The sequence below is a fragment of the Burkholderia sp. Bp9099 genome, from assembly GCF_003857805.1.
Taxonomy (GTDB): domain Bacteria; phylum Pseudomonadota; class Gammaproteobacteria; order Burkholderiales; family Burkholderiaceae; genus Burkholderia.
Genome location: NZ_QTPU01000010.1, coordinates 1 through 56876 on the forward strand (window position 1 = coordinate 1; position 56876 = coordinate 56876).

At 66.9% G+C, this 56876-nt stretch carries 56 protein-coding genes (1 of these 56 running past the window's edge); 35 read left to right on the top strand and 21 right to left on the bottom strand.

Annotation, left to right across the window (positions count from 1 at the left end):
* From DIE17_RS12930 to DIE17_RS12960, 7 genes are all read left to right on the top strand, one after another.
* A partial coding sequence (locus DIE17_RS12930; RefSeq protein WP_221624894.1) for an electron transfer flavoprotein subunit alpha/FixB family protein occupies positions 1-429 on the top strand: 429 nt, incomplete at its 5' end.
* Positions 419-1306 carry a CoA ester lyase gene (locus tag DIE17_RS12935; RefSeq protein ID WP_124920947.1) on the top strand — a complete coding sequence of 296 codons (888 nt, stop codon included), beginning with the start codon at positions 419-421 and terminating at the stop codon, positions 1304-1306. The genes DIE17_RS12930 and DIE17_RS12935, both read left to right, overlap by 11 nt.
* Positions 1307-1824: 518 nt before the next feature.
* Positions 1825-2109, top strand: coding sequence for a hypothetical protein (locus tag DIE17_RS12940; RefSeq protein WP_124519976.1), 285 nt, complete (start codon positions 1825-1827; stop codon positions 2107-2109).
* A 70-nt stretch (positions 2110-2179) separates the two neighbouring features.
* Positions 2180-2389, top strand: a complete 210-nt coding sequence (locus DIE17_RS12945; protein WP_124920948.1) for a hypothetical protein — start codon at positions 2180-2182, stop codon at positions 2387-2389.
* Positions 2390-2420: 31 nt separating this feature from the next.
* Complete coding sequence (rpsU, locus tag DIE17_RS12950; RefSeq protein ID WP_124487370.1) at positions 2421-2633, top strand: 30S ribosomal protein S21; 213 nt, start codon at positions 2421-2423, stop codon at positions 2631-2633.
* Between the two features lie 60 nt (positions 2634-2693).
* A complete protein-coding gene (locus DIE17_RS37930) occupies positions 2694-3062 on the top strand; it encodes a hypothetical protein (protein ID WP_260439228.1) in 369 nt (122 codons plus the stop codon).
* Positions 3063-3153: 91 nt separating this feature from the next.
* The gene (locus DIE17_RS12960; protein WP_124487368.1) at positions 3154-3471 is read left to right on the top strand and encodes a hypothetical protein; all 318 of its coding nucleotides are present in this window, start codon (positions 3154-3156) and stop codon (positions 3469-3471) included.
* A gap of 54 nt (positions 3472-3525) precedes the next feature.
* On the opposite strand, the gene DIE17_RS12965 is transcribed toward DIE17_RS12960, so the two are convergent.
* Positions 3526-3741 (bottom strand): hypothetical protein, encoded by a 216-nt coding sequence (locus tag DIE17_RS12965; RefSeq protein ID WP_044846937.1) that lies wholly within the window; start codon positions 3739-3741, stop codon positions 3526-3528.
* A 177-nt stretch (positions 3742-3918) separates the two neighbouring features.
* Here DIE17_RS12965 and DIE17_RS12970 point away from each other — a divergent pair, with 177 nt between their 5' ends.
* Positions 3919-4230 carry a hypothetical protein gene (locus DIE17_RS12970; RefSeq protein WP_260426231.1) on the top strand — a complete coding sequence of 104 codons (312 nt, stop codon included), beginning with the start codon at positions 3919-3921 and terminating at the stop codon, positions 4228-4230.
* A 549-nt stretch (positions 4231-4779) separates the two neighbouring features.
* A complete protein-coding gene (locus DIE17_RS12975; RefSeq protein WP_124920949.1) occupies positions 4780-5115 on the top strand; it encodes a hypothetical protein in 336 nt (111 codons plus the stop codon).
* A 142-nt stretch (positions 5116-5257) separates the two neighbouring features.
* Here the strand turns inward: DIE17_RS12975 and DIE17_RS12980 are convergent, their stop codons facing one another.
* Positions 5258-6163, bottom strand: coding sequence for a LysR family transcriptional regulator (locus tag DIE17_RS12980; protein WP_124920950.1), 906 nt, complete (start codon positions 6161-6163; stop codon positions 5258-5260).
* 118 nt (positions 6164-6281) lie between these two features.
* Between DIE17_RS12980 and DIE17_RS12985 the strand changes: the two genes are divergently transcribed.
* The 3 genes from DIE17_RS12985 to DIE17_RS12995 all read left to right on the top strand — a co-directional run bounded on the left by DIE17_RS12985 (position 6282) and on the right by DIE17_RS12995 (position 9543).
* Complete coding sequence (locus DIE17_RS12985) at positions 6282-6872, top strand: flavodoxin family protein (protein ID WP_124529592.1); 591 nt, start codon at positions 6282-6284, stop codon at positions 6870-6872.
* 69 nt (positions 6873-6941) lie between these two features.
* A complete protein-coding gene (locus DIE17_RS12990; RefSeq protein WP_124920951.1) occupies positions 6942-8006 on the top strand; it encodes an aldo/keto reductase in 1065 nt (354 codons plus the stop codon).
* A 91-nt stretch (positions 8007-8097) separates the two neighbouring features.
* Positions 8098-9543 carry a DEAD/DEAH box helicase gene (locus tag DIE17_RS12995; RefSeq protein WP_185735369.1) on the top strand — a complete coding sequence of 482 codons (1446 nt, stop codon included), beginning with the start codon at positions 8098-8100 and terminating at the stop codon, positions 9541-9543.
* Between the two features lie 58 nt (positions 9544-9601).
* On the opposite strand, the gene DIE17_RS13000 is transcribed toward DIE17_RS12995, so the two are convergent.
* Complete coding sequence (locus DIE17_RS13000) at positions 9602-10339, bottom strand: hypothetical protein (protein ID WP_124570999.1); 738 nt, start codon at positions 10337-10339, stop codon at positions 9602-9604.
* 1033 nt (positions 10340-11372) lie between these two features.
* Between DIE17_RS13000 and DIE17_RS13005 the strand changes: the two genes are divergently transcribed.
* Positions 11373-11582 carry a hypothetical protein gene (locus DIE17_RS13005; protein WP_124529581.1) on the top strand — a complete coding sequence of 70 codons (210 nt, stop codon included), beginning with the start codon at positions 11373-11375 and terminating at the stop codon, positions 11580-11582.
* Positions 11583-11659: 77 nt separating this feature from the next.
* Positions 11660-12262: a hypothetical protein gene (locus tag DIE17_RS13010; protein WP_124487363.1), complete on the top strand. Its 603-nt coding sequence runs from the start codon at positions 11660-11662 to the stop codon at positions 12260-12262.
* Positions 12263-12479: 217 nt separating this feature from the next.
* Here DIE17_RS13010 and DIE17_RS13015 read toward each other — a convergent pair whose 3' ends face one another.
* The 7 genes from DIE17_RS13015 to DIE17_RS13045 all read right to left on the bottom strand — a co-directional run bounded on the left by DIE17_RS13015 (position 12480) and on the right by DIE17_RS13045 (position 18827).
* Entirely contained in the window at positions 12480-12821 is a 342-nt protein-coding gene (locus tag DIE17_RS13015) for a cytochrome C oxidase subunit IV family protein (RefSeq protein ID WP_044846931.1), read from the bottom strand.
* A gap of 8 nt (positions 12822-12829) precedes the next feature.
* Positions 12830-13537, bottom strand: a complete 708-nt coding sequence (locus DIE17_RS13020) for a heme-copper oxidase subunit III family protein (RefSeq protein WP_044846930.1) — start codon at positions 13535-13537, stop codon at positions 12830-12832.
* Positions 13534-14148, bottom strand: a complete 615-nt coding sequence (locus DIE17_RS13025) for a cytochrome c oxidase subunit 3 (protein ID WP_124920953.1) — start codon at positions 14146-14148, stop codon at positions 13534-13536. Before DIE17_RS13025 ends, DIE17_RS13020 begins: the two co-directional genes overlap by 4 nt.
* Positions 14145-15905 (bottom strand): cytochrome c oxidase subunit I, encoded by a 1761-nt coding sequence (ctaD, locus tag DIE17_RS13030; RefSeq protein WP_124920954.1) that lies wholly within the window; start codon positions 15903-15905, stop codon positions 14145-14147. The genes DIE17_RS13025 and ctaD overlap by 4 nt, the downstream gene beginning before the upstream one ends.
* Positions 15906-15918: 13 nt before the next feature.
* The gene (locus tag DIE17_RS13035; protein WP_124920955.1) at positions 15919-17073 is read right to left on the bottom strand and encodes a c-type cytochrome; all 1155 of its coding nucleotides are present in this window, start codon (positions 17071-17073) and stop codon (positions 15919-15921) included.
* 316 nt (positions 17074-17389) lie between these two features.
* Positions 17390-17902, bottom strand: coding sequence for a hypothetical protein (locus DIE17_RS13040; RefSeq protein ID WP_124570985.1), 513 nt, complete (start codon positions 17900-17902; stop codon positions 17390-17392).
* 415 nt (positions 17903-18317) lie between these two features.
* Entirely contained in the window at positions 18318-18827 is a 510-nt protein-coding gene (locus DIE17_RS13045; protein ID WP_044846925.1) for a hypothetical protein, read from the bottom strand.
* A 359-nt stretch (positions 18828-19186) separates the two neighbouring features.
* Between DIE17_RS13045 and DIE17_RS13050 the strand changes: the two genes are divergently transcribed.
* The 5 genes from DIE17_RS13050 to DIE17_RS13070 all read left to right on the top strand — a co-directional run bounded on the left by DIE17_RS13050 (position 19187) and on the right by DIE17_RS13070 (position 24964).
* Positions 19187-20287: a type II asparaginase gene (locus tag DIE17_RS13050; protein ID WP_311767491.1), complete on the top strand. Its 1101-nt coding sequence runs from the start codon at positions 19187-19189 to the stop codon at positions 20285-20287.
* Between the two features lie 222 nt (positions 20288-20509).
* Positions 20510-21910: an MFS transporter gene (locus DIE17_RS13055; RefSeq protein ID WP_124487359.1), complete on the top strand. Its 1401-nt coding sequence runs from the start codon at positions 20510-20512 to the stop codon at positions 21908-21910.
* A gap of 55 nt (positions 21911-21965) precedes the next feature.
* Complete coding sequence (locus DIE17_RS13060; RefSeq protein WP_124487358.1) at positions 21966-22949, top strand: LysR family transcriptional regulator; 984 nt, start codon at positions 21966-21968, stop codon at positions 22947-22949.
* Positions 22942-24354 (top strand): aspartate ammonia-lyase, encoded by a 1413-nt coding sequence (locus DIE17_RS13065; RefSeq protein WP_124487357.1) that lies wholly within the window; start codon positions 22942-22944, stop codon positions 24352-24354. The genes DIE17_RS13060 and DIE17_RS13065 overlap by 8 nt, the downstream gene beginning before the upstream one ends.
* 61 nt (positions 24355-24415) lie before the next feature.
* A complete protein-coding gene (locus tag DIE17_RS13070) occupies positions 24416-24964 on the top strand; it encodes a prolyl-tRNA synthetase associated domain-containing protein (protein ID WP_124487356.1) in 549 nt (182 codons plus the stop codon).
* Here the strand turns inward: DIE17_RS13070 and DIE17_RS13075 are convergent.
* From DIE17_RS13075 to DIE17_RS13090, 4 genes are all read right to left on the bottom strand, one after another.
* A complete protein-coding gene (locus tag DIE17_RS13075; protein WP_124519970.1) occupies positions 24951-26339 on the bottom strand; it encodes an MFS transporter in 1389 nt (462 codons plus the stop codon). The genes DIE17_RS13070 and DIE17_RS13075 overlap by 14 nt on opposite strands.
* Positions 26340-26440: 101 nt before the next feature.
* Positions 26441-27619 (bottom strand): CaiB/BaiF CoA-transferase family protein, encoded by a 1179-nt coding sequence (locus DIE17_RS13080; protein WP_124920956.1) that lies wholly within the window; start codon positions 27617-27619, stop codon positions 26441-26443.
* A gap of 14 nt (positions 27620-27633) precedes the next feature.
* Entirely contained in the window at positions 27634-28791 is a 1158-nt protein-coding gene (locus DIE17_RS13085; RefSeq protein ID WP_124920957.1) for an acyl-CoA dehydrogenase family protein, read from the bottom strand.
* A 29-nt stretch (positions 28792-28820) separates the two neighbouring features.
* Positions 28821-29678: a MaoC family dehydratase N-terminal domain-containing protein gene (locus tag DIE17_RS13090; protein ID WP_185733751.1), complete on the bottom strand. Its 858-nt coding sequence runs from the start codon at positions 29676-29678 to the stop codon at positions 28821-28823.
* A 128-nt stretch (positions 29679-29806) separates the two neighbouring features.
* Here DIE17_RS13090 and DIE17_RS13095 point away from each other — a divergent pair, with 128 nt between their 5' ends.
* From DIE17_RS13095 to DIE17_RS13160, 14 genes are all read left to right on the top strand, one after another.
* Complete coding sequence (locus tag DIE17_RS13095) at positions 29807-30757, top strand: LysR substrate-binding domain-containing protein (RefSeq protein WP_124529569.1); 951 nt, start codon at positions 29807-29809, stop codon at positions 30755-30757.
* 578 nt (positions 30758-31335) lie between these two features.
* Complete coding sequence (locus tag DIE17_RS13100; protein WP_124920958.1) at positions 31336-32298, top strand: sigma-54-dependent Fis family transcriptional regulator; 963 nt, start codon at positions 31336-31338, stop codon at positions 32296-32298.
* 161 nt (positions 32299-32459) lie between these two features.
* Entirely contained in the window at positions 32460-32858 is a 399-nt protein-coding gene (locus DIE17_RS13105; RefSeq protein WP_124519912.1) for a DUF3467 domain-containing protein, read from the top strand.
* Positions 32859-32867: 9 nt separating this feature from the next.
* Positions 32868-36716 (top strand): N-acetylmuramoyl-L-alanine amidase, encoded by a 3849-nt coding sequence (locus tag DIE17_RS13110; RefSeq protein ID WP_260439229.1) that lies wholly within the window; start codon positions 32868-32870, stop codon positions 36714-36716.
* A 69-nt stretch (positions 36717-36785) separates the two neighbouring features.
* Complete coding sequence (locus DIE17_RS13115) at positions 36786-37910, top strand: hypothetical protein (RefSeq protein ID WP_124920959.1); 1125 nt, start codon at positions 36786-36788, stop codon at positions 37908-37910.
* Positions 37907-38170 (top strand): hypothetical protein, encoded by a 264-nt coding sequence (locus DIE17_RS13120; RefSeq protein ID WP_124646133.1) that lies wholly within the window; start codon positions 37907-37909, stop codon positions 38168-38170. Before DIE17_RS13115 ends, DIE17_RS13120 begins: the two co-directional genes overlap by 4 nt.
* A complete protein-coding gene (locus tag DIE17_RS13125) occupies positions 38167-38988 on the top strand; it encodes a hypothetical protein (protein ID WP_044844334.1) in 822 nt (273 codons plus the stop codon). The genes DIE17_RS13120 and DIE17_RS13125 overlap by 4 nt, the downstream gene beginning before the upstream one ends.
* Entirely contained in the window at positions 38985-40457 is a 1473-nt protein-coding gene (locus tag DIE17_RS13130; protein WP_124519908.1) for a S8 family peptidase, read from the top strand. The genes DIE17_RS13125 and DIE17_RS13130 overlap by 4 nt, the downstream gene beginning before the upstream one ends.
* 58 nt (positions 40458-40515) lie before the next feature.
* On the top strand, positions 40516-42327 hold the full coding sequence (locus DIE17_RS13135; protein WP_124519907.1) for a hypothetical protein: 1812 nt from the start codon (positions 40516-40518) through the stop codon (positions 42325-42327).
* Positions 42328-42377: 50 nt separating this feature from the next.
* Complete coding sequence (locus DIE17_RS13140) at positions 42378-43430, top strand: hypothetical protein (RefSeq protein WP_124487344.1); 1053 nt, start codon at positions 42378-42380, stop codon at positions 43428-43430.
* 39 nt (positions 43431-43469) lie between these two features.
* Positions 43470-44861, top strand: coding sequence for a hypothetical protein (locus DIE17_RS13145; RefSeq protein ID WP_124487343.1), 1392 nt, complete (start codon positions 43470-43472; stop codon positions 44859-44861).
* Between the two features lie 3 nt (positions 44862-44864).
* The gene (locus DIE17_RS13150) at positions 44865-46166 is read left to right on the top strand and encodes a hypothetical protein (protein WP_124487342.1); all 1302 of its coding nucleotides are present in this window, start codon (positions 44865-44867) and stop codon (positions 46164-46166) included.
* A 3-nt stretch (positions 46167-46169) separates the two neighbouring features.
* A complete protein-coding gene (locus DIE17_RS13155) occupies positions 46170-47165 on the top strand; it encodes a hypothetical protein (RefSeq protein ID WP_124920960.1) in 996 nt (331 codons plus the stop codon).
* Positions 47166-47306: 141 nt separating this feature from the next.
* Complete coding sequence (locus DIE17_RS13160) at positions 47307-48923, top strand: hypothetical protein (RefSeq protein ID WP_124920961.1); 1617 nt, start codon at positions 47307-47309, stop codon at positions 48921-48923.
* Positions 48924-49092: 169 nt separating this feature from the next.
* Here DIE17_RS13160 and DIE17_RS13165 read toward each other — a convergent pair whose 3' ends face one another.
* From DIE17_RS13165 to DIE17_RS13175, 3 genes are all read right to left on the bottom strand, one after another.
* Positions 49093-49827, bottom strand: a complete 735-nt coding sequence (locus DIE17_RS13165; RefSeq protein WP_124487339.1) for an ABC transporter substrate-binding protein — start codon at positions 49825-49827, stop codon at positions 49093-49095.
* Positions 49828-49939: 112 nt separating this feature from the next.
* Positions 49940-50233, bottom strand: coding sequence for an antibiotic biosynthesis monooxygenase (locus DIE17_RS13170; RefSeq protein ID WP_044844322.1), 294 nt, complete (start codon positions 50231-50233; stop codon positions 49940-49942).
* Positions 50230-50475 (bottom strand): hypothetical protein, encoded by a 246-nt coding sequence (locus DIE17_RS13175; protein ID WP_124487338.1) that lies wholly within the window; start codon positions 50473-50475, stop codon positions 50230-50232. The genes DIE17_RS13170 and DIE17_RS13175 overlap by 4 nt, the downstream gene beginning before the upstream one ends.
* Here DIE17_RS13175 and DIE17_RS13180 point away from each other — a divergent pair.
* Complete coding sequence (locus tag DIE17_RS13180) at positions 50474-51880, top strand: HD domain-containing phosphohydrolase (RefSeq protein WP_124920962.1); 1407 nt, start codon at positions 50474-50476, stop codon at positions 51878-51880. The two genes, DIE17_RS13175 and DIE17_RS13180, sit on opposite strands and share 2 nt — an antisense overlap.
* A 57-nt stretch (positions 51881-51937) precedes the next feature.
* Positions 51938-53710 carry a histidine kinase gene (locus tag DIE17_RS13185; protein WP_124920963.1) on the top strand — a complete coding sequence of 591 codons (1773 nt, stop codon included), beginning with the start codon at positions 51938-51940 and terminating at the stop codon, positions 53708-53710.
* A 23-nt stretch (positions 53711-53733) separates the two neighbouring features.
* Here the strand turns inward: DIE17_RS13185 and DIE17_RS13190 are convergent, their stop codons facing one another.
* The 4 genes from DIE17_RS13190 to DIE17_RS13205 all read right to left on the bottom strand — a co-directional run.
* Complete coding sequence (locus DIE17_RS13190) at positions 53734-54810, bottom strand: PHB depolymerase family esterase (protein WP_124920964.1); 1077 nt, start codon at positions 54808-54810, stop codon at positions 53734-53736.
* A gap of 514 nt (positions 54811-55324) precedes the next feature.
* On the bottom strand, positions 55325-55708 hold the full coding sequence (locus DIE17_RS13195; protein WP_124519900.1) for a GtrA family protein: 384 nt from the start codon (positions 55706-55708) through the stop codon (positions 55325-55327).
* Between the two features lie 16 nt (positions 55709-55724).
* Entirely contained in the window at positions 55725-56768 is a 1044-nt protein-coding gene (locus DIE17_RS13200) for a glycosyltransferase family 2 protein (protein WP_124487334.1), read from the bottom strand.
* A gap of 23 nt (positions 56769-56791) precedes the next feature.
* Positions 56792-56876, bottom strand: partial view of a glycosyltransferase family 87 protein gene (locus DIE17_RS13205; RefSeq protein WP_124920965.1) — the 3' end only. It continues 1295 nt past the right edge of the window; the window shows 85 of its 1380 coding nt (coding positions 1296-1380); its start codon lies off the right edge, out of view; it ends in the stop codon at positions 56792-56794.

Consider the following 56876-nt stretch of genomic DNA (forward strand, 5'->3'; position numbering starts at 1 on the left):
GCCGCGGCGGACGCAGGCAAGTCGCAGTTCGTGAGCCGTGAAGTGACGAAGCTGGACCGTCCGGAACTGACGTCGGCGAGCATCATCGTGTCGGGCGGCCGCGGCCTGGGCAGCGGCGAGAACTACACGAAGGTTCTCGAGCCGCTGGCCGACAAGCTGAGCGCCGCACTCGGCGCATCGCGCGCGGCAGTCGACGCCGGTTACGTGCCGAACGACTACCAGGTCGGCCAGACCGGCAAGATCGTCGCGCCGCAGCTGTACATCGCGGTCGGTATCTCGGGTGCGATCCAGCATCTGGCCGGCATGAAGGATTCGAAGGTGATCGTCGCGATCAACAAGGATCCGGAAGCACCGATCTTCAGCGTGGCCGACTACGGCCTCGTCGGCGATCTGTTCGAACGGGTTCCGGAGGTGGTCGATGCCGTCTGATGCCGCGATGCGCGCCGGCGGTGGCCGCGGGGCGCCGGCCCAGTCGTATCTGTTCGTGCCGGGGAGCAAGCCGGAGCGCTTCGACAAGGCGCTCGCAAGCGGCGCCGATGCGATCATCATCGACCTCGAGGATGCCGTCGAGCCGGAGGCGAAAGTGGCGGCGCGCGATGCGATAGCGGCGTGGGTTTCGCCCGAGCATCCGGTGCTCGTGCGGATCAACGCGCGGAACACGCGATGGTTCGAGGCCGATGCCGCGCTCGGCGCGTTGAAGGGCGTGGCCGGTATCGTGCTGCCGAAGGCCGAGCGTGCCGACGACGTGTGCGCTGCCGTTGCGCTCGCGCGCCGGCGTGTGCCGGTCTATCCGTTGATCGAAAGCGCACACGGCATGTGGAACGCGCTCGATGTCGCGAAAGCGCCGTACGTCGAGCGGTTGATGTTCGGCACGCTCGATTTCATCGCGGACATGGGCATGTCGGACGATGGCGTTTCGCTCAATCACTTCCGCTCGCAACTCGTGCTGATCTCGCGGGTGGCCGGGATCGAATCGCCGGTCGACGGCGTGACGCCGGATATCGATGACGGCGAGCGTATCGCGCGCGATGCATTCAACGGCATGCAGTTGGGATTCGGCGCGAAGCTGTGCATCCATCCGAAGCAGATCGGCTTCGTGCACCGATGCTTTCGACCGAGCGACGACGAAGCGCGCTGGGCCCGGCGGGTGCTCGATGCGATGCGCGATTCGAATGGCGGCGTGGTGACGGTCGACGGGAAGATGGTCGATCGGCCGGTGCTGTTGCGCGCCGAGCGGATCGCCGCGCTGGCTGCAGCCGTCAACGCCGGATCGAACGCCGCCGCCGGCGAATGCTCGGCGGCGTGAGTCGGGGTGGCCACGGCTGTCCGCTATCGTCGGATCAATGAACGGGTGCGTGCATGCCTCGGCGGCTTGCATTAGGCGAAGTTGCTTCTGTATTCGGTCGACTGACGGAAGATGGTGGAGATGCAAAAGTCCGGTCGCCGGGAAGATGCTCGTCGACGACGGTGATCGGCGTGGTCTTCATCTGGTCGACTCGCCACGGCGAAAGCGTTTCGATGAACGAGGGCACGACGGCATGGGGTGAGCCGCGATCACGGCGCGACAACGCACTTCGTCATCTGCCTCGTTGCGGTCGAAATAAGATGGACACCCGATCGACGATGCGCGTATGATGGTTTCGTTCGAGCCTCCTTTTGCTGTTCGACCGCTCGCCCTCCACCTGCCACCGTGTTGCGTCGCGCATTGCCTCGCGCGCAACGTTTGTCCCTTTCACCACGACCCGTCGCGCCATGCATCAGGCGATGCTGGCTGCCTACGCTCGTCCTTGCGAGTCGCCGAGAAGCGATCGTCAGGAGTTCATGATGAGCATGCATATCTACCGTGGATTCGAGATCTATCCACTGATTTACCCGCACGTGCCTGCGCTGGATGGCTTGCCGCACAACTACGAGGCCGGCTTCGATGCAGCGGTCAAGATTTGTCTTCGCGGCACCACCGACACGCTGACGCAGAGCCAGACTTTCAGGCTCGTCGGCGACGGCCCGTTCGACACGGCCGGTGACGCACGGCGTGCGTCACTGCGCTATGCCGAGCGCGTCATTGACGACGATCGCGAAAAGCTGGCCTTCTTTTCGGACGCCCTCTGACACGACTCGCATGGCAACGTGACTTGCCATCAGCATGGCAGCGTGACTTGCCATCAATTTGGAGGGCGAAATGATCGTCGACGAGCTTCTCGATCTGGTCCGGCGGTGCAAGCTCACTCGGAGCGATGCTGTCCTGCCCGCTGGAATGACCCATTCTGCGCGGTGCCATCAACAAGAGCTGCAGATGTTCGCGGCGGTGCGCGCATTTTCGATCGGAGCCGGGTATTCGGAGTTCGAATCCGACGCGATAGCGAGCACCGTCATGACACGACTCGGCTAGTTTTATTCGAACGTTTTCCAACAGGCATTACATGACAACCATCACACTGAAGATCAACGAACCCATCGATGTCGCGCTGCGGCGCTTCCGGCGCGGTATCGAGAAGACCGGGCTGATTCGCGAGTTGCGCAGTCGCACCAGCTACGAAAAGCCCACGACGGAGCGCAAGCGGAAAAAAGCCAGTGCCGTTGCCCGGCAGCGCTTGCGGGCGAAGCGCATGTTGCCGCCCCGCAAGATGTACTAGAAGAACGGCGGGAACAGCGTGCCGGCCGAGGGGGCTTACGTCGCCGTACCGATCCCCGGCATGCGGTACCGCGGCCGGACGACGCAGGCAGCATGCCGGCCGGCCGCCGCGCAGCGGCAGGAAGAAATGATCGGTACGCGCGTCGCGCCGTGCAGCAACCAGGATGAAAATCATGATCAGAAGGCGGCAAACATGAGCTGGTACTGCGACGCGGAACGCGAGTTGGCCCATATCAGACGATCGGTCGGGCTGCTCGAGCAAGCGCAACACGCCTTCATCAACCGATCGTCCGTGAACGATCCCGCGTACTGGAGAGTCAAGCTCGACAAGCTCCGCACACAATCCGAGCGAAGCAAGGTCCTCGCACTGCAGGTGGACGAGCTTTTGGTGCGCCTCGAACGCATTCAGGATTCGCGCTGCCGAAAATAGGAAGCTGCTCCTTCGTTCTCGTCTTGTTCCGGGTGCACGCGCATGGCAGGGAGCAGCCCACGGGAGTCGCATTCGAATTTCGGAGCAACACATGATTGACGCTAACCCAGGCAACACGTTTCGACACCTTCCACTCTCGCCCGAGCAAGACGCGGAAATCCGGCACTATATAAAGAAGAAGGCGCAAAAGGGCGAACCATGGGACACCCCCGAGTTGGCCATGATGCTCGCAGACATGCTTTCCCCGCCGCCTGGCGACGACGAGCAGCCAGAGACTATCGTTGAAGAAGTGAAACTGGCCTGCGAATATGCATTGACTTCGATCGACGAAGCCATGGAATCCGTATCTGCGAGTGAAGAGCGGCTCGCCGCGATGGAAGCCGAGGAAATGAAGCATCCCAGGCGGTAACGCAGCCACGATGCCCGACGCTCGAGCCACAGCTGCGCCACCGCCTTCTTGCCTTCAGCCAAATTGAGCGGCCAGCCATCCCTGCGCCCATTGCGTCGCGTACGCAATCGCATCGTCGCGCGCATCGAAGCCGGCCAGATCGCCGCTGGAATGCACCTCTCTCTCACCTCCGTCCAGCAGCGTCGTGGTGATTCTCGCATGTGCGATGTACTCGCCATCGGCCCTGCGGGGCGTCGGATCGATCCGGAAGCGTGTCGTATTGAAGAGCATGGGCTCCTCCCTGTCTGGTTGTCGCGAGCGGGGCTGCCGTGCGGGGCCGCACGAGCAGAAGCGTCCGCCGTCGGGATGTGTCGCGATCCGGCCGGCTTCACCATCCGGCCGTGGCCGCGCACGCTTCGATCGGGTCGATAACTTCGTCTGCAATGCGAACCGTTGGACCTCGTCGCGATGAAAATGGAAGAAACAACTGTGCTCACGAGAATTGATCACCGTTCGGTACCCTGTTACCTGATCCTCCGCGGTGGCTGGTCGACCTGTGTGCTGAATGCGGACCGTGTCGTTCTGCGCCGTGAAGCCAGTCCGCTGTTGCGGGCCTTTGCGCGAACCCGCGGAGAATGGGCAAGTATCGACGGTGTCGCATGGAACACCTTCTCCGATGCTGAAGGCCTTTCTGCGATCGAGCGACGGGAGACGCGATGTTATGCGCTGGTCAAGGGAACGGAAACCGAACACCAGTTGCGATTGTTGATGACCCTCTGACGTCAAGGTGCGGGCGAGTCTCGTGCGGTCCGACGCACGGGAAAGCTGAAGTTCGGTGCCGTGTGCGGGATGGTCGTCGCGGTCTCAAGTATGCTCGTCGACGGTCGGGCAAATTCGCCTATAAACACCACGTTTCCAGTCGATTCATGGGCAATTCGTACTCCGTGAGTACCTTTGACTTTTGCGACTGCCATCCCCGCGGCATCGACTTGACCGGAGCGTGATTTCGCTGCGCTTCGTGCCAAATCGGGAACGTGTCGATGCTTTGACATTCAAGCGAAGTTCGGCGCATGGTAGCCAGCAAGCGACTTCGACTCATGGCGCTATCCATGACGACGATGCCGCGTGCCGCACAGCATCGTTGCGGCACATCGCGATATGCTGACGGGGTGGCAAGCTGGACTCGCGCCGCGCCGAGGGCAGTCCGATTCGGCCTGATGGGCGACGAAGTCAGCCTGCGAGGCCGCAGGAACGCGAATTGCACGGTGCTGGGCGTAGCCGAATTCGCGGCCGCGGATTCAAGCTGAAGCTGCGTCACTGGAGAAGTCGGTGAGCACCGAGAGAGAGCTTTTTGAACAATGGTGGTTCCGCGACACGCCGGTGGAATATCGCGCCGACCTGGCCTATCGCGTTCGGGACCAGGGCGGCTACGTCAGGGGAACACGTGCGGCGGCCGCCTGGGATGGATGGCAGGGGGCACGTCAGGGCCAGAACTGGATTCCGGCGGATCAGCACCGCCCGACGCGTCAGGATGCGGACTCGGCGTCTAATGTGTTGGCGTGGGATTCACGAGGATTTGCGGTCGTCGCTCGATTCGACGACGTCGCGCTGCTGCAGTCGGCGTACACGCACTGGATTCCTCTGCCGCCCGCGCCGAAGGATTAGCTGCGGCGTCACGACGCGAGGTCGCCGGTTACGGCGCAGCTTGCAGGCGCCCCATGTCGGCGGCCCGGCCAACCGCGTGAGCAGCCTCATCGGTTTCCCGGCCACGGGCCATGCCCCCCCGAGCCGATCCGCCGCGCCGCCCTCAGTCGAAATACGGTTCCAGCACCCGCTCGATCCAGTCCATGAACGCCCGAACGCGCGGCGACAGATTGCGCCGATGGGCCACGACGAGCCACGCGGCCAGCGGCTCCGGGCGCAGATCGGGCAGCACCTCCACCAGCGCGCCGCTTTCGATGTGAGCCGCGACCCCTGAATATCCGGCCTGGATCAAGCCGATGCCGGCCAGCCCGGCAGCGTGATAGGTCTGCACGCTGTTGACCTGCATCGCGCTCGGCAGCGGCAGCGACGCATAGCCGTTGCCGTTCGGGTACTCCCATCCCGGGTGACGCGCGCCGAGTGTCAGCGTGTAGTGGACCATCCGGTGTCCCTGGCCGAGCAGATCGTCGAGCGTATGCGGTACGCCGTGCCGCGCCAGGTAGCCGGGGCTCGCCGCATTGATCATGCGCAGCCGGCCCAGCGGCCGCGCGATCAGCGTCTCGTCCACGATCGGGCCCAGACGGATCACGCAATCGAAGCCTTCCTGGACGAGATCGACACGCCGATCAGTGCTCGACAGCTCCAGTTCCAGCTCCGGATGCGCGGCCATCAGTTGCGGGAGTGCGGGAACCACGACACTGCGGGCCAGTTCGGTCGGCATGTCGACGCGCAATCTTCCCCGCAGTCGCGTGCCGTTGCCGGAGAACATCGACTGCAATTCCTCGACTTCGGCCAGCAGGTCCCGTGCGCGCGAATAGAACGCGCGTCCGTCCTCGGTCAGCTGCACGCTCCGCGTCGTCCGATGCAACAGTGCAACGCCCACGTCGCGCTCGAGTCGACGGATCACCATCGAGACACGTCCCTTCTGGATGCCCAGGCTTTCGGCCGCCCGCGTGAAGCTCGTCATTTCGGCGACACGGGCAAAGATCAACAGCGCATCGAGGTTTTGCATTGTTCACTCGGCGAGTAACAGAACGTTCAATCGGCCGTCATTTATAACTCAATTGCGACTCAGTAGAGTGCTTTCCGATGTCGTCTCCCGACGACCACCTGAACGAAAGGGCGCAACCATGACACAACACATCGCACCGGTTAAGACGGCCGTCGTCTACCACTCCGGCTATGGGCATACCCGGCGTATGGCAACGGCTGTCGCCGAGGGCGCCGGCGCCGTCCTCGTCGCAATCGACGCCGACGGAAACATCGCGCCGGACGCGTGGGACACGCTCGCGGGCGCCGACGCCATCCTGTTCGGCTCGCCGACCTACATGGGCGGCCCCAGCTGGCAGTTCAAGAAGTTCGCCGACGCATCGTCGACGGCCTGGTTCGACGGCCGGTGGCGCAACAAGATCTTCGGCGGCTTCACCAATAGCGCGAGCGTCAACGGCGACAAGCTCAATACGCTCGAATACTTCGTGCTGCTCGCCGGGCAGCACGGCGGTGTCTGGGTGAGCATGGACATCAAGCCGGCGAACCTGAAGGCGTCGATGCGCGACGACCTGAATCGCATGGGCTCCTATCTCGCGCCGATGGCGCAGACGCCGGCCGACGCGTCGCCCGACGAGATGTCGCCGGGGGATCTCGAGACGGCACGCCGCTATGGCGCACGCGTCGCAACGATCGCCGGACAGTTTCGGGCAGGGCACGCGCGAATCAGCTGACATCCCGGCGTGCGGGGCGCCTGACCGGACGCCACCGCATGCGTTCCAGCCGACCATGAGGAAACGGCCATGAAATACAAGCAACTGGGCCGCACGGGCCTGTATGTCTCCGAGCTGTGTCTCGGCACGATGACGCTGGGCGGCAATGCCGATGCCGGCATGTGGGCGTCGATCGGCGCGGTCGGCCAGGACGACGCGACCCGGCTGATTTCCCGCGCACTGGCCGAGGGCATCAACTTCATCGATACCGCCGACATCTATTCGTTCGGTCAGTCGGAACGCCTCGTCGGACAGGCGCTCCGGGACCTCGGCGTGCCGCGCGGCGAGATCGTGCTGGCGACGAAGACGGCGGGCGTGATGGGCCCGAAGCCCAACGATCAGGGGGCGTCGCGCGGCCACATCATGGATTCCGTGCAGAGAAGCCTGGAACGGCTCCAGGTCGACCACATCGACCTCTACCAGATACACGCGAACGATCCCGTCACGCCGATCGAAGAGACGCTGCGGGCGCTCGACGATCTGACGCGGCAGGGGCTGGTTCGCCATGTCGGCGTCTCGAACTGGCGCGCCGGAAAGATCGGCAAGGCGCTCGGGCTCAGCCAGGCGCTCCATGCGACGCGCTTCGAGACGCTGCAGGCCTACTATTCGATCGCCGGACGGGACGTCGAGCACGAACTGGTGCCGCTCGCGATCGACGAGCAGATGGGCCTCCTCGTCTGGTCGCCGCTCGCCGGGGGACTGCTTTCGGGGAAGTTCGGCCCCGGGGCGCCGGCCGAAGCAGGGTCGCGGCGCAGCCATTTCGATTTTCCGCCGGTCGATCTCGAGCGGGCCTGGCCGTGCGTTGCCGCGATGCGCGCCATCGCCGACGCGCGAGGCGTGTCGGTCGCGCGGATCGCGCTCGCGTGGTTGCTCGCCAAGCCGCATGTCACGAGCGTCATCATCGGCGCCAAGCGGGTCGAACAGCTCGAAGACAATCTCGGCGCGGCCGATGTCGCGCTGACCGCGGACGAACTCGCGCATCTTGATGCCGTCAGTGCGGTGCCTGCCGGCTATCCCGGCTGGATGATCGATCGCCAGGCGGCGGGCAGGCGGCCGCAGCCTTTCACGCGCGGCGGGTCGAAACAGGACCGGTGACGCCGCATCGCGCGGCGCGGCGTTCGGCCCGCGCGATGCGGTCGCCGCGGCGGTAACGGCTAGAATTGCGGTTTTAGCCCGGAACACGTCCATGTCTTTTGCCTCGCTAGGCCTGATCGATCCCTTGCTGCGTAATCTGCAGGACCTCAATTACCAGACACCGACGCCGGTGCAGGCCAAGGCGATTCCCGCGGTGCTCGGCGGCAAGGACGTCATGGCCGCGGCGCAGACCGGCACCGGCAAGACGGCGGGTTTCGCGCTGCCGCTGTTGCAGCGGCTGGTGCAACACGGGCCGGCGGTGTCCAGCAACCGTGCGCGTGTCCTGGTGCTGGTGCCCACGCGTGAGCTGGCCGAACAGGTGCTGCAGAGCTTCGTCGCGTATGGCAAGGGCCTCGACCTGCGGTTCCTGGCCGCCTACGGCGGTGTGAGCATCAACCCGCAGATGATGAAGCTGCGCAAGGGCGTGGATGTGCTCGTTGCCACGCCGGGCCGTCTGCTGGACCTCAACCGGCAGAACGCGGTGCAGTTCGATCAGGTGCAGGCGCTGGTGCTGGACGAAGCCGACCGGATGCTCGATCTGGGTTTTGCGCGCGAACTCAACGCCGTCTTTGCTGCGTTGCCCGCCCGGCGCCAGACGCTGCTGTTCTCCGCCACGTTTACCGACGATATTCGCGCGATGGCGGCGACCATTCTGCACAGCCCGGTCGATATCAGCGTCAGCCCGCCCAACGTCACGGCCAGCAAGATCAAGCAGTGGGTCGTGCCGGTGGACAAGCGCAACAAGCCCGACCTCTTCATGCACCTGGTGGCCGAGAACAACTGGGACCACGCGCTGGTGTTCGTCAAGACCCGCAATGGCGTGGACTACCTGGCGGCGATGCTGGATGAAGCCGGCTATGCGGTCGACACCATCCACGGCGACAAGCCGCAGCCCGCGCGCCTGCGTGCGCTGGAGCGCTTCAAGGCGCGCGAAGTGCAGATGCTGGTCGCGACCGATGTGGCGGCGCGCGGGCTGGATATCGACGACTTGCCGCTGGTGATCAACGTGGATCTGCCGATCGTCGCGCAAGATTATGTGCACCGTATCGGCCGTACCGGCCGCGCGGGCGCCAGCGGCGTGGCGGTGTCGCTGGTGTGTGCCGATGAAGCTCCGCAGCTGGCCGCGATCGAAGCGCTGATCCGGCAGACGCTGCGCCGTGAAGAGGAGCCGGGTTTCGAAGCCGAACACCGCGTGCCGGAAACCAGCGCGACGGGGCAGATCATCAAGAAGCCCAAAAAGCCGAAGAAGCCCAAGGTGCCGCAAGGTGGGGCGGGTGCCATGCCGGCGGCCGGCAAGAAGCCGAAGCCGCAAGGTGGGGACGGCAAGCGCAAGGCCGAGGGGCAGCGTGCCGGCGCCGCGGGCAAGAGCGCGAGCGTGTTGAGCGGTAGTCCGTTCAGCGTGCAAAAGCCGCGCGGCAAACCCGCCGGCAAGGCGGCTGCGGGTTCACGCAAGCCGGCCGGGAAACCCGCCGGTGGTCGCGGCAAACGTCAACCCTGATCGACGGGGGATGAGGCGTGCCGGCCGCCGCCGCTCGGCCGGAGCTTCCCGATCGTCGTCACGCGTTCTGCAACCGTCGACGTTCAAGGCGGTTGCGCAACAGGCCCGCGATCAACGCGCCGATGATCAGGCACACGTAGAGGGTGACGAGATAGTGACGCCACGCGTCAAGGGCGAGCTGGTGTGAAACCAGTTTCGGATCGGGGGGCAGATACAGCGAGCCCTTCGCCTCGACGACCCGCATCATATGAACAAAGCCGCCTGCGGAGAGCAACGGCAGCAGGGCGACGAATGCCAGCAGTGCGGGTTTGGCGCGGCACGCCCACGGATGATGGCGCAACCGGAACCACAGTCCGAGACATCCGTGTATCCAGCCGGGTGCGAGCAGGGCCAGTTGCAGGCCCTGCGTGCCGCTGGTGAGCAGCACGGTGACGACACGCTCGTAGTCCGGCTCGAAGCCGTAGAGCGAGGACGCGAGCCGGGTTGTCACCGCGTGGCGGATCAGCAGCAGCGGCAGGCTGAGGCCTGCCCAGAGGCGGAGCCATTCGGCGGGCGGCAGGGTCCAGTGGCGGCGCCCGTATATCGTGTGCAACGCCAGCGCAAAATGAAGCGAAGCCGCGCCGTACAGCACGAACGTCCCCGGTGCGCTGCGCCAGAGCCGCAACGCCAGCACGAGACCGCGTCCGGCGAGTTCGAGTGACCAGATTCCGAGTGCATGATTGATCAGGTGCAGAAAGAGATAGGTCAGCAGCACCACGCCCGATCCGAGCTGGAGACCGCGCAGCACGGATTGCATCCGGACTTTCGATTCACGGTGCGGTGTGCGCACCGCGGGCGATTCCTGTTTGGTATCCGTTGCATGGGCCGTGTCGATGATGTCCATAGGGGTCACCCGGTTCGTGTTTCCTGCAATACCGTGAGCACACGACGGTTATTCCCGGATTCGACGGGACTGCCGGGAGAAGGCAATCCGAGGGGCGACCGCGCTCGACGCGCACGAGCACGTTGCAGCGGCGTTTGGTGAACGCTCAAACCGACGCATGAGCGGCGCTTTGCGAATGAGGCTCGACTTCCTCAGCCGCCATCGACGAATCTCGATCCGGCGGGATTTCTCGGCCTTGATCGAAAGGTATTCGCAAGGCATGGTTTTGATTTCGGGTAATCAGGGTATTTTTGATTTTTGACGTCCGCGATTTTTACTTCCTGTCAGTCGTCAAAAATATTCTTTCGGCCGATCGCGCGATCTGCTTCGATTTATTGCGGAACCATACCCTAAAAAATTCGGGCCATCCGATTTTGGTCATGTCGACCCGGTCGGTGTCTCCGCCGTCACTGCCGGTTTGACGCTCAGCCCCGCCAGACGGCGTAATGCGAAGGAAGAGACGAGAGATCTCTCGGAAACCCGCGCGGATTTTCAGGCACTGATCGGTGCATCAACGCCCGATGCCGTTGGCGTTTCGTCTGAGAAAATCAATGCTCGACAATATCCCGAATGACAGAGAATTTCCCTATTCAACATATGAAAGTTTCGCAATATGCACTGCGAACTGCGACCCCTTTACTATTTACCGCTCAAATGTAAAAAGACGTGACCCGTCAATCAGTTCCGGAATCCAGGTCAGAACAATTCCGCATACTCCGTATCAGCAGAAATTGCGCCCGGTCCGACCCTTCTCTCGGCGCATTCAGCGCTCGTTACGTCCTTTGCATTTCGTAACAACTCGGGTTGATTCGTCAGGGCTCGCTGTTTTAAATTTTGCCCGTCGCCCAGCAGCATCCGGCAGTCGGGCGACCTTTCAATCTGCAAGTCACGCATGCCGGATACCCGGATGGCCAGCCATCCGACACTACAAGTCTGCACGCCGTGCGGGCTTGATCAAGTGGTCGAACTCGCGATGGGTGTCGGTTCGACTGCATTCAGCCCGTTGCGACCGGACGCACCGGAATGGGCTCACCACGTTGTTCATGTCATGCCGAACTGGAGCCAGCTTGATAGCGGAATCCATGATCGAATTTTGATGTTTGCGTCGCAATCCTAAATATGTATCGACGGAATTCGCCCAGATTCACGACGGTACAACTTAACTTTGCGCACCGCGCCGATAAAGGACAGAAAATGGAATTCGTACGAATGGGAATCGTCTATGTTCATCTCATTGCCTGCTGTGTCGCGATTGGTCTCGTGCTGACCAGCGACATTGCCATGGTCAGGCAACTGCTGGATACCGACGCGCCTACCGATCCTGCCCAGGTTCATCTGGCCAGCCTGCAGCGCACCGTCACGTTGGCGCTGACGATTCTCTGGATCACCGGCATCGCGATCATTGCGTTCGACATGCGGACCCAGGGTCTCCGGTATCTCGGCAATCCCAAGCTGCAGGCCAAGATCGGCATCGTCGCGTTGCTGACCTTCAACGGTATCGCGCTGCACTCCGCGGTCCTGCCGGCATTGCGGAAAGCGGGATCCTTGCTGAAGCTTTCGTTCGAACGGCGCATGGTTGCCATTTTCGCGGGCGTGATTTCCGCCGTCTCGTGGTTCTATGCGGCAATGCTTGGCGTCGGGCGCCCGTTGAGCTGGAAGTATTCCCTGGTCCAGATCCTGGCCGCTTACCCGGCACTGATCGCCGGTGGCATCGCCACCATGTTGTTCATCACGGCAGTGGCGAAATCCAGGACGTCCGTGGAACGACGCAATACCGAAAAGGTGGCGGCCTACTGATCGCCGCCCTCCGGGGGATGCGCGCTGCTCGCGGCAGTGCGTATCCTCTCGTCACACACGTGTGCGTGCTGGCCAGCGTCCAATTCCAAACGTTCGGCTGCACGCGGGCACGCGGGCACGCGCCAGGCGTGCGTTGTCCCCATCCCCCTCCTCGCGCAGAGCCGGATCGTACGTGATCCGAAGCGTTCGCCGCCGGAAGAACGAACCGGCGACGCGATCAATGAAAGAAGAGCGCCCGCATGCCGAACGTGTGATGCGCTTCGGCCGCCATCAGCACCATGAGCACCAGCAGGCACAGCGGCGGTATCAGGATCGCGTACACCAGCGCCAGACGCTCCCACATCATGTGCATGAAGATCGACACGATCAGCCCGGCCTTCGCGATCATGAGCACGACGATCAGCACCCAGCGCACCACGCCTTGCACCTTGAAGTAGTCGACCAGGTACGACAACGTGCTCAGGACGAACAGCAGGCCCCAGATTTTCAGGTAGATGCCGATCGGGTGCTGCTGGCCGTGCGCGGCGTCGGGTCGATCGGCGGGATCGGTGTGGTCCATGGCCTGCCTCACCACAAATAGAACAGCGCGAAGATGAACACCCACACCAGGTCGACGAAGTGCCAGTACAGGCCGGCGATCTCGACGATCTGGAAGTTGCCGTGCTCGGTGAACCCCGGCTGCAGGATCTTGCGTGCGATCAGCAGCAGGTAGATCACGCCGCAGGTCACGTGAAAGCCGTGGAACCCGGTGATCATGAAGAAGCATGCGCCGAACTGCGTGGCGCCCAGCGGGTTGCCCCACGGGCGGATGCCTTCATGGACGATCAGCTTGGTCCATTCGAAGGCCTGCATCGACACGAAGGTCACGCCGAGCAGCGCGGTCGCCAGCAACAACGCGGCGGCGCGCCGGGCATTGCGCCGATAGCCGAAATTCACGGCCATCGCCATGGTGCCGCTGCTGGTGATCAGCGTGAACGTCATGATCGCGATCAGCAGCAAGGGCACCTCGACGCCGGCCACGGTGAGCCCGAACACCTTGGACGGGTCGGGCCACGGCGCCGTGGTCGACATGCGCACCGACATGTAGCCGATCAGGAAGCTGCTGAACACGAAGGTGTCCGACAGCAGGAAGATCCACATCATCGCCTTGCCCCACGGCACCTTGAAGGCTTCGCGGTCGGCCGACCAGTCCGTGACGATGCCGCGCCAGCCGTCGGGCCCGGCGTCGGCGGGCGGGGTGGTGGCGGATTCGGGCGGGAGCGGGGGCGAGGTCATGGCGCGGCTCCATACAGCGGTCCGCAGATGGCGGCGACAACCGCGGGGGTGAGCCACCACATTGCCGCCAGCAACACGAGCCAGACCGCCAGCAGGAAATGCCAGTAGAGCGCGCACAGCGAAATGGCGCGCTGGGCGCGGAACGGATCCGCACGCCGGCGCTGCGCGATCGTCACGGCCCAGGCCGCCAGCCCGCCCAGCACGTGCAGTCCGTGCAGGCCGGTGAGCAGGTAGAGGAAGCTGTTGGAAGGATTGGCGACGACGGTTTGCCCGGCCGCCGACAGCATGCGCCAGGCGATCAGTTGCCCGATCACGAACACGGCGGCCAGCACGCCGCCGCCCACCAGCCACGCCACGCGATGCCCGGTCAGCTGCCGGGCACGCTGCATGGCGACGCTGGCCAGCGCGAGCGCGCCGGTGTTCCACCACAGCAGCGCCGGATGCGGGATCGGCTGCCAGTCGGGCTCGCGCATGCGCATGCCGTAGGCGAGCAGCAGCAATGAAAACAAGGCCGTCGCCACGGCCATGAACACGATCAGGCCGACGCGGCTCGCATTCGGCAGGACGGGCGGTGGCGTGTCGGGAACGAAGGCGCGCGGCAGCGTGGTCATTTGCGTGCCTCGCCGGGTTGAAGCGTCGGGTGGGCCGGTTCAGGCGCAGGCGCCGTCGCAGGCGGCTGGTTTTGCGGGACGAAGTCTTCCGCTTGTCCTGGCGGGCTGTATTCGTACGCCCAACGGTAGACGACCGGCAGCGCGGCGCCCCAGTTGCCGTGCACCGGCGGCGTTTGCGGCGTCTGCCATTCCAGCGTGGTGGCCCGCCACGGATTGCCGTCGGCACGCTTGCCGCGTACGAGGCTCCACGCCAGGTTGTACAGGAACAGCAACTGTCCGACCCCCACGATCAGCGCGGCGACGGTGATGAACGTGTTGAGCGTCTGCGCCGAATGCGGAATGAAGCTGTAGCCCTCGTACGCGTAATACCGCCGCGGCATGCCGAGGATGCCGAGATAGTGCATCGGGAAGTAGATCGCGTACGTGCCGAGGAAGGTGATCCAGAAGTGCGCGCGCCCGAGCCTGTCGTCGAGCATGCGGCCCGTCACCTTCGGATACCAGTGGTAGAGGCCGCCGAACACTACCAGGATCGGCGACACGGCCATCACCATATGGAAGTGCGCGACCACGAAGTACGTGTTCGACAGCGGAATGTCCACGCTCACGTTGCCGAGGTAGAGCCCGGTCAGCCCGCCCAGCACGAAGGTGCTGATGAAGCCGATGGCAAACAGCATCGGCACGGTCAGGTGGATATCGCCGCGCCACAGCGTCAGCACCCAGTTGTAGACCTTGAGGGCGGTCGGGATGGCGATGATGAGCGTGGTGGTGGCAAAGAAGAAACCGAAGTACGGATCCATGCCGGCGACGAACATGTGGTGCGCCCAGACCACGAAGCTCAGTGCGCCGATGACGACGATGGCCCACACCATCATCCGGTAGCCGAAGATGCTCTTGCGCGCGTGGGTGCTGATGAGGTCCGACGCGATGCCGAAGGCCGGCAGTGCGACGATGTAGACCTCCGGATGCCCGAAGAACCAGAACAGGTGCTGGAACAGCAGCGGGCTGCCGCCGGCATGCTTGAGCGACTGCCCCATCGACACCACGGCCGGTATGAAGAAACTGGTGCCGAGCGTCCGGTCGAGCAGCATCATCACGGCCGACACGAACAGCGCCGGAAACGCCAGCAGCGCCATGATGGTCGCGATGAAGATGCCCCACACCGTGAGCGGCATGCGCATCAGCGTCATGCCGCGCGTGCGCGCCTGCAGCGTCGTGGTGACGTAATTCAGGCCGCCCATGGTTGCCGCGACGATGAAGATCGCCAGCGACACGAGCATCAGCACGATGCCCCATTCGACGCCCGGCGTGCCGGGCAGGATGGCCTGGGGCGGATACAGCGTCCAGCCCGCGCCGGTCGGCCCGCCCGGCACGAAGAAGCTCGCCACCAGCACCAGCACGGCCAGCAGGTAGACCCAGAAGCTCAGCATGTTGAGAAACGGGAACACCATGTCGCGCGCGCCCAGCATCAGCGGGATCAGGTAGTTGCCGAAGCCGCCGAGGAACAGCGCGGTCAGCAGGTAGATCACCATGATCATCCCGTGCATGGTGACGAACTGGTAGTAGTGGTTGGCGTCGATGAAGCTGAACTTGCCGGGAAAGCCGAGTTGCAACCGCATCAGGTCCGACAGGACGAGGCCGACCAGGCCGATGGCGATGGCCGTCAGCGCATACTGCACGGCGATGACCTTGTGGTCCTGGCTCCAGACGTAGCGCGTCCAGAAGCTTTTCGGGGCGTGGTCGAGGTGCGCGTAGGGCATTGCGTCTGCTCCGCTAGGGCTGGCGGTTGGCCGTGCTGCCGGCAGCCGGGCCGCCTTGCGATTCGATGTAGGTCACCAGCGCGGTCAGCTCCTGATCGCTCAGGTCGAAATGCGGCATGATGGGCGAATAGCCCTTCACGACGCGGGCCGCCGGATCGCGGATGAAGGCGCGCAGATAGGCGTCGTCAACTTTCGCGGTGCTGCCGTCGGCCATCGTTTCGGTCTTGCCGTACAGGCCCTTCCAGGTCGGACCCACGCGCGGGCTGCCGTCCACGGTATGGCAGGCGAGACAGCCCTTGGCCGCGGCGAGCGCCTTGCCCTGGTCGGCAAGCGCCTGCGCGCTGCCGCCTGGCGTTGCCGCCGCGGCCTGAACCTTGGCCTGCTGCCGCTGCGCGAAGGTGGTCTGCTGCGCGAGCCAGCGCGAGAACGCTGCATCGTCTTCCACCACCACCACGCCGCGCATGCCCGCGTGCCCGACACCGCAAAGCTGCGCGCACAGGATGTCGTAACGGCCTGCCTTGGTCGGCGTGAACCAGAAGGTCGTCACCATGCCGGGCACCATGTTCATGCGTGCACGAAACGGCGGGACATAGAAGTCGTGCAGCACGTCGAGCGACCGTGTCAGGACCTGGATCGGCCGGTTCAGCGGCAGATGGACCTCGGGCGTCTCGATCAGGTAGTTGTCGCGGCCGTTGGGGTCGGCGGGGTTCAGGCCGAAGGGATTGTCGCTGCCGATATAGCGCACGTCCGTCGTGCCCAGCTTGCCGCCGGGGCCGGCGAAGCGGAAGCGCCATTGCCATTGGCGGCCGAGCACCTCCATCTGCAGCACGTTGCGCGGCGGCCGGATGTAGTCCGCATAGACGAACAGACCGGGGGCCAGCAACGCCGCGACACCGACGGCGGTCAGGCCGATCAGCCACCATTCCAGCCGCCTGTTGTGCGGCTCGTAGGCCGCGCGATGCCCGCCGCGGTGGCGGTAGCGCATCAGCGCGATCGCGATGAACAGGTTGATGGCGATGAAGAACGCGCCGGTGATGACGAGCGTGATCGTCAGCATGTCGTCCATGCGCACCCAGTTCGACGCGATCGGCGTGATCCACCAGGGACTGGCAAAGTGAAACCCCACCGCCAACGCGATGATCACGATCAGGGCAATCGCAAGCACCATGGGCCGCCTCGCCGCGCGTCACTCGCCGGAGCCGCCAACCGGCGCTCCGGGCATCGTCGTGCCGCCTTGCCGAATTTCGTACGATTGTTTGCCGGCAATCCACCAGGACCGATTCGCCAGGCGGCGTCGGCGGCTCTAAAGAAAAAGGTAGTCTGCTGCCTTGCATCGCGCAAGGCAGCGCAAGAGGAAGGAGGGAAGCACCCCATACCCGCGTCGCACCACGGACGGCGTCACCTGCCGCGACAACATGCAAAACGGCCGCCTCCGGCGTGAGTTGTCGAGGCAGCCGTCCCGCGCGGCGCGAAGCAACGGCATGTCAGTGCATCGCGTTCTGCTTGCGCCGTTCGAGCATGCCGTAGACGACGGCGGTGACCACGCCGAACAGCAGGTTGGCCAGCAACGGTCCGGATCCCCGCTCCGAGATGAACCACGGGAACACGGCGGTCATCACGTAGAAGTTCCATACGTACGCGACGATCCCGAAAGCCAGCCCGATGACGGCCTCCATCCCGACGCTCGAATCGAAGCGGAACGGCGCCATGATCGCGGCGAGGATCATCCCCATGATGGCGCCGAGCACGTAGTGCAACAGCAGTGCCACTCCCACGATGCTGAAGCTGAACACCGACATCTGTTCGAGCGCGCCACGGCCCATCACCATCGCCGCGATCTTGTGGGTCGGCTGCCACGGACTTTCATCGAGCACCATGGTCGACCAGAAGAATTCGAGCACGATCACCAGGGCGCCCCCGGCAAGCCCGGCCACGGCCGCGGCGAGCCAGTCCGGCATGCGCCGTTGCCAATGGTGCGATTGAATGTGCAGTTCCATACGACCTCCTTGCTGACAATTCAGCTTCGGCACTCGGGTTCAGCACGCGCCACGCGCGTCGAAAATACGTCGACTATTCGATTCAGAATGGCAGATATGGGGGGCAACGCAAGGTGCAAAAACCCTGCGCGTCGCATGGCAGTACGGTGTTCCGTTCAGGATCGGCGTGCGGCGGGTGTCGGCGGCGCGACATGGGAACGGAGGCCGTGGCGTTGCGCGGTCACGGGCATCTGACTGCATGCAACGCCAAAAGGGCAGGGGCCGTCACGGAATCGTCCTCGTGCCGGCACGCCGGGGCAAATTAAGTATTCCGACAAATCTTCTGAACCGACGGATGCCGGTTTCACCCTTGCCTGCTGCCGACCCGCTCGATGCGGGTGCGGCTCCACGCGCCGGGCATGCCGGTTTCCGCGTGTCAGGGAAAAACCGGTGACGTAGGCTCGCCGCCCTCCAGATCCGCCTTCGGAAAATGCTGGGCGATCATCTGCTCGATTTCCTGCTCTCGCAATGCCGGCACGTCGGCCATGATCAGAATCTGGCCTTCCTTGATCGCCTCCCGAAATCGCTCGAGTCGCGCGTTCGGTTCGGCGATGCCGATCATCCCGGCCGTCCACGCCCCGAAGCCCGCACCCGCCACCGTCAATGCGACGACGGCGCCGCCCGCGATCACGAGCTCGGCAGGCGGGTAGACGAGCGCGACGAGGCCGATGAGCGCGCCCGTTGCGCCGCCGAGCGCGACGCCGCGCTCGAGCGCGTGCACGACATCGCTGCTTTGCAGCAAGGACGCTTCGGGTAACTCTTCGAGCGTGACACTGTGATCCGCGAGGACATGGATATGGCGCCAGATGATGCGAGCGCGCAGCAAGTCATCCACGATCGCCTTCGCCATCTGCGTGTCGGGTACGAGGAAATAGAGGCGCCTCATGTCGGCCCCCTTTTTTCAGTCAGGAATACGTTCTATTTTATGTCAGCTCCGGCCGCGCGGTAGGCGGGTACGTACCGGATGGAACCACCGGCAACGTCGAGCTTTAACCTCCATGCCAAACGAAATCGCAGGTAGGACGGCCTTCAAAAAATCTCCAATGCAGTATCAGATTCAATAATTGTCGCTGCCGGATAATTTGTCCGAGCGTGCGGTTCTCTACACTTTTCATCGTCGAAAGCCAAGGCATTCGATGTCGGCGAGGAGCCGACTTTCCCCGGCCGCGTCATTGCGCAAGTCGGTTAAGGACCACGCATCGCTTGACGTGACGGAAATCTTTTATCGTTCATTCGGAGTCCGATGTGAGAGACGAACGCGCTCGATCGAGCCAGTATGGAAAGATTGTCTGCAAGCTTCTGCTGATGACCTGGATCTTCACTGCACCTGCAATCGGCCATGCGCAAACTGCAGCGCCCGCCCCCGTGCCGCTTCCGCATGTTGCCGTGCTGGCCACGGGTGGCACCATCGCCGGCACCGGTCTCAGCGAGACGCAAAGCACGGGCTACAAGTCCGGTGTGCTCACGGCGGATGCGCTGCTGAAATCCGTACCTTCGCTCGGAAAAGTGGCGCAGGTTTTCGGAGAGCAGGTGTCGAATGTCGGGAGCGAGAACATCACCAACGAAGTCTTGCTCAAGCTCGCGAAGCGCGTGAACCAGCTTCTTGGACAGCCCGACATCGCAGGTGTCGTCATCACGCACGGCACGGACACGCTCGAGGAAACCGCCTATTTCCTCAACCTCGTCGTGAAAAGCGACAAGCCCGTCGTGATTACCGGTTCGATGCGCCCGTCGACCGCGCTCAGCGCCGACGGCCCCGGCAACATCCTTCAAGCGGTGACGGTCGCGGCGTCGCCGGCGGCGCGCGGACGAGGCGTCATGGTCGTGCTCAACGATCGCATCGGCTCCGCCCGATATACGACGAAGACCAATGCGAACACGCTCGATACATTCAAAAGTCCCGACGACGGCCATCTGGGCACGCTGATCGACAACGTACCGCATTTCGAAACCGCCGTGACCAAACTGCAGACCACGCAGACACCGTTCGACATAGCGAAGCTGGATTCACTTCCCGAGGTCGATATTGTCTACGGGCACCAGAATGATGGCGGTTACCTGTACGACGCAGCGGTCGCGCACGGCGCCCGCGGGATCGTCGTCGCGGGCGTCGGCGCCGGCAGCGAATCCTTGCTTGCGCTTCCGTCCATCAAGAAAGCCGTCGACAAGGGTGTGATCGTCGTCCGGTCATCGAGGACCGGAAGCGGTTACATCCCTGATGATCCGGCGTATATCGGTCTGCTCGGCGACAACCTCAATCCGCAGAAAGCCCGCATCCTCTTGATGCTCGCGCTTACGGTGACGCATAACCCCGAGCAGATTCAACAGATGTTTCAGCGGTTCTAGGCGGCGCCCGAACGCACGACGCGGCTTTGCTGGCCGGACGGCAACAGCCGTCCGGCCTTTGCTTTTCGCGCGCGCCCAAAAGCCTCGGTTTCAGCCCTGATAGAAAGCAGTATCAGAGTTCGTAATACTGTCATGTGACCTGCTGTTTTCCTGAAGTCGTCGCTCTACACTGGTTTTCAACGCGCATCGGCATGGGCGCCATACCAGAGACAGGAGACAGACGTGAGCAAACAGGTACTACTGGAAGACTTGCCGCTTCGCCCATTCCATGTGGGCGTGGCGTTCAGCGGGACGGGCGGCCAATTCAGCGATGGCTTCGTGCTTGGCATCATCGGCATCGCGGTGAGCATGGCAGCCGGTCCGATGCACCTCGATGCGCTTTGGATGGGACTGCTCGGCGCGGCATCGCTCGCAGGGCTTTTCTTCGGCAGCATGTTCGCCGGCCCGATCGCTGACAGGTATGGTCGCCGAACGATATTCGCATGGGACATGCTGCTTTTCGCGCTCGTCTCGGCCGCCCAGTATTTCGTGACGTCGCCCGCGCAATTGCTGGTGTTGCGTCTCGTGCTCGGACTCATCCTCGGCGCCGACTACGTCGTGAGCAAATCGCTCGTGACCGAATATTCGCCACGCCGATACCGTGGCCGGCTGCTCAGCGTGCTCGCAGCCGCCTGGGCGGCGGGTTATGTCGGCGCCTACCTCGCAGGCTTCGCGATGCGCGATACAGGCCCCGATGCGTGGCGAATCATGCTGGCGGCGAGCGGCGTTCCCGCGTTGCTGATTCTCCCGTTCCGCCTGCTCGTGCCCGAATCGCCGATGTGGCTCATGAAACGCGGACGGGGAGACGAAGCCCTTGCCATTGTCCGTCGCAGATTCGGCCCGGAAGTCACGCTTGCGATGACGAAGGCGGCCGTGCCACAGCAAACGACGAGAGCCTGGTCGCAACTGTTCTCGCCGCGCTGGCGCAAGAACACGCTGGTCGGATGCGTGTTCTACACCTGCCAGGTCATTCCTTACTTTGCGTTGGGCACGTTTGCGCCAAAGGTGCTCGAGGCGCTGCACGTCAAGGACAAGTTCGTGGGCGGCCTCGTCTACAACATTCTGCTCCTCGCGGGCGCCGTGATAGGCCTGCTGTTGATCGACCGGATTTCGCGTCGCACGTTCCTGATCGGAACCTTCTATCTTGCGGCGTTAGGCCTCGCGGTGCTGACTTATGCGAACTTCGGTCCCATCGGAACGATGCTCGTCTTCGGTCTCTTCGCGTGCATTCTTTCGGCCGCCGCGAACCTCGAGTTCGTCTATCCGCCCGAACTCTTTCCAACACATCTTCGCGCGTCGGGCGTAGGCCTTGCGGTTGCTTCAAGCCGATTCGGTTCGGCCATCAGCACCTTCCTGCTGCCGATCGCCGTGCAGCAGGCCGGCATTCATGCGGCATTGAGCGTGTGCGTCGCGGTACTGGTCTTCGGCGGCGTGTTCTGCCACTTCATGGCGCCTGAAACCGGCAGCGAGCATCTTGCCGACGTGAAGTCCGACGGCGCGCCGGAAGATCTTGCCCATGCCGCGGGACACCATGATGCGACGCTCGCGATATCCGCATCGAATGGACGCACGACGCGTCCTTGACCTTCGGCGTGTCGTCGATGACGGCCGCTACAGGACGCCCACATGAGGACTCGACATGCCGTCTCACAAACCCATTGACATGCACGCGGTGCAGGTCTTCGTCGCCGTCGCGGAAGAGGGAAGCATGTCCGCCGCGGCAGCGCGGATGGGCATATCGCAATCGGGCGTATCCCAGATCATCCGGCAACTGGAAGACGAACTGGGTGTCGTGCTGGTGAATCGGACCACGCGGCCGATGGCGCTGACGCCCTTCGGCATCGCGCTCAGAAATCGCGGTGCGGTACTGAGCGAGGAAATCGCGAATCTCAAGGCGCAAGTCGTCGAAGCGGGGCGCGGGATCAAACCCGACTTGCGCATCGGGCTGGTCGATTCGTTCGCATCTACTTGCGGCTCGGTCTTCACGAAGAAGTTGATCGGCAAGGTGTCGCAGTTGTCGATCCGCACGGGCCTGAGCCCTCAACAAGGCGAGGCGCTGCTGCGCCGGGATCTGGATCTGATCGTCACGAGCGATCCGCTGATCGATGCCAACGATGTCGTGCGATACCGGCTGTTCTCCGAGCGCTATTTCGTGATCACGCCGAAAGGCCTCGGCATCGCCGTGAAGACGCTCGACGACCTGCGCACACTGAGCGACAGCATGCCCATCGTGCGATTCAACCGGACGTCTCAGGTGGGCCTGCAGATCGAGAGATATCTTCGGCGTATCGAGATTCGCGCGCCCGCGCGGCTCGAACTCGACAACGCCGATGCCTTGACCTCGATGGTGGCGGAAGGCATCGGCTGGGCCATTACATCGCCGATGTGCCTGCTTCAGGGCGTGACGCATGCGGGCAACGTTGCTGTTCACGTGGTCGAACAACTGGGCCTGGAGCGCTCGTTATACCTCGTGGCGCGCCGGGACGAATACAACGCTTTCTTCGACGATGCCTGCGATACGGCACGCGAAGTCATCGAAACATCGTTTCTGCCGAGGCTGGCCGCGCTCGGCGGGGACATCGAAAAACTCATTACCGTTGGCGGAAGGAATCTCCATGAATAAGCCTGCTCAAAGCGACGCTCGCATCGAACGCGACTACGTCGGCGAAGTCGCCATTCCCGGCGGCAAACTGTATGGCGTGAACACGGTTCGAGGGGTCGATAACCTCACGGTGTCGCCGTTGAACATCGCCCACTATCCGGCGTTTCGCGACGCGTTTGCACAGGTCAAGTGGGCGGCGGCATTGGCTAATCGCGATAACGAAGTCATCACCGGCGAGCAGTGCGATGCGATCGTCGCGGCGTGCAGGGAAGTGATCGAAGGGAAGCTCGATGCTTCGCTCGTGGTCGATCTGATGGAAGGCTCGGGCGGCACGTCGACCAACATGAACTTCAACGAAGTCATTGCGAACCGGGCTCAGCAAATCCTCGGCCACGCGGCCGGAAACTACGAGGTCATCCACCCGAATGATCACGTCAACCGCTCGCAATCGACCAACGATGCGTATCCCGCCGCATTGAAGATCGCCACATACGCGATGCTCGGTTCGCTCATCGGGGAAGTCACGAAACTCGCAGGCCTGTTCAACGACAAGGCGAGCGAATTTGCCGATATCCTGCACCTGGGCCGCACCTGTCTGCAGGATGCCCAGCCGATGCGGCTCGGCCAGCTCTTCGGAGGCTACGCTTCATTGACGGCTCGCCTGGCCGACGAGCTTGCCGTGGTGCGTGACAAGCTGCGCACGCTGCCGCTCGGCGGCACGGCAATCGGAACCGGCTTCGGCGCGCCGGCGGGTTATCGCGCGGCGGCGTACGCGCATCTTTGCAGCATCACCGGCGTCGCTTATGAAGCGCCGGTCAATCCGTTCGACGCGATGCAGAACATGGACGTGTTCTCGCGCGTCTCGGCGGAATTGCGTACCTGCGCGGCGTCGCTTGCGAAGATCGCATCCGATCTGACCGTGTTGTCATCGGGTCCGGCCGGCGGGCTCGGAGAATTGAAACTGCCGGAAGCGCAGGCGGGTTCGTCGATCATGCCGGGCAAGGTGAATCCGGTCTTGCCGATGGCGATGATCCAGTTGAGCTTTGCGGTTGTCGGCAACGATGTCGCGGTCGCGCAGGCGGTTCAGTACGGCGAACTGGAGATCAATCATTTCGAGCCGGTGGTGGCTTCGCGCGTGTTCGACAGCATCGCCTTGCTCACCAACGGGATTCGACGCTTCGGCGAGAAGTGCGTGCGCGGAATGGAAGCCGACGTCGCGCGCAACGAGCAGCATGTGCTGGAATCCATGGCTGTCGCCACCGCGCTCGTGCCGAAGATTGGCTATGCTCGCGTGAGCAAGCTCGCGCGCCAATCCGTGGCTGAAGGCCGCTCGCTGGTGACGATTCTGGATGAATCGGGACTGCTCTCGAAGGATGACACGATCGCTGCGATCCGAACGGCGTCGTACCCGGTCTTCGATGCCTGACACTGAATGAAAGAGGGGCGACGCTGAAATGGGCGCAGGGTCGGCCCTCTTATGAACGAACATGAACGACACCATGCTGGGAAAAGACGAAGTTCTGAGGCTTCTTGAAGAAATCGGTATTCCGTTCTCGTGCGAGAGACACGACCCGGTACGCAATATGTCCGAGTCCGACATGCTGACGCTGTCCGTGGCGGGCGCCCGCTGCAAGAACCTGCTGCTGCAGGACCGGAAGGGCCACTATTTCCTCGTCGTCACGACGGCCGCGAAGTCGCTCGATCTTGCTGAACTCGCCGCGGCGCTCGGCAGCAAGCGTCTGTCGTTTGCGTCCGCGGACAAGCTCTTCGAGTTGCTGGGTATTCGTCCGGGGTCCTTGAGCCCGCTCGCGCTCGTCAATGACGAAACCGGACGTGTGCGTCTGATCATCGATGTCGAACTGCGCGGCGAGGAGCGTTTTCTGTTTCATCCGCTGGAGAACGATGCGAGCGTATCGCTCTCCGGAACCGGTCTCGACACGTTTTTGCGCCATATCGACCATCCTGCCGACTGGCTGCCCGTCTGCGCGCGGCAAGCGTTCGCCGCGGCCGGCCCGCCGGCAATCAGGCTTGCCTGACGCCGGAGTGGACCGCGGCGTCTTCCGCGTCCTGCATCCCCGGCGCGACCTCCTCCAGCGCCTGCCGTCCGGTTTCGACGCGCAGCAGCCCGATCGCGACACACAGCACTCCGAGCGTCGCGCTGACCATCGCGATCACGCCCGATACGCCGAACGCCTGGTAAAGCGCGAGCGCCAGCGCAGGCGTGCCGATCGACGACATCCGTCCGCACATTCCCGCGACACCGGTGCCGCGCAGCCGCACTTCGGTCGGGAACAGTTCGGGAATGTAGCCGAACAGCCCGAGCGTCGTGATCGTGTAGATCGCGCTGACGAGACAGAAGCCGACCACGATGATCGCGGTGGTATCGCGTAGCGACACATACAGCCAGCCGAGCGCGATGCTGAGAATCGACGCGATCACGATGCCCTTGGCCCGCCCGATCCGATCCGCGATCAGATAGCCGATCAACCCGCCGACCGGCGAGCCGATCGACATCAGGAACACGAACCCGAGCGACTTGACGACGGACAACCCTTCCGTGACGAAGAACGTCGGCAGCCACGCAATGAAGCCGTAGAGCCCGACGTTCACACCGATCGCGGTCAACGCCGCGACGATCGTCCGGCCACGCATCCCCTTCGAAAACAGCACGCCGAGCGGCACCTTGCCGACATGCAGGTCGACGGTGCGTCGCACGGGCGGCAGCGTGCCGACCTGCCGGCCGACCTCCTGCTCGATCGCGGCAAGCGTCGCCTCGGCCTCGTCGAGCCGCCCGACCGATTCGAGCCAGCGCGGCGACTCCGGCATCCGTTTGCGCATGAACCAGACGACCAGCGCGCCGGCGCCAGCCAGCGCGAACATGTACCGCCAGCCGAGATAAGGAATGATCCAGTACCCCGCGGCGAGCGCCGCGAAGAGCCCGCTGTTGGTGATGATCGCGAGCAGCGACACCCACTTGCCGCGCGTCTCGGGCGGCACGAACTCGGCGAGCGTCCCGGCCGCGACGACCAGTTCGGCGCCCAGCCCGATCCCCATGATGAAACGCAACACGATCAGCCACGCGATATCGGGCGCGAAACACGCGGCGATCGAAGCCAGCCCGAACACGGCCAGATTGAGCTGATACGAATAGCGCCGCCCGAGCCGATCGCCGACGTAACCCGCGACGAACGCCCCGATCATCATCCCGACGAACGTCGACGACACGAACATCGCGCCATGCCGCAGGTCGGTGAATCCCTCCTTGACCATCGCCGCGACCGAGCCGTTGGCGAGATAGATATCGAACGCGTCGAGGAACGCGCCGCCGGCGATCAGGCCGAGTATCTTCCAGTGAAACCTTGAAATCGGCAGCCGGTCGAGCCGGCCGGCGGCATTGACGGTGTTCGCCATGATGTCTCCAGTCATGTGGCGCTCTCGCGTCCGTGACCGGACGCGGAGACGCTTCGAAACATGGGTGAGGGGCGCGCTTCGATCAGCGCGGCAAGGCCCGGTCAGACGGCACCGGATGCGTGCAACGTGTGAATCTGTTCGTCGGCATAGCCGAGCTCGCGCAGCACGGCATCGGTATGCTGGCCGAGCGCCGGCACCGGGTCCATGCGCGGATCGTCGCCCGGCGCGACGCCGGGCGGCAGCAGGGCAGGAATCTCGCCGGCGGGCGTGTCGACCCGCGTCCAGCGATGCCGCGCGGCGAGTTGCGCATGCGTCCAGACGCCGTGCATGTCGTTCATCCGCGCGTTCGCGATGCCGGCCTGCTCGAGCCGGTCGATCACGTCGGCAGACGTCAGCGTCGAGAACGCATCGACGATGATGGCCGCGAGTGCGTCGCGATTCGCGACGCGGTGGCTGTTCGACCCGAAGCGCTCGTCGGCCGCCAGCTCGGGCATGCCGATCACGGTCTCGCAAAAGCGCTTCCATTCGCGCTCATTCTGCAGGCCCAGCATCACGGTGTTGCCGTCGCCGGCCCTGAACGGGCCGTACGGAAAGATCGTCGCGTGCGACGCGCCGGCCTGCCGCGGCGGCGACTGGCCGTCGATCGCGTAGTAGAGCGGATAGCTCATCCACTCGACCATGCTTTCGAGCATCGACACGTCGATGTGCCGGCCGCGCCCGGTGCGCCCGCGCTCGATCAGCGCGGCGAGGATGTTCGTATACGCATACATGCCGGCGGCGATATCGGCGATCGAGCAGCCGGCCTTGGCCGGCTCGCCGTTCGATCCGGTAATGCTCAGGAATCCGGATTCACTTTGAATCAGCAGGTCGTACGCCTTCTTGTCGCGGAACGGACCGTCGAGCCCGTAGCCGGAAATGTCGCAGACGATCAGCCGCGGATAGCGCTCGCGCAGCGCATCGTAATCGAGCCCCAGGCGCTGGGTCGCGCCGGGTGCGAGGTTCTGCACGAACACGTCGGCATCCGCGAGCAGCTTGTGCACGACGTCGAGCGCCGCGGGCTGCTTGACGTCGAGCGTGAGGCTTTCCTTCGAGCGGTTGGTCCACACGAAGTGCGACGCGAGCCCCGCCACGCGTTCGTCGTAGCCGCGCGCGAAATCGCCGACGCCCGGCCGTTCGACCTTGATCACGCGCGCGCCGAGATCGGCGAGCTGGCGCGTGCAGAACGGCGCGGCGATCGCATGCTCGAACGTGACGACCTTGATGCCTTCCAGTGGGCGCATGCTCGTCACTCCCGTCAGAACGAACGCGGCAGGCCGAGGATGTGCTCGGCGACGTACGACAGGATCAGGTTCGTCGAGATCGGCGCGACCTGGTACAGGCGCGTTTCACGGAACTTGCGTTCGACGTCGTATTCGCACGCGAAGCCGAAGCCGCCATGGAACTGCAGGCACGCGTTCGCGGCTTCCCACGACGCATCGGCCGCGAGCAGCTTCGCCATGTTCGCCTGCGCGCCGCACGGCTCGTGCGCGTCGAACCGGCGCGCGGCCTCGAAGCGCATCAGGCTCGCGGCCTCGACGTTGACGAACGAGCGGGCGATCGGAAACTGCACGCCCTGGTTCTGGCCGATCGGCCGGCCGAACACGACACGATCCTTCACGTACTGCGAGACCTTGTCGACGAACCAGTAGCCGTCGCCGATGCATTCGGCCGCGATCAGCGTGCGCTCGGCATTCAGCCCGTCGAGGATGTACCTGAAGCCCCGGCCTTCCTCGCCGATCAGGTTCTCCGCGGGAATCTCGAGGTTGTCGAAGAACAGCTCGTTGGTCTCGTGGTTCACCATGTTCGGGATCGGGCGCACCGTCATCCCGTTGCCGATCGCGTGATGCAGGTCGACGATGAAGATCGACATCCCTTCGGACTTCTTCTGCACGTCCGACAGCGGCGTGGTGCGCGCGAGCAGGATCATCAGGTCGGAGTGCTGCACGCGCGAGATCCACACCTTCTGGCCGTTGATCACGTAGCGATCGCCTTTGCGTACCGCCGTCGTCTTGATTTTGGTCGTGTCGGTGCCGGTGGTCGGTTCGGTCACGCCCATCGACTGCAGGCGCAGCTCGCCGCTCGCGATCCTCGGCAGATAGCGTTGTTTCTGCTCGGCCGAGCCGTGGCGCAGCAGCGTGCCCATGTTGTACATCTGGCCGTGACACGCGCCGGAGTTGCCGCCTGCACGGTTGATTTCCTCCATGATCACCGACGCCTCGGTCAGGCCGAGGCCCGAGCCGCCGTATTCCTGCGGAATCAGCGCGGCGAGCCAGCCGGCTTTCGTCAGCGCGTCGACGAACGCTTCGGGATAGCCGCGTTCCTCGTCGATCTTGCGGAAATACTCGGCGGAAAATTCGCCGCACAGGTCGCGAACGGCTTCGCGAATGTCTTGGTACGCGTCGGTCGGATTCATGTTTCGTATCGGGGAATGCTCGAAATGAGTCAGGCGAGGGTCGCGGTTGCGGACATGGTCAGCCAGCCGTCGTGATCTTTTGCCCAGAGCTCGATGGTCTTGCCGTCGTCGGCGAGGCGGCCGCACACGCTGAAGGTGTTGCCGAGGAAGGTCGGCCGTACCGCGCGATACGCGTATTCGACGATCGTCGCGCCGGGCAGCGAGCGCGTCACGAGGTCGAGCAGCAGCGTCGAGATCAGCGGGCCGTGCACGACGAGGTCCGGATAGCCTTCGACGTCGCGCACGTAGGTGCGGTCGTAGTGAATGCGATGGCCGTTGAAGGTCAGCGCGGAATAGCGGAACAGCATGACTTCGTCCGGCGTGATGTCGCGCTGCCATTGCGCGGCGTCGGGCGCGGCCTTCGGCGGGGGCGTGGCGGCGCCGGGCGCGGCCGCGCCGCGATAGACGATGTCGTGTTCCTCGCGGATCGCGACTTCACCCGCGGATTCGATCACGTGCTCGACGGTCACGAAGCCGAGCGTGCCGGTGCGGCCTTCCTTGCGTTCGACGGACAGGATGCGCGACGCGCGCGTCGCGATCGCGCCGATCGTCAGCGGGCGTTCGAACGTCAGCCGGCCGCCGGCCCACATGCGCCGCGGCAGCCCGAGATCCGGCAGGAAGCCGCCCTTGCGCGGATGGCCGTCCGGGCCGAGCTCGGCCTGCTGCGCGATCGACCAGAAATACAGCCAGTGCCAAGCGGGCAGCAACGCGTCGCCCACGGCGGGAACGACCGGATGGTCGAGCGTGGCCGCGAAGGCGATCGCACGTTCGGCGCTGATCAGGTCGGTCGCGACCTGTTGGACATCGTCGCTGGCATGCGACCGGGGAGCGTTCACTGTCACCTCCATCGCCGGGCGGGCCGGCTGTTCTGACTTGGCATGAAGTGACTTTAGGTGAAGCGCAGGCGCGGCGGAAATACCGTTTGGATGTGCCGGTCATAGGGGTATCCTATGGCTTTCGCATCGACCGAACCGCCATGGACATCCGCCAGCTCCGTTACTTCGTCAGCATCGTGGAATACGGGAGCCTCGGGAAGGCGGCCGAAAAGCTGTTCGTCGCGCAGCCGTCGCTGAGCCAGCAGATCGCGAAGCTCGAGGGCGACGTCGGCGTCACGCTGCTGGTACGCAGCCCGCAGGGCGTGAAGCCGACCGCGGCCGGGCAGGCGCTGTACCGCCACGCGCGGCTCGTGCTCCGGCAGATGGAGCAGCTGCGCCAGGAAGTGCGGGAAGGCGCGGGCAGCGAGTCGGGCACGGTCGCGGTGGGTTTCCCGACCACGATGACGTCGATCCTCGCGGTGCCGCTGTTCGAGCGCGTGAGAGCGCGTTATCCGGGCATCCGGCTGCAGTACCTCGAGAGCATGAGCGGCTTCATCAACGAGCTGCTGGCGAACGGGCGGCTCGACCTCGCGATCCTGTTCCGCGAATCCAACACGACCGGCATCACCGCGATGCCGCTGTTCGACGAGGTGCTGTATCTGCTCGGCGAGCCGGGCGGCGCGGTGCCGTCGCGCGCGCGAACCTGCCCGCTCGCGTCGCTCGCCGGCGTGCCGCTCGTCGCGCCGGGCGTGCAGAACGGGCTGCGCCTGCTGCTCGAACGCACGTTCGCGCGCGAGGAGGTGCCGCTCAACATCATCGCGGATATCGACTCGCTGCCGACCATGATCTCGCTCGCGCAGTCGGGCCTCGCGTGCACGATCCTGCCGGCGTCCGCGCTGGCGTCGCGCGAGCCGTCCAGCCGGCCGAAGATGCGCCGGATCGTCGAGCCGGAGATCCGCCGGCCCGCGAGCCTGTGCTGGTCGAACACGTCTCCCGTCAATTCCGCCGCGCTCGCCGTGCGGCAGACGATCGTCGAGCTGATCGGCGAACTGGCCGCAAGCGGCGCGTGGACGGGTATCACGCTGCGCGAGGGCGAATCCGCGCCGTCGTGACGGGCGGGACGGGCGTGACGGGCGTGATGCGCGTGATGAGCGTGATGCGCGGGATGCGCGTGACGCGCGTGACGCGCGGGCTCAGCCCGCGAGCCGGTGCGCGGACGGCCCATCGCCGCGCACGCCCCCCGCGCGCGACCGCCTCGACCGCCGCTCGCGAAGTCCCTGCGCGTGCCGCGTGAACGATACGCATTCTCCAATGCCGCGCCCGGCCATTTGTTCGTGATGCTGATTGCGGACGATTCGATGAAGGTGCGTGACATGACACATTCGCCATTGCGCCCGGGCATGCCCGGGTCGCTCGATCCGCCCGCGCACCGACGGCCGGGCGGTCGCGCGCAAACATCGGCCGTCCTCAGGTTGTACGAATCTCCATATTGAAACTACACTGGTTATCGGCCGGCGCCGTGACACGCGGCTCTCCATTCAACACGCATCACAGTACTAATTAAACGCGTGCCAACAATCGCCATCGAGGATGGTTGTCTTGTTCCTCAACATCCAGCGGGGGGGAAGTGGCGATGAACATCGGGGCTGCGCATCATCCGTCAACGGTTCGCTAGCCGGGCGGCGCGCGCATGAGCACGACCGGAGGCATTCACGCGACGTCACTCGGGCTGCACGGCTCGAGCCCGGCGATGACCGACCTGCGCCGCTATCTGGCGAAGGTCGCGCGCACCGATACGACGGTGCTCGTGACCGGCGAAACCGGCACCGGCAAGGAGCGCGTCGCCAGCGCCGTCCATCGCCTCAGCACCCGGACCGACAAGCCGTTCATCGCCGTCAACTGCGCCGCCGTGCCCGACAGCCTGTTCGAGTCCGAGATGTTCGGCCACGAGCGCGGCGCGTTCACCAGCGCCCAGCACGCGTTTCCCGGCCGCTTCGTCGAGGCCGACGGCGGCACGCTGTTCCTCGATGAAGTCAGCGAGATGCCGCTCGCCGTCCAGGCGAAGCTGCTGCGCCTGCTCGAGGACCGCACGGTGATGCCGGTCGGCTCGCAGCGCCGGCGCCCGGTCGACGTCCGGATCGTGGCGGCGAGCAACGAACGCCTGGAGGACCTGGTCGAGGAACGCCGTTTCCGTGCCGACCTGTTCTATCGCCTGAACGTCGCGCGGATCGAGATACCGCCGCTGCGCGAACGGCCGGAGGACATCGCGCCGATCGTCGATCACTTCGTCGCCGAACACAACCTGCAGCGGGCGATGCGGGTGGGGCGGCCCGATCCCGCCCTGCTCGAGTGCATGCGGCATTACCGGTGGCCGGGCAACGTGCGTGAGTTGCGCAACCTGGTCGAGGCACTGTTCATCGATGCGCCGGAAGGGCGCCCGTTCGGGCTGGGCGACCTGCCGCCGGCGTTTCGCCGGCTGTTCCTGCAGGACTTTTCGGCCGGCGAGCATGAGCGCGAGCGGCTCGTCTCGGTACTGCGCCAGACCAACTGGAACAAGATGGAAGCCGCGCGCCAGATGAACTGGTCGCGCATGACGCTCTACCGCAAGCTGGCCAAGTACAACCTGGACGCCGGCAACACTGCATCGGTGTGACAGCCGGGCTGTCACATGGTACAGCCCGGCAGCGTTCCCGAATCCCACTCCGGCCGGGAAATTCCACGGCAAATCATGCGCTTGCGCCGGCGCACCCGCGTTGGCCCGCTCCTTGCGAAGCAGAACGGACAGACCGCCCGTCGCCATGCAAGGAGGCCGTCGTGCACGTCATCGAGCCAAGCCAGGACGCCCCGCCGGAGCCGGCCCAGCCGGCCGGCCAGCCACGGCCGCTGCTCGCCAGTTATGCGAACTATTTCGAGGTCGGGCACAACGCGTTCGAGTTCCTGATCGATGCCGGGCAGGTCGAGCCGCAGTCCGGCAACGTCCAGTTGATGAGCCGCGTCGCGATCAGCCCGGTGCACGCGAAGCTGCTCGCCCAACTGCTGGCGCGCGCGATCGCCCAGTTCGAAGCGACGCATCACGAAATCCCCGACATCGGCGACCCGGAACCGGATCTGGAGATGCTTTCCCCGCAGGAATTCGAACGGCGCGCGATCGATGCGCGCAGCAAGCCGATGCTCGGCGGCCGTCACGACGAGCCCGATCAAAACCAGAGCTGAGGACACGACATGGCAGCGCAACTCCATCCCAACCGCATGGTCCTGACCGACCGTTTCCCGATGCTGGGCTTCACGATTCGCGTCGGCCACGCGCCGTGCGTCGCGGAACTGGTGATCGCCACCGATCCCGCGCTGTTTACGCGCAAGGACGGGCGCACGTCGTCGACGTTCTATACCAGCCGCGAGGACGGCCTGCTGGCGATCCCGCGCGGCGAAGCGGTGTTCATGGTGCCGCCTGCCGTGCTGGCGCGCTTCGCGGGCGCGAGCCGGCTGTGGTTCGGCCTCGCCACCGCGGCGTCGCCCGCTGCCGATGCGTGGACGGTCGATGTCCTGCCGAATGCCGACAGTCCGTACGTGTCGCTGTCGGGGCTCAGCGACCGGGGATTGCGCCGGGTCCGCGTGTTCCCGACGCGCGGCGCTGCCGCCGTCCGGAGTCCGCTGTTGAACTGGGCGGGCGACGCCACGCGGCCGGGCGCGACCGCCGTGCCGGCGCCGGCCGCACCGGGCGCCGCCACCGCCACGCCGCAGCCGGCCGTCGAGGCCGCTGCGCCGCACCACGACGTCCATTACGACGACGGCTTCGGTCCGCTTCCGCCGCTCAATGCCGCAACGCCGGGCGCCACGACGCCCGCCGCGCCGGCCCCGGCGTCGACCCCGGGCGCGCGCCCGGCATCCGCCGTCGCATCGGCACCCGCCGTCGCACCGGCACCAACCATCGCATCAGCACCCGCCATCGCACCGGCACCCGTGTCGCAGGGGATGAGCGACGATGCCGGGTTCCGCCTCGCGGGCGAACGCCGCGGCTTCACCTGGCCGCGGCCGCGCAAGCTCTCGACCGTCGAGCGGGCCGCGCTGCGCGCGATACTGAGCGCGAATCCGGCCACCGCGTCGCTGATGCTGCTGCTGCCGGTCGCGATGCGCAATGGCCTGTCGGTCTCGATCGGCGCGGGCGCGGGCGCCGGGCTGGAATCCGGGGGCGCGGGCGCGGTCGGCCTCATCTTCGACGCCAATGGCGACGACATCGGCGTCTTCGTGTCGGGCGAGCTCGACTTCGGCTACATCGTGTCGGCGAGCCTCACCGGCCAGATCAGCCTGCTGCGCGGCCATATCGACGATTTCGCCGGCACCGGCACGACGGTCGGCGTGATGGTCGGCGAAGCCCCGGCCGGCGGCATCTCGGCGCTGTTCAACGCCCGCGGCGAATTCGTCGGCGTCACGCTGTCGGCCGGCGTCAGCGTCGGCAGCCCGGTGAGCGTGTTCGTCGGCGTCTCGCGCGCCGCGGCGGGCACGATCGCCACCTCGTCGTCGTCGTCGCTCGCGTGGTCGCGCGGCCTGAGCGCCGACCCGGAGGCCTACGGCATCGATACGCCGCCGTACAGCGACGACGATGCGGCCGCCGAGCCGTCCGCGACGGCCAGTGCGCTGGCGCTAGGCGCGCGCGAGAACAGTCTCGTCACGCGTACCGCGGCCAGCCCGAATTTCGACGAGGGGCGCGGCAGCAAGACGATCGACCGCATCATCATCCACATCGCCGACGTACCGACCGTCCAGCAGGTGGTGAATACCTTCACCAATGCGTCGTCGAAGGTGAGTTCGCATTACCTGGTCGGGCAGGAGGGCGAAGTCGTCCAGTTCGTCTCCGAGGCCGACACGGCGTGGCACTGCAAGGGCTCGAACCAGCGCAGCATCGGCATCGAACACATCGCGGTGAAGCGCGGCGGCGCCGACTACCCGCGTCGCAACGGCACCGTCCAGCATTTCGATGCGCTGGCGCCGACCCAACTCCAGTACGAAACCTCGGCGGCGCTGGTCGCGTCGCTGTGCGACAAGTATCAGCTGCCGATCAACCGCACGACGATCATGGGCCATCGCGAGGCCGACACCTCGACCGGCCATACCGCATGCCCCGACGGCAACTGGGACTGGGACTACTTCATGCGGCTGGTCACCAGTCGCACCTGCCAGCCGCAGTCGGCCGGCCAGGCGCTGGGCCTCGCCGCGCGCGGCCTCGGCGACGACATTCCGCTCGATCCCGGCGTCGGCGGCCTGTCGATCGGCACCGACGCGCTGGAGATCGGCGACATCATTCTCAGCACCACCGGCAATCCCGGCTCCGGCGTCATTCGTGCCGGCTCGGGTGCGGAGGTCAGCCACGCGATGCTCTATGTCGGCCAGGGCGGGCAGGTGATCGAGGCGATTCCCGGCGGGGTCCAGTTGCGCCCGCTCGCGGACGCGCTGGCCGACGCGCGCCTCGCGGTCGCGTTCCGGGTGCCGGGCCTGACCGATACGCAGCGGCAGCAGGTTGCCGATGCCGCCGCGCGCTACCTCGATCGCGGTTTCAACTACGTCGGGCTGGTCCGCTGCGGCAGCTACCTGATCGACCGCCACGCGTGCGACCTGCTGTCGGGCGACGCGGCGGAGCGCTGCCGCCGCTTCGTCGGCCGCATCGAGCTCGGCGAAGGCGCCGACACCGACAACTTCTTCTGCTCGCAACTGGTCGCCCAATCCTTCCAGGACGCGGGCAGGCCGATCGTCAGCGTGCCGCCGCACTGGGTGCCGCCGGGCGATCTCGCCAGCCTGTCGACCGGCACGATGGCCCCCGGAACGCTCGCGTATGTCGGCCATCTGAAGGCGCCGATCCCGAGCCGCGGCTTCTTCGGCACGAGCCAGGCGCTGTCGGTCGCCGCGGGCGCCGCGCGCACGCTGGGCGCCGACGACTGGTCGGTGAACTGGGACGAGGTGCAACTGACCCCGCAGCCCACCGACATGGGCTGCTGGGCGACGGCCGCGTCGATGGTGATCGGCTGGCGCGACAACCAGAGCGTCGACCCGACGCTGCTCGCGCGCTGCATCAGCCTCGAGCGCCAGATGCGCGATGGCCTGGCGCCGGCCGAGGTGGCGGGGTTCGCCGGGGTGTCGACGCTCACGGTCGAACCCAATGCGTGCTTCGCGCCCGAAGGCTTTCGGCGGCTGCTGGAGGCGAACGGACCGATCTGGGTCGCCGAAGTCGTGCGCGCGCCGGTCAACTTCTTCCATGCGGTGGTGGTGACGGGCATGTATCGCAGCGGCGACGCGTATTTCGTGCGGATCACCGATCCGCTGGACCGCGTGGTCGGCACGCCGGGCCATCCCGGCGCGCGGACCGTGCCGCCGACCCACTCGACCGGCAGCCGCTACATCATGACCTACGAGGATTTCGTGTCGGAATACGAGGCAGCGGCCGGCATCGGCGTGATCCAGCTGATGCATTCGGGCGGCACGTTCGGTCACACGATCAATCGCGGCAGCGCGGCGGGCGCGGGCTACGCGCTCGGCGTCGAGCCGCCGGCCGCGGGCGGCGAGTTCGGCTTCGGCGTGAGCCTGACCCGGCGCACCGAGAGCCGCGACGGGCGCAGCTACGATCTCGCGCAGCTCGCCGGGCTGGTCCAGCCGGCCAACGCGCTGGCGGGCGGCGCGGGGCAGCCGCGCATGGCCGGCCAGCGCATCACCCTCGATGACTGGCCGTACATCGACGGGCCGAGCGGCCGCACGTCGGCGCCGGTGTCGATCGACTGGGCGTGGCAGGGCGGCGCGGTCGGCGACGTGACGATTGCCGCGGACCACGGCCAGATGCTCGACGGCTGGAGCGCGTTCGTGCGCGCGGATATCGGCCGCGGTTCCGGCACCCCCGAACGGGCGAGCGTCAAGCTGCGCATCACCACCACGTTCCGGCATGCCGGCGAGGAGGACCAGGTTGGCGTGACGGAGGTGACGCTGAACGGCGACGGCCGCTTCCAGACCGTGCACGGCGTCGACGGCGCGCCGCCGCTTCCGGCAAGCGGCACGCAGCCGGCGCCGCGCGAACTGCAACCCGCCTGACCCCGAGGGACACGCGCGATGGCCCGCCACATTCCCCCTCCGCCACCCCGCGGCGCGATCACGCCCGCGGTGGCCCTTGCTCGCGACGCGTTCGGCCGCGAGATCGTCGACGGGTCCGGATCGGGCGACCCGGGCAGGCAGGACGGCGCATTGCCGCAAGCAATGCCGGCCGGCGGCGCGGCGCCCGCGGCCCCGGGCGGGTCGGCGCCCGCCAAGGAGAAGGCGACGGACGCCATCGGCCGGCGTGCGGCGGCGCTGGCCGATGCGATCGACTTTCCGACCTTCGTCGCGAGCCTCGTGCATGGCACCTACGACGCGATCGTCGACAGCTCGATCAAGCAGGTCGAGAGTTTCGCCGACCTGGTCGGCGCGGTGGCCAAGCCGCTGGACCAGTTCACGCAGGAGAACGTGACCGACGGGCAGGCGCGCGCGTGGCTGGTCGAGCAGTATCCGCACGACGTGACGCTGACGCAGGACGGCGGCGATTACCGCCTCGCGCCGGTGGCCCGGCCCGGCGACGACGACGCGGCTCCCGCGCCCGCGTGGCTCGCCGATTTCGGTGCGGCCGACAGCGCGTTCGATACCCAGACGCTCGAATCGGTGGTGCTGCCCCGCGCCCGCGAGCGCGTCGCGCAGCATCGGTTGTCGACGCTGTCGACGATGGTGCTGCTGGGCATGCAGCGCGTCGTGGTCAAGGACGGGACGATCGCGGCGAGCCTCAATTTCCAGGCCAAGGCGCGCGACCGCGCCGCCGTGCAGTATGCGACGTCGAACGACCCGTCGTCGGGGCAGACGACCTGGGGCGGACGGGGAACGTCGGGCGATGTCGTCACCACGGTCTCGACCGTCGCGGTCAATGCGCAAACCGACACCGATCTCAAGGCGACGCTGACCGGGAAGGTGAGCATCAATTTCGCATCGGAGACGCTGCCGCTCGACCGTTTCGTCGACGAGGCGTCGCGCAATCTGCTGGAGCGGCACAGCCGGCCGGCGGCGCGGATCGCGCCGCCGGCGGCGACGGCCGCCCAGCCCGCGGCGCCGGTGGCGGCGCCCGTTCCCGCCGCGACGCAGGCGCCCGCCGCCGCGCCTGCGCTGCCGGCCGCGTCCGCCGCCCCGTCGGCTTCATCGGCTTCATCGGCTTCATCGGCGCCGGCGGCACCCGCACCCGCATCCGCACGAGGAGAACCCACATGATCGCGCCGCGGCCGCTGGGCGAGACGCTGGGCGCGTTCGCCGACGTCGCCGGACAGCTGGCCGCGGGCGCGGCGCAAGGGCTGCGGGTGCGCTCGATGGCGATGGAACTGCCGCTCGACCTGCGCATTGCATGGGGCGCCGACGGCATCGAGCTGGTCGGCGACCTGCCGCAGTTCCTGACCCGCACGGCCTTCGATGCGGAGCCGGCGCGGCTCGCGATCGTCCTCGAAGCCGTGCCGATCGACGGAGCGGTGCGATGAACAGCAACGCCAGCCTGCGCCTCGAGGATTTCATCCAGGCCGTGCAGAGCCAGCTCGACAACGCGCAGGCGGCGATGGCGATCAAGGCGCGCAACCTCAACCTGCCGCTGACCTTCGCGATCAAGGACGTCAACCTCGATCTGCGCGCCCATGTCGAATTCGTCGAAAGCGAGGTGTGGATTCGTCCCGCCGGCCCGGGCGACACCGACAGCAGCACGTTCCATCTCGTCTTCACGACCATCACGCGGCCGGCGATCGAGGAGAACGCGATCGCGCTGTCCGAGGACAGCAAGGACCAGCCGCTCGACGCGCTGGGCGACGAGCTCTCGGCCGAGGACCGCAAGCGGCTGGAATGGGCCGGCGTGCGCACGGTCCGGCAATTTCGGCAGGCCGAGCAGCGCGACATGGTGCATGCGATCGGCCGCGTCACCAACCTGTCCGTGGACCGGCTGCGCCGGGCGCTCGACCGGGCGTCTGCGCCGAGCGTCGAGCGGATCGAACCGGTGGCGCCCGCTACCGACGCGCAGCCCGATGCGGCGCCGCTGCTGCGCGTGATCGGGCGCAATCTCGTCAACGGCACGCACGCGCCGCTGGTGCGGATCGGCAATCGCCCGGTCGCGGTGCTGCAATCGGCGGACGACGAGCTGCTGCTCGCGCCCGGCCGCGACCAGTGGGCCGGCGAACTCGCCGTCTCGCCGACGAGCCGCCACGCCGCCGCGCTGGCGTTCGACCTGAGCGCATTCGCGCCGCCGCCGGCGCCCGCGGCCAGGCCCATGACCCTGGCTGCCGTGCCCGGCCAGGAGGAGGCGCGGCCATGACGATCCATGCACTCGGCACGCCGTGGGCATCGCCCGGCGAGCGTCAGTTCAGCCTGCCGACCAGCCTGCTCGTCAAGCTGGCGCTCGGCGAAGCGCCCGAGCACGTGCCGTCGATCCGCGACGTGACGCGCGGCGCGCTGGCCGCCGCGCAATGCATCGACGGCGGCCCGGTCGACCGCATCGTGGTTGCGTTCGCCGGCCGCTTTCTCGCGGTGCGCCCGTTCAGCGCGGCGGCCGGGCGCTGGGTGCCCGGGCACGCGCACCTCGGCTACGACGCGATCGAACAGACGACCGGCATGGCCCGCACGCTGCTGCTGCGCGTGCCGGCGGGCACGCCGATCGGTGCGCTGTGCGACTCGCTCGCCCAGCTCGCGACCGTGGAAAGCGTGACGCCCAACTACGTGGCGACGGTCCCGATGGACGCGCCCGGCCGCCTCGCGCCGGTGCCGCCGGCCGCGCGGGTTACTCAGGATGCGCGCGCGCTGGTGCGCATGGCCGACGCGCACGCGATCGAGCCGGGCGACAGCGGCGTCACGGTCGGTCTGATCGATAGCGGCATCGCGCGCCAGCATCCCGAATTCGCGCATGCCTTCCGCGCGGGCGCCGATACGGTGCGGCTCGAGCCCGGCGACTTGTCGCCCGGCGTGCAGCTGCTGAGCGGTCACGGCCATCGCGGCGATTTTCCCGAGGACCGCTTCGTCGGTCACGGCATGGGCTGCGCGGGCATCATCGCCGCCGAAGGCGTGGCGATGCCGCGCGGGCTCGGCGGCGACTGCCGCATCCTGCCGATGCGCGCGCTGGCGGCCGCCCGCCTGCCGGGCAAGGCGCATGCGATCGGGCTCGGCGCGATCGCCGACCTCGATCGCGCGCTCAAGCTCGCGGTCGACCTCGGCGCGAAGGTGATAAACATGAGCTTCGGCACCGACGACGCGACGATCGCCGCCAACCGCCCGAAACCGCATGCCGACACGGTCGCGTATGCCGCCGCGCGCGGCTGCATCCTCGTGGCCGCGAGCGGCAACAACGGCGCCGTGACCCGCTACTGGCCCGCCGCCTATCCGCAGGTGATCGCGGTCGGCGCCGTCGGCGACGACGGCCGGCCGACCCCGTTCTCGACGCGCGGCCCGCACGTCGCGCTGTGCGCCCCGGGCGAACGGGTGCTGACGAGCGCGATCGAGGCCTATCAGCTCGCGACCGGCACCAGTTTCGCCGCGCCGTTCGTCGCGGGCGCCGCGGCGCTGCTCGTCGCGTACGCGCAGCGCCGCGCCTATCCGCTCGACGGCGCGACGGTACGCGAGCTGGTCGTCGCCACCGCGCGCCCGTTCGCGCCCGGCGCGGCCGACGGCTGCGGCGCCGGCATTCTCGACGCGGCGGCGGCGCTGCAGGCGCTGTCCGGCCGCATCGACGCGTACGAAGCGGCGGGCGACGACGGTTGCACGGGCAAGGACGGCCGTGCCGACGACGGCTGACTGGCGCACGGGATCCCGCTCACTCCCCCGAACCGACCGGATTTCAAGGAGAAGTTAAATGTTTCATGTCAACAATCAAGTCCGCTTCCTCGACCTCGTCGACCTCGAGACCCGGGCACGCGACGGGCTGGTCGATATCGTCAACCGGCTCGAGTCGCTGAAGCGGCCGCCGGTCGCCGCCGAGCGGGAGCAGCTCGCGCTGTGCAAGGCCATCCTCGCGGTCGTCTACGACACGAAGCCGTCCGACGGCGTGCCGCAGGTGTGCGATCCGCTGTTCGTCGCCACCCGCGAACTGCTCGCCAGCAAGTCGCTGGTGAATCCGCCGTTGCTGTCCGAGGTCAACGGCCAGCTCGTGTTCGACGCGGGCGACGTGAGCGGCGCCAATGGTGCCAATGGCGCCAATGGCGCGAACGGCTCGGACCCGGAGGCCGTGTCGATCACGCTCGTCGCGCTGGTGCTGGGCATCCTCGCGGTGGACGGGGCCACGCCGCCGCCCGTGAAGGTCGACGGCGGCAAGACCGTGCCGGACGGCGACAACGTGCTGATGAACGCCTTTACCCGCCAGTTCTTCGCGGCGGTGGGCGAGGCCAATTCGTACGGTGGGCTCGCGCAGCGGGTGCTGGCGCTGCTGTGCATCGAGGGCGATCCCGACGGCCGCGGCGGCGAGCAGCCGGGCGTGGTCACCACCGAATTCGCGCGCGTGATGCGCGGCCTGCAGGCCCGCAAGATCCAGGCCGACGAGCCGCAATTGCGCCGCCGCATCAACGAGGAGCTGAACACCGTCCAGAACATCGGCGGCGAGGACGCGATCGCCGATCTCGGCATCGACCTGCCGAACCTCGAGGATCTGGAAGACGCGAACATCGTCGCCGACAACGTGCGCGTGATGGGCCCGATGATCGTCGCCGCGATGTTCGACGAACTCAAGGTGTTCCAGGTGGTCGACCGCATCGTCGAGCAGTTCCAGCACGGCACGCTGCCGATCGGCCCGGGCAATGCCGGCAAGCTGCTCTATCGCTACTGGCGCGAAACGCCGAACCGCATCTCCGAGCAGGAGCGCAAGAACTTCGCGGCCATCACGCTCGGCGTGCCGGGCGGCGATCCGAACACGGCCGGCAATCGCGAGTTCAACGACCTGTGGATCCGCTTCGTGTCGTCGGTGTCGTCGTTCGTGCGACAGACCGAGGTCGACTCGCTGCTGCGCGCGAGCGTGCCGAACCCGATCAACCACCAGCAGGTGCGCAAGGCCGCCCGCGATCTCGCCGGCAACCTGTCGCTGCACGGCTACGGCATGGCGCATTACGCGGCGCGCGAGATCCAGTCGCAGGTCAAGTTCATGATCGACCTGCTGCAGGACCCCGAGATCCGCGGCTGCTACGGCGCGAAGGACATGTGGCAGGTGATCGACCAGGTCGCGACCTACGACCTGGGCGGCGCGCGCACCAGCTCGCGCTATCGCACGCTCGCGACCTGCGGCACGATCATCACCGCGTGGCTGGCCAACAACGTCGATCGCGTCAACAAGGCGACCGGCCCGCTGCTCAGCATCGACCAGATCGCCAATCCGGACGTCTCGTCGAACCACAAGTCGACCGTCGACCCCACCGACTACGACCTGGTCAATGCGTGCGAGCTGTGGCTGGCCGATACCGCGACCACCGATACGCAGATCGAGCAGTTCTCGCAGCCGCGCGAGGCGCCGCAGATGACCTCGAAGCCGGTGCCGATCCCGGCGATGGCGCGCGAGATGCTGGATGGCGTCGGCGACATCGGCGCCGGCATCGGCCTCGGCGCGGGCGTGCCGGTGAAGGCGGGCTACGGTGTCGGCACGCACAACGGCGCGAGCTACTACTCGAACCGTCCGCACTGAAGCGGCGTCGCGTGTGCCGCGCCATTTTCGAACCCTGCCGGAGCCGAGCCATGCCCCTGACCTCAATCCGCGAACCGGTCGTCGCCCGGGTCGAACGCCGCCTGAAAAGCGCCGCGCGAAGCCTTGGCACCGCCGATCCATTCGCGCCGTCGCGCGACCTGTTCCTGCGCACCTTCGGCGACGGCGCCGACGATCTGCGGTTCCGCGACAACGCGCTGATGCCGATGGCGGTGCCGTTCGAGCCCAGCTTCTCGGAAAGCCAGCCGGGCAAGCTGCGCTTCACGATCGAGCCGTTGCCGCCGGAGGCGTCGGCGATCGACCGGCGCGACGAGTCGACCCGCGAAATGCGCAAGCTGATCCGCGACTTCATCGGCCGCGAGGCGCTGCACTGGTTCGACCAGGCGAGCGAGCCGTTCCGGGGCTTCGCGCGGCCGGGCGGCAACCTCGACTACGGCGCGTTCTTCGGCTCCAGCTACGACCGCGACGGGCTCTATGCGTCCAAGGTGTACTACGAGCTGCCCGGCGACGCCGGCACGATCGAGAACCTGCCCCGCGACCTGGCCGGCATCGTCCAGGCCGCGCTGCAGATGGTGCCGGGGCTCAAGCCGCTCTTCACCACGATGGCGGCCCAGCGCGATCTCGGCGGCCAGCGGCTCACGTTCGCGTGCACCCGGGCGCTGCGGCTCGCCGATCTGCAGCCGGTCATGGATGCGCTCGGCATCGGCCATCGGCTGCCCGGCATCATGCAGCTCCTGGGGCTGGTGCTCGGCGGGCGCTTCGACCTGCCGCCGCACGGCGCGCTGCTGGCGTTCGGGCTCGGCCCGGACGGGCCGGATTTCGAGCTCTACGTGCTGCTGTCGGCGATCCCCGACGTGCCGCCCGCGTTCCTCAGCCTGCTGACGATGGGGCTCGCCGAGCGTCCGCGCGGATTGCAGGCGCTCGAGCGCTGGATGGGCGCGTTCACGCCGGAGGACGCGCACTGGCCGGGCCGCTTCTCGATCATCAGCCTGCGCACGGACGCGGCCTGCCCGGCACGCGTGAGTCTCTACCTGCGCCCCATCGAGTTCGAACTGCCTGTGGACGCGCCCGCCCAGGCCAACTGAATCCGAATCGCTTCGTCACGCGTTTCCCGCGAGGTCGCCATGTTCCCGCAAGCTGCCCGTTCCACGCCGATCGCGCCGCCGCCGCCGCGCGCCGCGGCGGCCGCTCCGCGTCACACGCCGCCGGTGCCTGCCGACGAAGTGCGCCACGGCGTCGCGCAGATGTTGACCCGGTCGCAGGCGTTCAACGCGATGCCCGACGCCGATCGCCGCGACATCGCGCGCAACACCGCGTTGATCGCCGATTACCTCGCGCGGCCAGAAGGGTTCGCCGGCCACGAGATTCCGGGCGGGGTGGGCACCGCGCCGGCGCGCGCGCTCGACGACAACACGGATCATTCCGCGCACGAGGCGGATTTCTCGACGCACAACCAGGCCGTCGACAGCATCGGCAAGTCCAAATTCACCGCGGCGGCCGCGCACGAGGGCGCGGCGGTCGCGGGCGAGCTGCTGAACCAGGTCAAGTTCCCGACCTTCGTCGCGAGCCTGATCAGCGGCGTGTTCCAGTCGATCACGCACAGCTCGATCGAGCAGATGAAGGCGTATCAGGAAATGATCGCGCAGGTGGCGAAATCGCTCGGCCAGTTCGCCGACGAACATGTGACGGAGAACCAGGCGCGCGATCATATGGTCGGCCAGTTTCCCGACCTGTTCGAGATCGGCATGGACGACAGCGGCGACACGCCGAGCCCGCGCGTGCAGGTGCGCGACGGGGTCGACCCGGACGAAGCGTCGAAGACCGTGCGCGCGCGCCTGCAGATGGGCGACGGCGATACCTTCGACCTGTCGGACGAGGCCTCCGAGCTGGCGATCGTCAACCGTTTCAAGATGCAGCTCGCCAAGCAGCGCCAGCAGATGCTGGCGTCGATCGTGCTGATGGGCATCAACCGCATCGTCGTCACCGACGGCAAGATCTCCGCGAAGATCATCTACGACGTGCGCGCGCAGGACACGCTTTCGAAGCAGCGCAGCGCCACCGCGGTCGACCTCGCCCGCGACAAGGACGGCAACGTCCAGTCGACCTACGCCGGCAAGGGCACCTACGATCGCGGCGGCAAGTACGACTCCAGCAACGACAAGGACAATGGTCGCCAGTACAGCGCCGACTACTACGCGAAGGGCGACTACGAATACGAGAACAAGCCGATCATCACCGCGTCGACGGCCGCGTCGGAAACCAGCAACGCGGCGATGCAGACGAAGATCCAGCTGTCCGGCGCGGTCGACGTCAATTTCAAGAGCGACTACCTGCCGCTCGACAAGATGGCGACGCCGCAGATGATCGCCACCATCACCGGCAACGCGACGCCCGCCGATCCGAACGTGCTGCCGAGTCCGAAAACGCCGCCGGCCGCGTCCGCCCCCGCGGCGGCTTCGGCCCCGGCGGCGGCGCCGGCCGCCGCGCCGGCACCGGCTGCGGCCAGGGGAAACTGAGCCATGCGCCTGCCCGCTCCCCCCGACGCGCTCCACCCGGTGCGGCCGCCCACGAGCGCCGCCGCGTTCGACGCGACGCGGCCCGAGGTGCGCCGCCTGCTGACCGCGATTCCGTCATTCCTCGACCTGCCCGACGACGAGCGCCGCCGCATCGCCGCCGATACGGTGCGGGTGCTCGCCTACCTGGCCGACCCGAACGGCGTGCATGCCGAGATTGCCGAGCGCGAGGCGAACGGCGAACTGCCGCCCACCGGCCTCGCGCACCCGCTCGCGCAGCCGGGTCCGGCGCCGGCCGCCGCGGCGCTGGCCGACGATCCCGTCACCGCGACCAAGCGCCAGCTCGCGCAGGATCCCGGCTTCGCCGGCAAGGACTTCCAGGCCGGCGCGGTGAAGCAGGGCGTCGAGCAGTTCGGCCAGATGGTGCAGAAGGTCGATTTCCCGAAATTCGTAGGAGGCCTGATCAAGAACGTGTTCCAGGCGATCGTCGAAAGCTCGATCGAGCAGATGCGCGCGTATGGCGAGCTGATCGCCAATGTCGCCAAGACCACCGCCCAGTTCATGAGCGACAACATCAGCGAGGGCGCCGGCCGCGACTATCTCGCCGATTCGTTCCCCGACGTGCTGTCGGTGCAGGCGCAGGACGGCGCCGACGCGTTCGACGCGGACAGCGCCGGCGCGGCCGCGGCGGCGGCCCCGACGCGGCTGGTGGCGCAGGGCGACAACGCGCAGCAGCGGCTGGCCGAGATCAGCCGGAACTACAACCTCGATCCGCCCGTGACCGACCTGTCCGACGACAAGTCGGAACTGCGCCTCGTCACCGCGGCGCGGCTGCAGATGGCGAAGCAGCGCCAGCAGCTGCTGTCGTCGATGGTCATGCTCGGCATCAACCGCATCGTCGTCACCGACGGGTCGATCAACGCCAAGGTGGTGTTCGACATGCGCGCCAGCGACACGGCGAAACGCACCTACACCGCGTCGATGCACGACCGCGAGAGCCAGAAATACAAGGAATCGCTCAACGCCCATTACGGCAGCTGGTACACGCCGTATTCGGCCGACGCCGCGTTCGAGGGGCAGCAGGAACACGTGGCCACCGTCGGGTCGGCGCTCGACGACACGAGCGAATCGAAGGCCGAGGTGAAGGCGAAGCTGTCGGGCGAGGTCCGCGTCAACTTCAAGAGCGACTACCTGCCGCTCGACAAGATGGCGACGCCCGAGATGATGTCGGTGATCCAGGGCAACTCGACGCCGTACAACCCCAACAAGCCGGCCCCTGCCGCCGGCGTGCCGGCCGGGCAGCACTGAATCATGGCGCGCATGCTCATCGTCCCGCCGGCGGATGCCGGGCTCGCGGCGGCCATCCGGTCGGGGGAGCGGCTCGTCGAGCGCGCGACCGCGCACGGCCTCGCGTTCGCGCTCGACGAGCTCGGCGACATCGCGATTCCCGATCCCGTTGCCGCGCGCGTCGACAAGGCGCAGCTGCGGGCGCTCGCGTCGCTCTATCTGGCGGCCGACCTCGAGCCCGCGGGCGTGATCCCTGCGGTCGAGGCGCTCGCCGGCCTGTCGGCGAGCGGCGCCGTCGGCGTCGATCTCGGCGGCGCGGAGCCGCTGGTCGCCAACTGGTGGCGTCACCGCGCCGAGAAGCTCGCGGCCGGCGAGCGCGCGGCGTTCTATGCACGGTTGTTCGGCACCGCGTACGGCCCGGCGGCCGCGGATGCCGAGCGCAACGTCCAGTTCGAGGAATGCATGCTCGTGCTTTGCGAGGCGCTCTACAAGCTCGACGAGACGCCCGGTGCCGACCCGGGCGGGGATCCCGGGCGCCAGGCGCGAGTCCGCAACGCCGCGCGCGCGCTCGCGCAGAATCTCGGCGCCGCCTGTACCGGCGTGACCGCATTCATGGCCGGCGAGATCGTCGGCATGCTCAGGGACGCGTTCGCGATCCTCGGCCATGCCGACCTGCGTCACGGCTTCGCCGCGCGCGACATCTGGGGCGTGGTGGCCGGCATCGGCCGGCTTTCGCGGCAGTCGCCGCGCCAGCCTGCCGCCTATGTCCGGCGCGGCAAAGCCGGGATGACCGTGATCGCATGGCTGGCGGACGTCGCGGATGCGCTGGACGGCGCGTCGCCGCTGCTGCGCACCGACAATCCGGTGATCGCCTCCGCCGCCGACTGGCTCGAGGCGACGCTCAGCCTCGGCGAGAAACCCGACGGCCAGGTGTCTTCCGTCCCGGACGACGGCCGCGCCGTGCCGTCGGCCGCGCGCCCGGCCGCGCCGTCGAACCCGTGGGCGGCGCTCGGAAGCTGACATGGAACCGCGTCGCTCAGGCCGTCGCGAGACGGGCGGCAGAACCCGGGTGCCGACGGCGGCGGACGTGCCGTCGCCCGTCCGGCCGCGCTTCATGTGTTGCGGGACGCGGAACGCGCGATGCGCGGCGGAGCCGCCGAGATGACGGCAACCGCCCACCTTGCGCGTTCGCCGGTGCCGCGGCCCGACGTTCGCCACCGTGTCCGCGAACTGCTGTCTGCGCAGCAGGGCTTCGGCGCACTCGATCCGGCCATGCGCCGCGATCTCGCGTCCGGACTGGCACGGATCGGCTCGCTCGCGGTCGATCATGACGAGCTCGCGGCGCGTCCCGGCACCGCGCTGGCCGTCGCGCAGGACGCGGGCTCGGCGTATTCGGGCACCGCCATCGACCGGATGGCCGGCACCACCCGGGCCGTGCTCAACGCGGTGTCGTTCCCGCGCTTCGTGACCGAGCTGATCACGGGCGTCTTCAAGGCGATGAACGATTCGAACCAGCAGCAGTTGACCGCGTTCGTCGACCTGATCCGCAATGTCGCGCAGACCACCGAAGGCTTCGCGGACAGCAACGTCGGCATCGCCGGCGCGCGGCAGTGGCTGGCCGAGCATTTCCCCACCGCCTACGAGGTCACCGGCGACGACGAGGCCGCCGACGACGCCGACGAACTGGCGGGCCTGCCGCCGGACGAGCGCCGCCAGCGCCAGCAGGAACTGCAGGCCGAGCGCGATGCGTCGACCCGGCTGGCGTTGCGCGCGGGCGCGACCCCGCCGGCGGAAGCGGCGCTGCGCACCGCGCTGGGATTGGGGCCGGCCGACGCGGTGACGGCCGCCGATCCCGAGCGCCTGGTGCCGCTCGCCCAGCAGGTGCTGGCCCGCAACCGCCAGCAGTTGCTCGCGACGATGGTGCAGATGGGTTTGCAGCGCATCGTCATCGAGAGCGGGCGGCTCAACGCCGCGATGAATTTCCATATCGACGCGAGCAGCGTCGCCGCCAACGACCGCGGTTCGCAGTTCGACACGCGCAACACGGTGGGCGTGAGCGGGGGCGCGCGCTTCGGGCCCTGGGGTGCGGAGGCCAATGTGCAGAGCACGATCGGCTACGTGTCGACCGACCGGACCCAGACAACCGAGAGTTCGCACGCCGATCTCAACCTGAGCAGCGGCGTCGAACTGGTGTTTCGTACGGATTACGTGCCGTTGAACCGGCTGGCGGGTGTGGGCGACGTCGAACGCATCCGCGTCAACACGATCAATCCGGATGCAGAAGCGGCGCGCCTGTCCGCCGATCGCGCCGCCCAGCGTAGTGCCGAACAGGCCGACATGGCCGCTCGTAGGACCGCGCTGGACGGTGGGCTGCGTGCGCCGCCGGCTGTTGGTCCGGTGGGTTCGGGCGGGGCGGGTTCGGGGGCAGCGGGTTCGGGAGCGGTGGGTTCGGGAGCGGCGGGTTCGGGAGCGGCGGGCTCGGGAGCGGCGGGTTCAGGGGCAGTGGGTTCGGGGTCGGCAGGTTCGGGGGCGGCGGCGTCGGGATCAGCGGGCTCAGGACCAGCAGCTTCTGGATCAGCGGCGTCAGGCTCGGCAGGGAGTGCCCGCACGAGCCAACCCGCCTCGTCGCCGCCGAATCCGGCGCCTGCTTCCGCTTCCGCGCCGCAGCCGCCTGCCGGGCCGGGCGCCGCGGCGTCCCCGTCGCCCGCGCACCCCGCGACGGCAGCACCTCGATCGCCCGCCGGCGCAACAGCAGCGGGACATCGCGCCGCATCATGAACGTGCGCACCGGCAGTCGTTCGCAAAACACCGTGCCGCGCCGAATTCCGCCGATGACGACGTTCAGCCACGCGAGCGAAGTGTCGAACGCCAGGTGGCGCCGGGTTGTCGACGGCCCGCGCCGATCTGGCACGACGGCGTCGTCGGAAACACTTGACGGGTGTGCGAATCAGGCCAGCGGTGCGACCGACGCCCCGACGATGCCATGCCGCCGCAGTGACTCCGCGACGAAGCCCGACGCCTTCATTGCCTCGACGAATGCGCCGAGCACCGTCGCGGCCGCTTCGCCGCGGCTCTTCGGCACGCCCATCGCCTGGCGGATCACCATGAAACGCTCGCCGAGCAGGCGCAGGCCCGGCGTCTTCGCGGCATCGGCCTCGAGCTGCTGCTTCACGCCGGCCGCGACTTCGAGCTGCTGCTCGACGAAGGTCGGCACGACGGCCTGCGACGTCGGCGCACGCACGATCTGCGCGGCCTTCAGCTCACGCGTGAGGAACAGATCGTACGCGCTGCCCTTGCCGACCGCCACGCGGTTGTGCGGCTGGTCGACGTCTGCGTTGCCGCGAATCGGCGAAGCGTCGCGCACGAGATAGAAGCCTTCGATCAGCACATAGGGCTCGGTGAACGCGACCGTTTCGCCGCGCAGCGGATCGACCGCGAAGAAGCCGAAATCGGCGCGCTCGTCGGTCAGCGCCTGCACCGACTTGGCGGCCGTATCGAACACGACGAGTTCGAGCTCGGCCGACAGCCGCTCGGCGAACGCGCGCGCGAGGTCGATCGACACGCCGAACGGCTCGCCCGTCGCCGGGTCGCGGTTCGCGAGGATCGGGTTGCCGAGATTGATCGACGCGCGCAGCTTGCCGGTCGGCGTGAACGCGGAGAGGACGGAAGGGTCGACGGTCATGAAAGGGCTCGTTGGGAAGGCGGGTGCGCTGGCGCGGCGGACGGTCAGGGCGCCAACGCAGCGTCATCCGCGATGGATCGGTTGGCTCGTTGCGGCGGTTGCTTCACCGCGCTTACTTCACCGCAACTTCCGTATGCACGACTTGCGGCGGGCTCTTGAAGAACGGGCCCGCCAGCTGCCGCCACGCCTGGAAGTCGTCCGACTGCCGGAAATGCACCATGTGGTCGTCGACGCTGTCCCACTTGACGACGAGCAGGTAGCCGCCGCTGCGCTCGATCACGCGATGCAGCTCGGCGCCGCCGCAGCCGCGCGCGCGGGCGAACAGCGGGAGGGCCTGGCGAACTGCCGCCTCGAATGGCTCGGCCTGCGACGGATCGATTTCGAGCGATGCCATTTCCAGAATCATGAATGCTCCTGTGGGGTGAATGAGGCGAACGGATCGCGATGCGACGGGGCGCCGCGATCGACGCGTCCCGCAACGATACCGGAAGTCGGCATCACGCGCTCCGGATGACCGGCTCGCGCGCTGCCGGTCGTGCGTCGCATGCCGCTTCGGTTCATACGAATCAGCGTTTTCCCCAATACGGAATACGCGGCACGCGCCGATGTCACAGAGGTGGTGAAGATAAACAATCCGAGGCCTGCCATGACGACATCCGCGACAAACGGAACGAACGTTACACCACCCGAGTCGATCGCCGACGCCGCATCCGACACCCCCGCCGCCGCCCCGTCGATCCTGCTGGTCGATGACGAGCCGAGCGTGCTGTCCGCGCTGCGGCGCGTGCTGCGGCCCGCGCACTACGAGGTCCTGACCGCCGAAAGCGGCGAAGCCGCGCTCGAGATCCTTGCGTCGACCGAAGTCGACCTGATCGTGTCCGACATGCGCATGCCGACCATGAGCGGCGCGGCGTTTCTCGCCCGCGCCCGCGCGCTGTATCCGGACACGATGCGCATCCTGCTGACCGGTTATTCCGACATCGCATCGATCGTGGCGGCCGTCAACGAAGGCGGCGTGTATCGCTACCTGAACAAGCCGTGGGACGATCACGACCTGCTGATGACTCTCGAGCAGGCGCTCGAGCAGCGGCGCCTGCGCGGCGAAGCAGCGCGACTGGCAGCACTGACCGAAGCGCAGAACGAAGTGCTGCGCCGCTTCAATACGGAACTCGAAACGCAGGTGCGCGCGCGCACCGAGGAACTCGGCCAAACGGTGCTGTTTCTTGAAGCCGCACAGCACGACCTGAAAAGCAGTTTCACCGCGATGGTCCAGGTGTGCGCGAGCATGATCGAAATGCGCTGCGGATCGGCGAGCGGCCATGCGATGCGCGTGGGTGAGATCGCGCGCCGTCTCGCGCTGTCGGCCGGGATGAGCAGCCTGCACGCGCAGGACGTGTATTACGCGGGACTGCTGCACGGCATCGGCAAGCTGTCGCTGCCCGACGAGCTGCTGCACAAGCCGCTCGTCAAGATGACGACCGACGAACACAGCCTGTTCCAGCAGCATCCGCTGCGCGCGCAGATGGTGCTCACGCCGGTCGCGCAGCTGCACAAGGTCGCGTCGATCGTGCTGCACCAGTACGAGCGCTTCAACGGCCGCGGCACGCCCGACGGGCTGGCGGGCGACGCGATCCCGCTCGGCTCGCGGATCATCGCGATCGCGCGCGATTTCGAGGGGTTGCGAAACGGCGAGATCGGGTCGCCGCATTCGGTCGACCAGGCGATCGACGTGCTGCATTCGCAGGCCGGCGTGCGTTACGACCCGCTGCTCGTCGCGCGCTTCATCGAGCTGGTGCGGGATCCGGCGAGCCTGCGCATCGCCGCGTCCGTCGCCGAGATCCGGTCCGAACAGCTGCGCGAAGGGATGCAGCTCGCCGACGATCTGCGCACGCATCGCGGCGTGCTGCTGATGACGAAGGGCAGCGTGATGTCGGCGCACCAGATCGAGCTCGTGCGGCGCTTCGAAGCACGCGAGGGCACGTCGTTCGACATTCTCGTGCAGACCGGCGCGGCCGCGTCGACGCAGGCGAGCGCCGCCGCGCCGCCCGCGTGACGCTGCACGGAGCCGCACCGCCGCAGCACCGCGTTCATTTCGACCGGGACGCCGATCATGCATGGCACCTATAATCTGCTGCTGGTCCTGCTGTCGCTCGTCATCGCGACGCTGGCCTCCTATACGGCGCTCGACCTGGCGGCGTTCATCTCGCTGCTCGACGACCCGCGGCTCAAGCGCGCATGGCTGGCCGGCGGCGCGGCGGCAATGGGCACCGGGATCTGGTCGATGCACTTCGTCGGGATGCTGGCGCTGTCGCTGCCGATTCCGCTCGGTTATGCGCTGCCGGATACCGGCGCGTCGCTCGCGATCGCGGTGCTCGTGTCGTATTTCGCGCTGAACGTCGTCACGCGTGCGCGGCTGAGCCGCCGGCACCTGCTCGCGGGCGGCGCGCTGATGGGCGCCGGGATCGTCGGGATGCATTACACGGGCATGGCCGCGATGCGCATGGCGCCGGGCATTCGCTACGAACCCGCGCTGTTCGCGGCATCGATCGGCGTGGCCGTGATCGCATCGACCGCCGCGCTCTGGATGGCGCAGACGTTGCGCGCGCAACAGGCGCGCCATGCGACCGCGCAACGCATCGGCGCCGCGCTGATCATGGGCATCGCGATCACGGGCATGCACTACACGGCGATGGCGGCCGCGCATTTCGCGCCGGACGCGCGCTGCGGTGCCGCGAACGGCATCGACGGGCCGTGGCTCGCGACGACCATCGCGCTGTTCACGACGGCGACGCTGATCGTCACGCTGCTCGTCTGCCGCTTCGATGCGCGCACGACCTTTCTGCGCGGCATGACGGACACGCTCGAACGGCTGGTGCGATTGCGTACCGCCGAACTCGAAACGGCGTTGCGGCGCTACGAGCAGACGACGGCGATGCTGCAACGCACGCGCGAGAACATGGCGAGCGAGATCGACGAGCGCCGCGCGGCGCAGAGTCGGCTCGAACAGGAGAAGGACGAACAGCGGCGCCTGCTGCGCGCGCTCGAGGAAACCCACGTGCAGCTGCTGCAATCGGAAAAGCTCGCGTCGATCGGCCAGCTCGCGGCCGGCGTCGCGCACGAGATCAACAATCCGATCGGCTTCATCAGCGCGAACCTCAATACGCTGAGGACGTGGGTGCGCAGCCTGCTGGACGTGATCGCCGCGCACGAAGCCGCGCTGCCGCAGCTCGAACCCGCGGCGCGCGACGCGCTGACGGCGCTGCGCGGCGCGGCCGATCTCGACTACGTGCGCGACGAGATCGTGACGCTGATCGACGAATCGATCGACGGCGCGGTGCGCGTGCGCCGGATCGTGCAGGACTTGCGCGATTTCTCGCGGCCGGGCAGCGGCGAGTGGAGCGTGGCCGATATCCACGCGGGCCTCGAGAGCACGCTCAACGTCGTCCACAACGAACTCAAGTACAAGGCCGACATCGTGCGCGAGTACGGCGACCTGCCGCTGGTCGAATGTCTTCCGTCGCAGCTGAACCAGGTGTTCATGAACCTGCTCGTCAACGCGGCACACGCGATGCCGACGCGCGGCGTGATCACGATCCGCACGTCGAGCGACGGCGAGCAGGTGTCGATCGCGATCAGCGATACCGGAACCGGCATGACGCCCGATATCGTCCGGCGGATCTTCGATCCTTTCTTCACGACGAAGCCGGTCGGGCAGGGAACGGGGCTCGGGTTGTCGGTGTCGCACGGGATCGTCGAGCGTCATCGCGGCACAATCGACGTGACGAGCGAGCCGGGGCGCGGCACGACGTTCCGCGTTCGACTGCCGATCCGGCGCGCGCAGGGCCACGCGGGCGCGGCGGCGGCAGTCGGGCAACGCGCGTGAATGACAGGTGACGCGTCGCTCCGCTACCGCTTGCGCCGCCGCCTTCGAAAGAAATTCCAGTACATCGCGGTCGCGTCCGGCCCGGTCGCGGAGTGGAATGCTTCGCGCGGATCGCCGCCGCTCCACGCGTGCGCCAGGCGGCGCACGATGCAGACCCGCACGATCAGCGTGCCGCCGCGCAGATAGTCGGTGTAATCCGCATCGTCGTGCGCGTACGTATGTTGCTCGCCGACGCGCAGCTCACCCTGTGCGTCGACGAGCCGATTGATCCGCGCGAACGCGACTCCCAGCTGCAGCGCATTCTGCTCGGCGACGACCGTATCGAGCCCGCCGTGCACGACGAGTGCCGGCATGCCCGGATAAGCGCGCCCGTCGACGCAGGCATCGACGACGCGTATCGGATCGTCGCGCAGACCGCGGCGCATCAGGCTCATCGCGGCCATCGTCGACAACGGCGGCGCGATGGCCGGCCCGGAGTGCAGGCCGACGGCCGCGAAGTGATCGGGAAAGTCGAGCGCCAGACGCGCGGCCAGCCCGGCGCCGGCCGAGATGCCGGCCAGATAGACACGGTCGCGATCGAACCCGTGCTCCCGCACGATCGCGTCGACGAGCGATGCGATCGCCGGGGCCTCCGACTGCGACGCATCGCCATGCCAGTTCCAGCAGCGATGAGCGTGGGCGGTCTTCGCCTGTTCGGGAAACAGCACGGCAAATCCGGCGCGCTCGGCGACACGGCAAATACGGGTGCCAGCGGCGAACGACTCGGCGGTCTGCTTGCAGCCGTGCAGCATGACGACGACGGGCAGGCCGTCGGTCGTCGCCGGTGCGGCGGGCAGGTACAGCGCGTACGCAAGATGGTTGACGAGCTGGCCGGCGGCGGGGCGCGCGGAATGAAACGAGCGCAGCCACGTGCCGGGTGCCTGGCGCGGCGATGTGCGGGCGGCGGGCGCCGGTGCGCGGGCGGGACGCGTGGTGCGTGCGGTGGCGGGGCGCTTCGCCGATGGCGCCGGCTTGGCGGTCTTCCTTTTGGGCCGCGCGCGCGTCGCGGCGGTCAACAGGTCGAAAGGCCGTAGCCAGAGGCTGGATTTTTTCCTGGGCATGGACGGATCTCGTGCCGGCGGCGCGCGCGACAGCATGCGGCGAAGCCGGCCGTCGGGTGGAAGGCGAATGATGGCGGCGCACGATGCGCGCCGCGGGAAGCGTCCGCGTCGACGTGCCGCGGCATGACCGACACGGAGGCGACGGCGCGACCCGCACCGCCGCGCGACATGTTGCCGGTAGCCTCGCGATTCGGACAGGCCACGCGCCATGCTAGCAGGCATCGCTCGTCTCGGGTGCGATGGTTCCGTGACGGATCGATGAATGCTTCGACCCTACCGCGGGCCGTCCCGAACGCGATGCTCGACATCGTCCATGTGCATTCGGCGACCGGCTTCGCGATGAACCGGGCCTGCTCCCCGACGACGCAATCCGATGCGGATGCGTTCGTCGCGATGCGTGGAATGGCTCGGCGATGCCACGACGCCATGCCGCCGGCCGCGCCGGCGGACCTTGTATCGATTGCTTGTATGCCATCGCCGGAATCGCATGTCGCGATGCCGGCGTGCCAAGGATTCACCGATAAGTCCACACCCGGTGCAGCACGAACATCGTCGGCGGGATCAGCAGCGCGATCGCGACGATGGCCCAGCCGCGCGGTACGTCGAGCAGTTCGGCGGCGCGCGCGAGCGCCATCGTTTCGGCGAAGCCGGCCAGCGCAACGGTCAGATAGCGCACCAGGTTGCGCGAGTGCACCGTCGACGAGAAGCTCCACAGCGTATTCGCGAGATACGAGAACGCCGTCGCGCCGACGAACGCGACGGCGTTCGCGATCACTTGCGTCGCATCGAACAGCGCGTACAGCGCGGACGCGATCAGCACGTGCAGCGCGGTCGAGCAGAGCCCGGACAGGCCGAAGCGCGCCAGCCGCACGCGCTCGGCGTAGAGCAGTGCGAACATCGCCGGCTGCACCGATTCAGCGGGCGCCGACCCGCATGCGGGCCGGCTGGACGCGGCGGCGTGCGGCCGCGCGGCGCGTATCGCGCGCGACCGGCAGCTCGACCACCTTGCCTTGCGTCTGGTAGCGGCGGCGGATCAGATAGACGGGACGCTGCTTCGATTCGTCGTAGATGCGCCCGATATATTCGCCGACCACGCCGATGCCGATGAGCTCGATGCCACCGATGAACAGCACGACCGACAGCAGCGACGCGTAGCCGTGCACCGGATTGCCGAACAGCAGCGTGCGGCCCACGATGAACGCGCCGTACAGGAACGCGAGCGCGGCGATGCCGACGCCGATATAGGTCCAGCTACGCAGCGGCACGGTGCTGAAGCTCGTGATCCCTTCGATCGCGAAATTCCACAGCTTCCATCCGGAGAACTTCGAATGTCCGGCGCTGCGCGCGTCGCGCTGGTACTCGACGATCACGGTCCGGTAGCCGACCCATGCGAACAGCCCCTTCATGAAGCGATGGCGCTCGGGCAGGCTGCGCAGCGCGTTCACGACCTTGCGGTCCATCAGCCGGAAGTCGCCGACGTTCTCCGGCAGCTTCACGTCCGACAGCACGTTGTGCACGCGATAGTAGATCGCGGCGGCGGTGCGCTTCGCGAACGAATCGCACGCGCGGTTGCTGCGCTTCGCGGCGACGACTTCCGCGCCGTCGCGCCAGTGCTCGAGCATCACCGGAATCAGGCTCGGCGGATCCTGCAGGTCGGCGTCGAGCGGGATCACCGCGTCGCCGGCCGCTTCGTCGAGGCCGGCGGTCAGCGCCGCTTCCTTGCCGAAGTTGCGCGTGAGATCGATCACGCGCACGCGGCGGTCGCCCATGCTGACCCGGATCAGGCGCTCGAGCGTGTCGTCGCGGCTGCCGTCGTTCACGCAGACGATCTCGAAGCGGATCGCGTCGAGGCTGGCCATCAGCGGGATCACGACGTCGAAGAAGCGTTCGACGGCTTCGCCTTCGTTGTAGAACGGTACGACCAGCGAGACGAGCGGTGTGTAGAGCGGTTCGCGCATGATGGGTCCCCTGTGATGACGTGTCAGCGGCCGACGCCGAAGGTCGGGCGGCCGCTGCGGCGCAGTCCGTGCGCCGGGCGGTGGTGTGAGCGGACCGGATGCGGGAAG

Bases quoted from the DNA above. Each gene is read 5' to 3' on its own strand.
- DIE17_RS12935 (WP_124920947.1), top strand. From the start codon at position 419: ATGCCGTCTGATGCCGCGATGCGCGCCGGCGGTGGCCGCGGGGCGCCG.
- DIE17_RS12940 (WP_124519976.1), top strand. From the start codon at position 1,825: ATGAGCATGCATATCTACCGTGGATTCGAGATCTATCCACTGATTTAC.
- DIE17_RS12945 (WP_124920948.1), top strand. From the start codon at position 2,180: ATGATCGTCGACGAGCTTCTCGATCTGGTCCGGCGGTGCAAGCTCACT.
- rpsU (WP_124487370.1), top strand. From the start codon at position 2,421: ATGACAACCATCACACTGAAGATCAACGAACCCATCGATGTCGCGCTG.
- DIE17_RS37930 (WP_260439228.1), top strand. From the start codon at position 2,694: ATGCGGTACCGCGGCCGGACGACGCAGGCAGCATGCCGGCCGGCCGCC.
- DIE17_RS12960 (WP_124487368.1), top strand. From the start codon at position 3,154: ATGATTGACGCTAACCCAGGCAACACGTTTCGACACCTTCCACTCTCG.
- DIE17_RS12965 (WP_044846937.1), bottom strand. From the start codon at position 3,741: ATGCTCTTCAATACGACACGCTTCCGGATCGATCCGACGCCCCGCAGG.
- DIE17_RS12970 (WP_260426231.1), top strand. From the start codon at position 3,919: ATGAAAATGGAAGAAACAACTGTGCTCACGAGAATTGATCACCGTTCG.
- DIE17_RS12980 (WP_124920950.1), bottom strand. From the start codon at position 6,163: ATGCAAAACCTCGATGCGCTGTTGATCTTTGCCCGTGTCGCCGAAATG.
- DIE17_RS12985 (WP_124529592.1), top strand. From the start codon at position 6,282: ATGACACAACACATCGCACCGGTTAAGACGGCCGTCGTCTACCACTCC.
- DIE17_RS12990 (WP_124920951.1), top strand. From the start codon at position 6,942: ATGAAATACAAGCAACTGGGCCGCACGGGCCTGTATGTCTCCGAGCTG.
- DIE17_RS12995 (WP_185735369.1), top strand. From the start codon at position 8,098: ATGTCTTTTGCCTCGCTAGGCCTGATCGATCCCTTGCTGCGTAATCTG.
- DIE17_RS13000 (WP_124570999.1), bottom strand. From the start codon at position 10,339: ATGCAATCCGTGCTGCGCGGTCTCCAGCTCGGATCGGGCGTGGTGCTG.
- DIE17_RS13005 (WP_124529581.1), top strand. From the start codon at position 11,373: ATGGCCAGCCATCCGACACTACAAGTCTGCACGCCGTGCGGGCTTGAT.
- DIE17_RS13010 (WP_124487363.1), top strand. From the start codon at position 11,660: ATGGAATTCGTACGAATGGGAATCGTCTATGTTCATCTCATTGCCTGC.
- DIE17_RS13015 (WP_044846931.1), bottom strand. From the start codon at position 12,821: ATGGACCACACCGATCCCGCCGATCGACCCGACGCCGCGCACGGCCAG.
- DIE17_RS13020 (WP_044846930.1), bottom strand. From the start codon at position 13,537: ATGACCTCGCCCCCGCTCCCGCCCGAATCCGCCACCACCCCGCCCGCC.
- DIE17_RS13025 (WP_124920953.1), bottom strand. From the start codon at position 14,148: ATGACCACGCTGCCGCGCGCCTTCGTTCCCGACACGCCACCGCCCGTC.
- ctaD (WP_124920954.1), bottom strand. From the start codon at position 15,905: ATGCCCTACGCGCACCTCGACCACGCCCCGAAAAGCTTCTGGACGCGC.
- DIE17_RS13035 (WP_124920955.1), bottom strand. From the start codon at position 17,073: ATGGTGCTTGCGATTGCCCTGATCGTGATCATCGCGTTGGCGGTGGGG.
- DIE17_RS13040 (WP_124570985.1), bottom strand. From the start codon at position 17,902: ATGGAACTGCACATTCAATCGCACCATTGGCAACGGCGCATGCCGGAC.
- DIE17_RS13045 (WP_044846925.1), bottom strand. From the start codon at position 18,827: ATGAGGCGCCTCTATTTCCTCGTACCCGACACGCAGATGGCGAAGGCG.
- DIE17_RS13060 (WP_124487358.1), top strand. From the start codon at position 21,966: ATGCCGTCTCACAAACCCATTGACATGCACGCGGTGCAGGTCTTCGTC.
- DIE17_RS13065 (WP_124487357.1), top strand. From the start codon at position 22,942: ATGAATAAGCCTGCTCAAAGCGACGCTCGCATCGAACGCGACTACGTC.
- DIE17_RS13070 (WP_124487356.1), top strand. From the start codon at position 24,416: ATGAACGACACCATGCTGGGAAAAGACGAAGTTCTGAGGCTTCTTGAA.
- DIE17_RS13075 (WP_124519970.1), bottom strand. From the start codon at position 26,339: ATGGCGAACACCGTCAATGCCGCCGGCCGGCTCGACCGGCTGCCGATT.
- DIE17_RS13080 (WP_124920956.1), bottom strand. From the start codon at position 27,619: ATGCGCCCACTGGAAGGCATCAAGGTCGTCACGTTCGAGCATGCGATC.
- DIE17_RS13085 (WP_124920957.1), bottom strand. From the start codon at position 28,791: ATGAATCCGACCGACGCGTACCAAGACATTCGCGAAGCCGTTCGCGAC.
- DIE17_RS13090 (WP_185733751.1), bottom strand. From the start codon at position 29,678: ATGGAGGTGACAGTGAACGCTCCCCGGTCGCATGCCAGCGACGATGTC.
- DIE17_RS13095 (WP_124529569.1), top strand. From the start codon at position 29,807: ATGGACATCCGCCAGCTCCGTTACTTCGTCAGCATCGTGGAATACGGG.
- DIE17_RS13100 (WP_124920958.1), top strand. From the start codon at position 31,336: ATGAGCACGACCGGAGGCATTCACGCGACGTCACTCGGGCTGCACGGC.
- DIE17_RS13110 (WP_260439229.1), top strand. From the start codon at position 32,868: ATGGCAGCGCAACTCCATCCCAACCGCATGGTCCTGACCGACCGTTTC.
- DIE17_RS13120 (WP_124646133.1), top strand. From the start codon at position 37,907: ATGATCGCGCCGCGGCCGCTGGGCGAGACGCTGGGCGCGTTCGCCGAC.
- DIE17_RS13125 (WP_044844334.1), top strand. From the start codon at position 38,167: ATGAACAGCAACGCCAGCCTGCGCCTCGAGGATTTCATCCAGGCCGTG.
- DIE17_RS13130 (WP_124519908.1), top strand. From the start codon at position 38,985: ATGACGATCCATGCACTCGGCACGCCGTGGGCATCGCCCGGCGAGCGT.
- DIE17_RS13135 (WP_124519907.1), top strand. From the start codon at position 40,516: ATGTTTCATGTCAACAATCAAGTCCGCTTCCTCGACCTCGTCGACCTC.
- DIE17_RS13140 (WP_124487344.1), top strand. From the start codon at position 42,378: ATGCCCCTGACCTCAATCCGCGAACCGGTCGTCGCCCGGGTCGAACGC.
- DIE17_RS13145 (WP_124487343.1), top strand. From the start codon at position 43,470: ATGTTCCCGCAAGCTGCCCGTTCCACGCCGATCGCGCCGCCGCCGCCG.
- DIE17_RS13150 (WP_124487342.1), top strand. From the start codon at position 44,865: ATGCGCCTGCCCGCTCCCCCCGACGCGCTCCACCCGGTGCGGCCGCCC.
- DIE17_RS13155 (WP_124920960.1), top strand. From the start codon at position 46,170: ATGGCGCGCATGCTCATCGTCCCGCCGGCGGATGCCGGGCTCGCGGCG.
- DIE17_RS13160 (WP_124920961.1), top strand. From the start codon at position 47,307: ATGACGGCAACCGCCCACCTTGCGCGTTCGCCGGTGCCGCGGCCCGAC.
- DIE17_RS13165 (WP_124487339.1), bottom strand. From the start codon at position 49,827: ATGACCGTCGACCCTTCCGTCCTCTCCGCGTTCACGCCGACCGGCAAG.
- DIE17_RS13170 (WP_044844322.1), bottom strand. From the start codon at position 50,233: ATGATTCTGGAAATGGCATCGCTCGAAATCGATCCGTCGCAGGCCGAG.
- DIE17_RS13180 (WP_124920962.1), top strand. From the start codon at position 50,474: ATGACGACATCCGCGACAAACGGAACGAACGTTACACCACCCGAGTCG.
- DIE17_RS13175 (WP_124487338.1), bottom strand. From the start codon at position 50,475: ATGGCAGGCCTCGGATTGTTTATCTTCACCACCTCTGTGACATCGGCG.
- DIE17_RS13185 (WP_124920963.1), top strand. From the start codon at position 51,938: ATGCATGGCACCTATAATCTGCTGCTGGTCCTGCTGTCGCTCGTCATC.
- DIE17_RS13190 (WP_124920964.1), bottom strand. From the start codon at position 54,810: ATGCCCAGGAAAAAATCCAGCCTCTGGCTACGGCCTTTCGACCTGTTG.
- DIE17_RS13195 (WP_124519900.1), bottom strand. From the start codon at position 55,708: ATGTTCGCACTGCTCTACGCCGAGCGCGTGCGGCTGGCGCGCTTCGGC.
- DIE17_RS13200 (WP_124487334.1), bottom strand. From the start codon at position 56,768: ATGCGCGAACCGCTCTACACACCGCTCGTCTCGCTGGTCGTACCGTTC.